Origin of the sequence: Rickettsia endosymbiont of Ixodes pacificus (assembly GCF_000965155.1) — a bacterium.
GTDB classification, from domain to species: Bacteria; Pseudomonadota; Alphaproteobacteria; order Rickettsiales; family Rickettsiaceae; genus Rickettsia; species Rickettsia tamurae.
Genome location: NZ_LAOP01000001.1, coordinates 576,028 through 633,698, shown reverse-complemented (window position 1 = coordinate 633,698; position 57,671 = coordinate 576,028). Strand labels below are relative to the sequence as shown.

Below are 57,671 nucleotides of genomic sequence, written 5' to 3'. Positions count from 1 at the left end.
AAAATGCTAAAATTATATGTAAATAACCTTAAGAGACAAAAAATTAAACTTGCTATGCACTTACTTACAAATACAGAAGACCTAAACCACGATGACCACCATACCCCACACGGTTGGAGGCGGTGGCTTTTTTCTACTAATCACAAAGATATCGGCATTATGTATATCATATTTGCCGTTTTTGCCGGAATTGTCGGCGGTTTGTTCTCACTGCTTTTTAGGTTAGAGCTTGCAATGCCCGGCGGCACTTTCTTAAATCATGATTTCCAGCTATATAACGTGCTTATCACGGCACATGCGGTTATTATGGTATTCTTTATGATTATGCCGGCTTTGTTCGGTGGCTTTGGTAACTATTTTGTACCTCTGTTAATAGGAGCTCCCGATATGGCATTTCCACGCCTTAACAATATCAGTTTTTGGCTACTAGTTCCTGCTTTCATCCTGCTTATGGGTTCGGCATTTGTTGACGACGGTCCCGGAACGGGCTGGACGTTCTACCCTCCTTTAAGTAATTTGAGCGGTCACCCGGGAGCAGCAGTCGATATGGCTATTTTCAGTTTACATTTAACCGGTCTATCGTCAATCCTCGGATCAATTAATTTAATTGTTACTATCTTTAATATGAGAGCTCCAGGGATGGGGCTTTTCAAAATGCCGTTATTCGTTTGGTCTATATTAGTAACTGCATTTTTAATAATTCTAGCTATGCCGGTACTTGGCGGAGCTATCACTATGCTACTTACCGATCGTAACTTTGGGACTAATTTCTTTAAACCGGACGGCGGCGGTGATCCTGTATTATTTCAGCATTTATTTTGGTTTTTCGGTCATCCTGAAGTATATATCGTAATACTTCCGGGCTTTGGTATAGTAAGTCAGGTCATTTCAACTTTTTCACGCAAACCTATATTTGGCTATCAAGGTATGGTCGGAGCTATGGTAATAATCGGTTTCGTCGGATTTATTGTATGGGCTCACCATATGTTTACTGTTGGGCTTTCTTATAATGCACTTATATATTTCACTGCCGGAACAATGATTATAGCAGTTCCGACGGGTATTAAAATATTTAGCTGGATAGCAACTATGTGGGGTGGCTCAATTACCTTCCCAACTCCTATGCTGTTCTCTATAGGGTTTATTATATTATTCACGATCGGCGGCGTAACCGGCATAATCCTATCAAATTCGGCACTTGATAGAGTTCTGCACGATACATATTATGTTGTTGCACATTTCCATTATACAATGTCGCTCGGTGCTTTATTTACAGCATTTGCAGGCTTTTATTATTGGTTCGGCAAAATATCCGGTAAACAATACCCGGAAATTTTAGGCAAAATCCATTTTTGGATTACCTTTATAGGCGTTAATTTAACTTTTTTCCCGCAGCATTTCTTAGGTCTTGCGGGCATGCCAAGAAGAATACCAGACTACCCTGATGCTTTCGCCGGCTGGAATATGGTTTCGTCGATAGGAGCAGGTATCTCTATGTTTGCTGCTCTTTATTTTGTATTTATCGTTTTCTATACTTTAAAGTACGGCAAAAATTGTCCAAACAATCCTTGGGGAGAAGGAGCAGACACATTAGAGTGGACACTTACCTCACAACCGCCGTTCCATACTTTTGAAACACCACCACATATTGAGGGGTAATAGTGGCTTTGCTACGTGGATGCCAAGTCGTCATTGCGAGGAGTTGCGTTAGCAACGACGCGGCAATCTCATAAGATAATATAAAAAACTCCTAAGATTGCCACGCCAGCATAAATGCTGGCTCGCAATGACGGGACCTTTATGAACTGTCCGGTACTATGAGGAATGACATAGCTGAAAGAAAAATAGTAAAACGATAATAAAATGCATAAAAAACCGATAATAGGTGTTACACCTGATTTAGCTCAAAATTGTGAAAAATATACTTACGCTGCTTTTCCATGGTACGCCTTGCGAAGAAACTATACCGATGCGATTATTGCAGCCGGTGGTGTACCGCTATTATTACCTTATCAAAGTAATACAATAAATCAGCTTATGGAACTTGTTGACGGTGTTGTAATTCCAGGCGGTGATGAGGATATACATCCTAAATTTTATGAGCCGGAATACGCCGAAGATGTAGTAGTTTCCAATGAAGAACGTGATAATTTTGAGATATTAGTTTTAAAGAAAGCATTAGAGAAAGATATTCCGGTTTTAGGAATATGCCGAGGTATGCAGCTATTAAACGTTATTTTTAAGGGTACGCTTATTAAACATATTCCTGATTATATTGAAACTGTAATTAATCATACACAACCTTCGCCTAAAAACATAGTTTCGCATGCAATTAATATAGAAGCAAATACTAAACTTGTTAAAATGACTAATAATCAGCTACAAACTATGGTTAATTCGATTCATCACCAGGCTGTTAAACAACTTGGTAACGATCTTATCGTATCTGCAAAAGCAGAAGACGGTATAATTGAAGCCATTGAATCAACGAAACATAAATTTGTTATCGGCGTTCAATGGCATCCTGAATATCTTAACGATAATGGAGTAGATTTAGAATTATTTAAAGAACTCGTAAAAGCTAGTACAGTATAACCGCCTAGCTTTTTACTTTAACTAAAACTCCATTCTATACCTATCTCGCCTAAAACTTTTTCAGCCTTATCAATATCAGACTTAAGAGTCTGATAGTTGTTATCATATTCTTCAAATACAGAGGCAATAGGAGAAATATTTAAAAAGTCTTTTACCTCCTTACATAATAAAGTAATATTTTTAACATTTTCTACCTCAGAACTATGTAAACTTTCTTTCATTTTATCTGTTAATAGAGGTAATTTATCTACTAAATTTTGTTTGTCTAATGTTATATCTAAATCTGCTATTTCTAAACTTTTTAAATATTTCTGCCCATCTAAAATAACATTCAAACAAACTCCCACTGTCGATTTAGCTTTTATATAATGATTATTTAAAATATCTTTTATTTTAGAAAGCTTTACTTCATCATTTGCAGTTTTTAATAATACTAAATTCGGTACTAGAGCATCTTGGTTATTTTTATAATACGCAATAGAATTTTCAAATATTTCTTGATCTAATTCATTATATTCAGGAACTTGAAATGTACTTGAAGCAGTAAAGAATTTCAAATTATTCTCTAGTAACTTCTTATCATTTTTATTAATTTCTTCTTCTTTTTTATTATCAATGGACCTTAAAAACACATTTTTAGGTAATATATTTTCAAGATTTGGATTTAATAATTTTTCAATTTCATTAGTTAATAGATCTACATTATCTTCGAAATTTTTTCCCCAATCTAAAAACTTAGATACTAATTTATCCTCAAATTTAATTATTTCCCTTATTTTATCACTAAAAGTATCTAATATTTTCTTAAAATTTTCATAAGTTTTACATTCTTCTACTAAGTATTTTTTTAAATTATTGTAAATATCATAATTGCTATTATTAAAACTAATAACCTTTAATAAAGTTTCTGCTTCTGAGTCTTTAGATATTTCAAGCTTTTCATTATTTGCTACTAAAAAGCAAAATCTTTTACAGTTACTATATCTTCATCTTTATAACTTAATAATTCCGATGGGTTATGTGCCAAAATAGATAATATCTTACTACTTTTAATAATTTGTAATATTTTTTCTTTAGTAGATTCTAACATTGCAACACCGTGAGACACAGGTGGAGTAGAACTTATGTCCTTTAAGGATATTAAAGAATTAATAAAAGACTTGTACTTATATAAACTAATTCCACTAACTATATATAATAATTCAGTAATTGGTGCATATACTTCCTCATTTAAAATAGTAATATGAGAATCATTAGGTAGCAAATATAAATCGTTATTAAAAATTTTAGCTACTAAACCTTTAATTTTACCTTTAGATAGCTTAGATAAGATTTCTTTATTTAAAACTAAATGTTGACCTTTTTCTCTCTTGTCCCTAATATATATGTTATATTAGACATATTACATACTCCTTAATTTAGATTAATAATTTTTGTATAGAATAGTTAATAAAAATTAATAATCAAGAATTATGATTTTTAACAATATTTGTTTCATTTTACAAATGTGTTATACTAAGCATAAAACAAATATTTATGGCTTATTTAGAGATATTTGCTCAGTACATCATTGATAAATTAGGGAAAGGTACAGAAGTTCAAATAATATTGCCTAATAATTTCTCATGCCTAGAATTAAAGAAGATTTTAACCGATAAATATAAAATTAAATTACCTATCATTATTCCTTTTAATTCTCTTATTTCAAAAAAAACCGATTCGGATTATGTATCTAAAATAGAAGAACTTCTTATTATATCAAAAATAATTACAGAATATAAAGACTTACCATTTAATAAAAATGAATCGTTAAAAGCTGCAGAAATTCTAAGAAAATTGTTTAATGACCTTATAATAAATAATATCGATATAAAATTAATTGAAGTCTATAACAATTCTAACTATTGGCAAAAGATTTATAAATTTCTAGAATATTGCTTTTTAAGATGGCAAGAAGAAATATCGTTTACTCAAAAACAAACTAAAGCAGTTTATAAATTAAAGCTATTACAAGAAGAAATAATAAGGATAAAGAATAGGAATAAGCAAATAATACTCGCCGGAATATTCAAGCCTAATGTTTTTTTAAAAAGATTTGAAGAAGAATTAAAGGATTACATAATTTACTATAACCCCGCCTCCAAGCAGATTAGCAATGGTATATCTTATTTAGAACCCGCAAATATTTATGAAGAAGCTAAACAAATAGCTTATATATGTAGCCGTAATAAAGATAAACGGATTGCAATCATTACAAATAATAATAAGCTTAAGAGAGTATATTGTAATTTTTTAGATAAATATGAAGATCTACTAGGTAATGACTTAAGGCTTACTAATATCAGCGAATTACTAACTTCCATTATTAAAATATTATGTAATAATTTTGATTTAAAACTTCTATTTTTATTACTTAAAAATCCTTTAATTAATTGTCCTATAGGACAGCTAAATTCACAAAGCTTCAGACAGGATGAATTTAAGAGTAAGTCTGCACAGCGTACAATACGTGAGCACAGACTTAACTCAAAAAATTCGCCTGTATCAAGCTTTGTGAATGACGCTGTGCAAAAGTTAGAGTTAATGCTCTCTAATAAAAACCGTTTTATATCCTCGCCGAAATATTTATTGCAATTACAATTTGATAACGAGGATACAAAGGAGTATTGCCGTAACTTAATAGATATTTTATTTACCGATAACCCGCATAATATACCAGATATTCTAATAGCGGCTAAAGGAATAGCTGAAAAACTTTTACCTACTATTTGGGAGGGAGAAGGAGGAGTAGAACTACTTGAATTTTTAACAAATTTAACCGCATATCTCTCTACGTCATTCCCGCAAAAGCGGGAATCCGGTAAATATATAAATTTAACGGATAAAAAGGATTTTCCTAAAATTTTCTCTTTTCTACTTTCTAATATCAAATATTACAAAAATACCGACTCTGCTAGTATAATTATCGGTTCACCGGAAGATTTAGCATTATGCGGATTCGACTTAATTATATTACCGCATTTTAATAATGAAAACTGGACACCTACTGCTAAAGCTCACCCATGGCTTAGCAAAAAAGCCTTGCAGATACTAAATATAGATTACAATGAAATCGCCCCTACTCTATATTCAGATTACTTCAATTTATTTCTACAAAATAAACAAATAGTTATACTGAATGCTAAAAAATATGATGGGAAGTTGTTAGTGCCGAGTAATTTATTTTTGAAGCTGCAACTTAAACATGTCATACCGTGGATTGACCACAGTATCCATACGATTAATAGAAGTAACAATATTTTTCTGGATCCCGCGATCAAGTCGCGGGATGACAAAGTAGCAAGCAGCACCTTTTTTCCAGCCGTCTTATCAGTAACCGACATAGAAACATTAATAAGAAACCCATACGGTTTTTATGCTAAGAAAATTCTTGGACTACGTAAAAAAGATAATATATGGGAAGAGCCTAAAATATCGGATTTCGGTAATTTTATTCATAAAGTTTTAGAGGAATATTCTAAAAATCACGACAAACAATATATTAATTTAAATTTGCTTGATAAACAAAATGCTTTAATAAATATCGGTAATCATATTTTATATAGCACTATTTTACCAAACTACACAAAAAAAACTTGGCAAATAAAACTCACGGCTTTCAGTAAAGCTTTTATTTTATTTGATATAGAACGCCGAAAAAACTGCAAAGAAATCTATTTTGAAACTAAAGGGGAATTACAGCTAAATATTGCAGGTCAAGATATAAAAATAATCGGTATAGCTGACCGAATTGAAATAAGTAAATCAAATAATATAACTATACTGGATTATAAAACCGGTACTATCCCAACTAGAAAAGAAATAGAACTAGGACTCTCTCCACAACTTATTATAGAAAGTTTAATGTTACTAGAAAACGGATTTTATACAGCTAGATTCAGAAAGCTTGATACAAGCGAATTTTCTGACATTCGCCTTTGCTCACGTACTTTTGTACGCTCCGCAGGCTCAGTCGTCAATTCATCTTGTCTAAAGCTTTCTGAATCTAGCTGTATAAATAAAGAAATCACTATTGCTTATGTAAAAATAACCAGTACCGAACCTTATGTGCAAACAACGGAAATAGCTTTAAGCATCGAGACTTTAAATAGACATAAAGCAGGATTAGTAAAATTACTTGAACATTATATTACAAATAAGTTCTTTTCTTATGATTTGAATTTATCAAAGTATAATGATTATTTGCATTTGATGAGGTAGAGTTAACTGTAAAAATCGTCATTGCGAGGAAATTGCATAGCAATTGACGAAGCAATCTCAGGAGTTTGTTATTATTTCATGAGATTGCCACGCAGCCTACGGCTGCTCGCAATGACGAGGTGGTATCCATGCAATAAACCTAGTCAAGCCACGTGATAGCATAACGTTTATAGCCCCATCACTAACTTAAATCCTTTATTTTTAATAATCTTACTATTCGTATTATAAATAATCGGATCGTTAATTTTTTCATGACCGAATCTATTTGTTTTAAATACCGGTACATCTAAACTATCTGCAAAATTACGAAGCACTAACATTGTGCTTTCAGAATTTTTATCAAATGAACCAAATATTATGGCCTTAACATCCTCAAATAACCCTGCTTGCTTTAAGTGTAAAAGCTCACGATCTAATCTAAAAGCAACTATATTCACATCTTCTAAAAAAAGAATTTTGCCTTTAGTTCTTATCTGCCAATTTGTACCGATACTAGTCTGCACCATAGTTAAGTTACCGCCTGTTAGTTTGCCGTTAACAAGATCACTTGATTTTGCTATATCGTTAAGAGGCACTAAATTATCTATAGTAACCTGCTTTACTTTACCTTTTAATATTTCAGCAAGCTTGGTAAAATTACCTTGATCTTTTTCCAGCTTTAAGAGATCGGCTATATTACTGCCGTGAATAGTTTTCCAGCCCCATTCTTGTGATAGAAAAAGATGTAAAGCCGTTACATCGCTATACCCTATAAAGAATTTCTCTTTATTTGGTTTTGGTAGCTTTAGTAAATCGGGAATTATCCTAGCAGAGCCGTAACCGCCTCGTAAACTCCATACTACATTATCAGACTTATCAAATAATGCATCCCGCAGGCAATTAAACCTTACTTCATCGCTACTTGCAAGAAAGGATAACTTACCTTTAGCAAAACACTTAGAAGGAATTTGTAAATTTAGTCCATTAATATTTTTTAAATCCGACAAGGTTTTATTATCCGCTCCTGTTGCCGGAGCGACAACAGTAATAGAGATATTTTTTAGACTATGACCAGCAGAAAAAGCTGATATTGAAAAGAATAATATTATTAGTAAAGATATATTTTTAAGAATCATGGAATTATATATTCAGTGTTATACCGTGGTCAAGCCATGGGGTGACACAGTGGATTTTATCGATCCACACAACAATGGCTACTCGCAATGACGACTTGATATCCACGCAGGCAATGCCTTACGAGAATGACATAAGAAACGAGAACAACATTAAAAAACTAGTCTAAATAAGAAGCGCCGCCAGTAAGTTCTACTTCTTTAGCTTTTATTTCTTCAATATTAAGGTCGCTAATTCTACAAACCAACTTAATAAGGTTGGTGCATTACTAAAAGAATTAATTACCTTAACAGTACTTGACTTATCGACACGACCTTCCTGTATATTATTATATACAAGCTGTAATGCTATTTCTTTTTGTAATAGTGTTCACTAGTATTAGGTTCAACTCTTTTTAAAGCCATATTCACAAACTCTTTATCAGATAGGTCTTTTAGGCCCAATACTAAAGATCGTGCTGGGAGCGGCAAAGTTGGAGAAAGTACCGAGTTAAGAAATAACTTTCATAGTTAGAATAATTGTGCTATAAAATCTTCCAGATTTTTTGCAGTTTTGGTTAATAATGTACCGAGACTGGGGATTATGGGAACTTTTTATGAAACGATTAAATTCAAAATTTACAGACTCACAACACAAATTAATTTCTTCCACCCAAAAGAAATTTCGTTTGTATTATGCAATAATGCTAAAATATTATGAATCTCATCATAGGTTCTTTGATGGTTTGCCAAAAATATCAGGTTCATTATTAACTAATATTGCTATTAAGTTGGATTTAGATACAACAAGCATTACGATTCCTTCAGCTAGAGCAATTAGAAATTATAAAATTAAAATCCTACAATATTTTAATATTACTCCTGTTAAAAAAACTAACAAGACTGATAGGATTAATTTGCAGCTACATTTAAAAAATGTAATAAGTTGTGAAGGAATATTTGAATATGAGGTGCTACAGGAATATGCTCAGGATTTCATAGTTGAGCATAATATTTCTTGTAAAACTCTACACGGGCTGTTGAAAAAATCAACAAGGTTGCAAATACTTTAATATTTTTTTATCTTTAATAGCAGTAGATAAAAAAACCAAAAAATAATTTTAAGTATCCGTTTAAAATTTTGTACTATCGCAATCATCAGTATTTGAATCTGTGTTTTCTGTACACTTCTAAATTTTGCTCCTCGTAAACCATGATTCTCCTTAGCTTCACCAAATAGACCTTCTATTTTCCACTTTCTCTCAATTAGTTTTTTCTTAAAATCAATTCTATTCTGTCTGACCTTTACCTCATCTATTTCATCCTGATAAGGATTACGATAAATAAATCGTCCTCTATTACTATAATTATCAGAAATACAACCTGATTTTAGAGAGCAATTTTTACAATGCCCTCCTGTAATACGATAACGTTTTATTTGTTTTTTATCTAATTTATCATACGGATAAAGATAATGTCCCTGTGGACACTTATATCTATCCTGTTCTCTATCATATTGAAATTCCCCCCTACTTATTTTTCCTTCACCAAGATTATCTACATGTAAAGGTATATAAGTTGTAATTCCAAGTAATTTAAAATATCCATAGGTTGGACCTCTACCATAACCTTTGTCTGCTATCCATTCTTTTACTCTAAAAGAAAAATTATTTAATATATTCCAAACTCTACTTGGAAGTACAATACACTCATGTTGTGATCCTGTACTTACATAACAATCTATTATAATACGTGAATCTGAATCAATTGAGTAGTGGGTCTTATAACATAGCTTTTTATAACCATTAGTTCTTGATACAAGACTACAATCAGGATCTGTCCTACTGACATGAGTTTGATTAGATATTTTCCTTACTTTTTTCCCTTCTCGGAAATCATGATAACGACGTTCATATTTTTTTAATTCTCTCTTTTGTGAATCACCTTGATCTTTTCTTAATATTAGGCTATTCATAGAGGCATTAGATTCAACTAAAGAGGCATCTGAAATAATTGTTTCTCCTTTTATAATATCTAGTTCATACCATTGCTTAATCAAGCTTATAAATATTTCTTGAAATAGTTCTACCCCAAATCTATCTCTTATCCTACTTAATGATGAATGATCCGGTACTTTATCCTCTAAACTTAAACCACAAAACCACCTATATGCTATATTTAACTGAATTTCTTTACATAATCGTCTATTTGACTTTATACCATATAAGTAACTTATTATTTGCATCCTAAAAAATAATACAGGATCAATTGATGGACGTCCGTAATTAGCACAATAACGATTCTTAGTTATTTCATAGATAAAAGAAAACTCTAATTCTTTAGCTTCATGAATCCTCACTAATAAATGATCATTAGGTATCATGTGCCTTAAGCTAAGGCTATTACATCTCACACTTTGATCAAGCTTATAACCCTGCATCTTTACACCTTCATTTAAGCATAAAAATACAGCTTATTCCTTAGATTAACTCTTTTCTACTTCTTTTTATAACTTTTTCAACAGCCCGTACACTTGATCTGACAGGTAGAGATTGATTAAGCAGCAAAAGTGCTGTCAGATAAGTAAGAATTAATAGACTTATCTTGAGCAATTTTAATGCTATCCTTGAAAGTTTGCATAGGAGTTTTTCCATAACAGAACTTTCCAGAATGCGGTCTAGTATTGTTATATTTGTTTAAATATTGATCTAAGTCAATCTGTAAATCCTCTAATGAGCTATAAATCTTTTTACGGAAAGCTATATCATAAAATTCATCTTTTAAAGTTCTATGTAATCTTTCGCATATTCCATTAGTTTGAGGAGAACGTGCCTTAGTTTTAGTATGATCAATATTTTCTATAGCCAAATATAACTCAAAAGCATGATGTTCTACCTTACCACAATATTCCGTTCCTCTATCTGTAAGGATTCTCAGTAGTGGTACATCATGATTATTAAAGAAAGGTATTACCTTATCATTTAAAATATCAGCGGATGTTATTGCAGATTTATCAGTATAGAGTTTGCAAATAGCCACTCTAGAATAAGTGTCAATAAAGGTTTGTTGGTATATTCTACCTACTCCTTTCATATTACCGACATAATAGGTGTCTTGTGCACCAAGATAACCGGGATGCTGAGTATCAATTTCTCCATGAGCCTCTTTAATTTGTTTTGCTTTTTTTAAAGCAGATATCTGCTCTTCTGTCAGTAAGATACCGTCCTGTGCAGATTTAGCTTCTAAAGCTTTGAGTCGTTTCTTTAGAGTTTCAAGATCGTTGCGTAGCCAGATAGAACGTACACCACTGGATGACACTATAATACCTTGCTTTATTAGTGCTTGGCTCGCACGAAGCTGACCAAGAGCAGGATTCTCTATAGCAAGATTTATTACTGCTTGTTCTATATGTTCTGATACACGATTCTTTACTATAGGTTTCTTACGACTCATATCCACAAGAGCCGCTTCTCCGCCCATCTCATATAGTTCCTTGAAACGGTAAAAGCTATCTCTTGAATAGCCCATTACTTTACACGCAGTACTAACACTACCTAGTTGTTTTGCAAGTTCTAATAATCCTAATTTAGGTTTGATTATTTTTTGATCATAATTTGACATATTGTTCCTATTAATTGAGTTTTATATTTAGTTCGTGGATATGATAGATAACTCCTTAGTTATCTACATACCCACAAACTCGTCTAATTTCAATCTTAATATGTCAGATCAAATCTGAAGGTTTACATATTTCTTCTATTAGTCAATCTAGTATAAGCAGAATCGTAAAAAGCACTATATATCAATATGAAAAAGATTTATTTCAAAGTATAGTGGATGATTTGGATATTGAAACAAAAGCTTATTTAGATGAGCTTTTAATTATTACAGATGGTATGTCTAAGATGAATCATCTTGTGCGTTGGGTAAGGGGTACAACAATAGAAAGCATAAAATCAGAAACTGAAAAATTAAGATTTTTAAAGTTGTTAAAATATCCAGACATTGTAACAACTTTAACAACTAAACATTTAAAACGCTATTATAGAAATATTGTTAATAAATATCCGAGTACCATAAAAGAGATGCCAGATGCTAGCAAATATGCTCAACTGACTATTTTCTGTTTCATGAGAAAAACTGATATTAATGATTCTCTTGTGGAAATTCTTCTCGATACAACTCAGAAAATTTTTATTTCTGGAGAAAACAAATCTAAAGCTAAGTTTGCTAAGTTAAAAGAAATTAGGAAAAATTATGATAACAGACGAGTATTAAAGATTTTAGTAGATACCATCTTAGATAATGAAGAGGATTTGATTAATAAAGCTATATATCCCAAACTTTCAAAGAAACAATTATTAGACGTTCAGCAACAATTATCAACAAAGAAGTTAGCTAATAAGTTTAGTGATTTATTATATTACAATACTAGGGAATCTTTTGCTCGTTATTATAGGAAAATTATTGTTCCAATAATAGAAGTCCTAGAATTTGATTCTGCGAGTAGTAGCAAGATTACAAATGTTATTAATTTAATTAAGGATAACATAGATAATAATAAGCGATATTATTATAGCACTCAAATAATGGATATAGAGCAAACGGTACAAAAATCACATAGGGATAAGATATTTGATAAAAATAATAGAATTAAAAAAATAGATTTAGAGTTATGTGTATTAAATAAGTTAAGAAATAAACTAAGGAGTAAAGAGATTTGGATAAAGGGTGGCTATAAGTATCGTAACCCAGAAGAGGATTTACCTAAGGATTTTGATCAAAATAAAGAAAAGTATTTTAATATTCTGAAACAACCACAAGATGCCGATACTTTTATTAAAATACTAAAAGAAGAATTGAAAAGATCATTATCCAAATTAAATAGTACTATTCCACAAAATCAATTTGTACATATTCTCAAAAAGCCAAAAGGGCATATAAGAGTTGCTAAAATAAAAGAGCAAGATCCTCCAAAACAATTAGAATTAATAAAAGAAGAAGTTTTTAAGCGTTGGCCTTCAACTAGTTTACTTGATGTTTTAAAAGAAGTAGATTTGTTCGTTAATTTTACAGATAATTTTGTTGCAAGTGGTCCTAAAACAGTATTAGATAAAGAAACTATTCGTAAGAGACTACTTTTAGCTATCTTAGGATATGGTACAAATACCGGTCTTAAAAGTATGAGTAATGGAGAGATTAGTTACCAAGATTTACAATATATAAAGCTTAGATATTTTGATCCAGAAAATTTACAAGCAGCTATTCGTAAAATAGTGAATAGTTTACTAAAGATTCGATTTACATCTCTATGGGGCGACAATACAACATCTGTTGCTTCAGATTCAAAACATTTTAAAGCCTCTGACCAGAATTTGATGAGTAGTTGGCATCCTCGTTACCATAGTAAAGGAGTAATGATTTACTGGCATGTTGATACTGCATCTGTATGTATTTATTCTCAAATGAAAAGCTGTTATTCTTCAGAAGTAGCTTCAATGTTAAAAGGTATATTAAAGCATGCAACAAATGCAAATATAGACAAGAATTATGTAGACACACATGGTGCAAGTGAAATAGGCTTTGCATTTTCTTACCTATTTTCCTTTGCTTTAATGCCAAGATTCAAAAATATTCATAAACAAAGGTTGTATTATACTGATAAAGAGGATCAAAAAGATTTAAATCAGATAGAGGACATATTGATACGTCCTATTGACTGGGAGCTAATCAAAAGACATTATAATTATATTATACAGCGTGCTGTCTCATTGAAATTAGGGATAGCTAATACAGAATGCTTACTCAGAAAATTTACCAAGAGCAATGTACAACATGAAGCATACCAAGCTATTAGGGAGTTAGGAAGAGCGGTAAAAACTATTTTTCTATGTAATTATTTTAATTCTCTAGAACTAAGACAAGAAATACATAGTGCCTTAAATGTTGTAGAACGTTGGAATGGTGTTAATGACTTTATATTTTATGGGAAGACAGGAGTATTCCGTAGTAACAACCCACTAGAGCTAAAATTATCAACTTTATGTTTGCATTTATTACAGCTATCAATGGTCTACATCAATACTTTAATGTTACAACAGATATTAGTTGAATCATCTTGGGTGGAAAGGATGAGTAATGAAGACAAAAGAGCGATTTCTCCGCTAATTAGTGAACATATTAATCCATATGGAAGTTTTAGTTTAGATCTAAATAAGCGCTTAGCAATTAATATTGATCAGACTCTTTTTACACAAGAGGCAGCATCAATATGAATAAAAGAACCTCACCAAGAAAAAAAGCTCTACAATTAGCTAAATACCTAAGATCTGAGTCACCGGATTATGGTTACTTACGTACTGTATTTATGTATTTAAGGCAAGAATTAGAAGTGGCTGTTACTGTCCAACCTAAAAAATTACCCTATGTTCCAACTGAAGACGAAATACAGAAGTATTATGATGTAATATGGAAAAGTAAAAATATACAAGACATTATAATTATCAAAGTATTAATATATACAGGTATAAGAGTAAGTGAGCTGGTAAGGCTAAAAAAGCCTGATGTTGACTTGAATGGATGTCAAATTAGAATCATTGCTGGAAAAGGAAAAAAAGACAGAATAGTACCGTTTCCAAAAAGTTTTCGGGAAACATTGGCAATGTATATCACTAGCACCGCAGAGCATAAGACTTCTTACCTATTTGAGTCAAGTTGGAAGAAACCATATTCTGATAGAGGAATTAGAAGGATATTAGAAAAATATAGTAATTTGACAGGTATGCAACAAAACATTTCTCCACACAAATTACGTCATTTTTTATTTACTTGGCTTAAAAAAAGAGGAATAGACGATGCCCTTATTCAACCATACTCTGGTCATGAAACCCGCAAGTCTCTAGAGATTTATTCAAAATTATCGTTATCGGAAGCTCAAAAAATATATGAAGAAAATATAAAAAATTTTCCTGTTTAAACTCCTCAACTTTTCCGCCCCTTGCACGATCTTTAGTATTGGGCCTTTTAGAATAGCCTTAACTTCAATTTCAGTACCATTATTAAGCTTTACTTTTTCTCCAAGTTTATTCGCCGAAGCCTCTGATATTTCATCATCTTCAGATTCATCAGTTGAATTTTCGCTTATTCTAAGGTTTTCTATTTTAGTCCATAGCTGCTCAACTGAATCACAACCACTATCAGCTAGATATTTGTTACTTTCCTCTCTAGGTGGTAAAAAAGTATTATCAATAAATTCTTTAACTATCCACTTATTGTTAAATTTGTTATAAGCAGCTTTTATGAATAGTTCTAAATTATTAGAACCTAACTCTAAGAATTTTTGCTTAAGTTCTAGAGGGATATGACTTTTTGTATCTAACCATATTTGCATTCCTGATAATATTTCTGATACTACCTTATTAGTGTCTTGCGTCGGTACAGTAATATTATGCTTCTTAATATTAACATCAAGTGCATTTTTAGTACTAGCATCCAAGTTAGATACTAAGTTTTCTACTGGGCTGGGTTACTTTTAGCTTCTTTTAAAGTTCTTACTATTTTCTTAAATATTTGTACTATTTCTGAATGACTCCCGTAGTGCTTGTCATCCAATCCCATTTAAAATATTCAAACCCGCCGGTAGCATGATTTGGAACTTCAACATGTGCAGATTTATGGTCATATCTAATGCCGATTACATCAAGATCTTTTTTATATTTCTTTATTTGAGTATCGATATCATTACGCTGTTTCTTAAAGTGTTGCTCTAATTTTTTCATAATCTCCTCCTTAATTCATATTTTTAATTAGTGTCCATATCATACTTATTACTATATAGCTAGACCATAGTAAATAGGTACATACTATGCTAATATATATGTTATAAATGATAATAAATAAATTATGGCAAGCAGTTACAGTTACGATTTAAGAATGAAACTATTCAAAGCTCTAGATGATGGGCTCTCAATTGTTAAAGCATGTAAAATATTCAATATAGGTCGTAACACTATATATAGATGGAAAACTCTTAAATGGGAAACAGGAGATATAAAAGCAAAACCTTATGGTCCAGCAAAGGGTTATAATGCAAAAATAAATCTCAAAGAATTTGAAGAATTAATTATCAATAATCATGATAAAACAGCTAAAGAATTAAGTATTATACTAGGTAATAGATTACAAAGAACTAGAATAAATTACTATAGAAAACTACTAGGGTACACTTATAAAAAAAAGTCATCTTCATCCCAGAAGGGATATTGGTTTAAGGAATGAATTTATAGAAAAGATACAGCAAATTTCTAAAGAAACTCTAGTATTCATTGATGAGTCAGGAATAGAAGATAATGCTTGTAGAGAATATGGATGGAGTATAAAAGGTACTAGATGTTATGGAAACAAAGTGTATCAACATAAATCCAGGATCAGTATGATAGCGGGGCTTCGTAATAATCAAATTATAGCGCCAGTAATATTTGAAGGAAATTGTAATAAAGAAATATTTACAACCTATGTAGAGACTATATTAACTAAAGAATTACATCCTGGACAAACAGTAATTATGGATAATATCAACTTCCATAAGAATAATATAATAAGAGAATTAATCGAGTCGGTTGGGTGCAGAATTTTATTCTTACCTACATATAGCCCAGACTTAAATCCTATAGAACATTATTGGTTTAAGATTAAGAACGAAATAAGAAAAGTTACGGGGCAATTCAAAGATATCAGTATGGCTGTAGAACACGTACTAAAGTTTATTTAACTGTACCTATTTACTATGGTCTAGCTATATGTCAAAATAAAACACTAATAGAAATTAACTTTTTGCTATATCACAAGCATGTAAATCACGCTTAAAGTACAAGCTACTATTCTTATTTAAGATTACCCGATAAATCTGAACATTTTCAAGTACTCTTTGAACGTAATCTCTTGTTTCTCGATAAGGTATAAGTTCTATCCAATCAATAACTTTTCTTGTATCTTTTATATCCCTTGGATCACCAAACCTATCTATCCATTTTACTACATTATGACTTCCGGCATTGTAAGAAGCAATGGATAGAATATAAGAACCTTTATGATCATCTAATAATTTTTTGAAATGATGCGAACCAAGTTTAATATTATATACCGGATTTCTAGTTAAGTCTGCTACATTACATTTAACATTTATAGATCTTGCGGTATCACAAGCAGTAACTTTAATAAGTTGCATGAGACCCATAGCATTTGCATAACTTACTGCTTTATGATCAAAAACCGATTCTTGTCTAATTATTCCATAAGTTAAATGAGGTGGGATAGGCAAACCTGCTAGATTATAAGGCGTTGGAAAAGCACAATCCGGAATAAAAGCATTATTTTGGGCGGCAATTTTTGCTACCTCAACCATATGATTAGTATTATTATTTGCTTTAATAATATTCGCAATTATTTGAATTTCTGCAGGATTTTTAGTGTTTTTAATCACTGCTTTGGAATATATCATGGCTAAGTAGTTTTTATTATATTTAACCAATAACCTTATTGCTTTAATAATCTCTTTATTTTCTATAGTTTTCCTTTCTTCAGAAGTTATTACGGGAATAGGAGGTAAAACTAACTTTGTCCTATTTAATTCAATATTTGCTACCTGCCCATAAAAGGTAAAAGAATATTTGGCTGCCTGCTCGTAAAATTTTCTAGCCGTTTGCTTATCGCCTTTTGCTTCATAAGTACGACCGAGCCAATAAAATCCACGTGCCAAACTAATCGGAGTCTTAACAACTTTAATAAATTTATTAAAATGCACTAATGCTTGATCAGGCTTTTTTAAAAAACTTAAAGAAAGCCAGCCCGCAAGCCACTCCTGCTCCCTTATAGTTTCAGGACAAGTAGCAAAAGGAAGCGTTGCCATTCTATAGCTATTAGCAAAATCTTTGTAATCGATGAATTCACGAGCATAATAGGATTGAATACGACACCATTTAGCAAAATGTTTACGGTTATTTTTAGCTTTCTTAAACAAAGTAATAACTTCCTTTGTCGGCTTTTGTGTTTTTTTAGAATCTAAATAACGATATAATAAACCGGAAGTATAGTATTTTTCAGGAACGCTTCTAAAAAGCTTTTCGGCATTCGGTGATTTACCTATAATAGCAATTTGTGCTTTAAAAGAATTACGATAGCCTTGATCTACATATTTTAACGATTGCTCAGCAGACCTAATATCATTTTTCCATAAATGCTCTTCTATTCGCTCTAAATGATCATTTGCAGTTAAATATTTATGCCACTTATTGTAATATGCATTTTCTTCTTCAGGAGTGAAATTGGCATATACCCAAGCTTCCTTAATAATAGGTAGTAATATTTTCTGATCTTTGATTAAACTACTTGCAGCAATTGCATAAAATTTATAACCTTTGCCGGTAAGAGGCGGATGTTTATTAAACCAATCAAAAATTATTTTTTTATTCGTACTATTACTTAGATACTCTTCCGCTCTTTCTTCAAGCAGCTTATTTTGAGGCCAATCCGGATTATTGCGTAAAAACCTTATTACCTGCTCAAAACTATTATCTGAATATTTATTATCTAAATATTTCTGAGAAAGTACAATTTTTGTTAAAACTTTACTATTTACTTCTAGAGCTAAATCTTCAGCTTGTGACCAATTTTTTTGATCGATATAGGTAAAAACTTGCTTAACATTATCTACAGGATCAGAATTAGCATTTACTTTTAAAGCTAATAACAGAAATATAGCAATTAATAATTTTATTTTCATAAGTTTTATGATTTGTTGCAGTTGTCATCCCGTGGTCAAACCACGGGATGACAACTGTCAAACACCCGTAGAACCAAAGCCGCCGCTACCACGCATTGTTTCCTCAAGCGTGCTACTTTCTTCCCATAATATACGTTCGTACTTTGCGATTATCATTTGAGCAATTCGCATGCCTTTTTCTATAATGAAATCTTCTTTACCGAGATTAATAAGAATGACCTTTATTTCACCTCGATAATCTGCATCAATAGTACCGGGTGAATTAGCAACCGTAATACCGTATTTAACGGCAAGACCCGAACGAGGTCTTATCTGTGCTTCAAACGAATCCGGTAGTGCTATAGCGATACCTGTTGGAATTAACTGTATTTCGCCTGCTTTTATTGTTATAGGTTGCTCGTTTGCGGCTATTAAATCCATCCCCGCACTATGCTCTGTAGCATATTCCGGCAAACTGTCGGAAAAATTTTCTAGTTTTTTAATTTTAACTTGTGTTATTGTCATATTATTTCATATCAAATTTATCGTTAATAATTTTATTTTCAACTGCATCAATTAAAGAATTAGCAAAATTATCTGCCAATATTTTACTTGACATACCGAGTTTCTTTTTAAGCCAAGGCTGCTTAGCACACAGATATTGAAACTTTATGTTATCGCCGAATTTTTCTTTCATTACGCTATACATATCACCTATGCCGTCAATTAAACCGTAATCAAGAGCCGTTTGTCCTGCCCAAAATTCACCGTTAAATAAAATCTCGTCTTGCTGTGTTAACTTCCCTACCCTTCTTGTTTTTACATATTCTACAAAATGCTCGTAAACCTGCTTTTGCAAATCTTTAATAATTTTAAGGTCATCTTTATTAATAGGTTTAAACGGATCCAAAATTGCTTTATTCTTTCCTTCCGTATAAACTCTTCTCTCTATTCCAAGTTTATTAATCGCTTCATGAAAACCGAATCCGCTTGACACTACTCCGATACTACCTATAACTGAGCTATAAGAAGCATATATCCGGTCTCCACTGCAAGCAAGCCAATATCCGCCTGAAGCCGCCATATCTTCAATAAAACTATAAATTTTTATTTTATTTTCTTTAGCAAGGTCACGAATACGTTTCGCAATAAGTTCAGATTGTACCGGAGATCCGCCGGGAGAATTAATAATTAAACATAACGCTTTTAATTTCTTTATTTTAAAAGCCTTTTCTATTAGTTCATTTAATGATTCTAACGTAAGTCCCGATTGCATAGTACTTACTTTACCGATAACGCCGCTAAGGCGTAAAACGGCAATCACCTCTTTAGAATCACCAAAAACCGAAGCAACTAATTGATCTAATTTACTTATCTGCCGTTTGGTTATTATCTGATCAAATTCTGCATTCGCCATAGTTGATTTATTCACTTCATTCATTAATTTTACTCAGTTTTAATTTGTGCTGTACTTTCCTTAATTATATCCTTTTTTATCGGCGGCAAAGGCTTAGCCGGTTTATTCAGAGATTGCTCGTTATAACTATTTTTAGGTTCAGAATAATTTCCGGGAATGGCAGATAAAATAGTATCTCTAACTTTTTCGTCATACCAATTTGTATTGCCGACAAAGCTAGTTACTATTTTGCCGTTTGGGTCTATTAATATACTAGTCGGTAAACTAACAACCCCTAAAGCTTTAAATAATTCATTTCTATAATCATGATAAATCGGCAAATATCTTATTTGATAGCTTTTAAAATATTCTTTAACAACTTTTATGTCTTGATAATCTTCTGAAATCGGAATTACTGAAAAAGGTAATTTCCTAAAATCTTTTTGCAACATATCAAGGTCAGGCATTTCTTTGACACAAGGAGCACTCCAAGTAGCCCAAAACACTAACAATATAGTCTTTCCTTCAAACTGATCAAGAGAATATTGATTTTTTTCTTCATCAAAAAAAATTATATTATCAGGAACGCTTGAACCTCTTAAAAATCCTAATTTATCCTGATGCTTAGCATAAATTTTAGGAATAAAGATTGTTATAGATAATAAAAATACTATAATATATATAAGATATTTATTATAATTTCTTAAGGTCATATAATAATTTATAGTAATGAAGACATTTTATTTATTCGTATTAGCACTTACATTATGTAGTTGTGGTATAAAAAAGCCTTTAGAAGCACCGCAGAAAGAGGCAAAACGTCATTGCGAACAGTCGTAGACTGCGTGGCAATCTCGTCAAATATCCTGAGATTGCTTAGTCAAATTACTTCGTAATTTTCCTCGCAATGACGTACTGTATCAATACCTCTTAAGCGTCGTACCTTGCAAAACTAAGTCAAAACAATAAGACGGCATATTTTCCTGCGGTTCGATTAATATCGGATTTACTTCACCGCATTCATTATCACACATATTTTTATCAGATAAATCTAAGCGTGTTTCGAGAGTCGTAAGGCTAGGATGCTCTATTCTTATATTTGCACTTCTTAAATAACGAGAAGATTTATAAGGTAACATACTAATGAAGTAATATTCTCCTTTATTATTAGTAGTAGCAATACCGGAACCGGTAAAGCTTGAATCGCTTTTACTTGTAAATCTTCTTTTATCAACTCTAGTTTTTAAAGGTTCGTAAGGATATTTACCTCCGCTTCCTGCTTGCCATAAATAAACTTTAGCATCTGCAACCGGCACACAATTTTGATCCAATATTTTTCCTTTAATTAATATCCTTTCACCGTAAAATTTTGATAATCTTCCTGTTTTACGTAATAAATTATTAGTAGTCTCAAAAACTTTCGGTTCATAATCATTAAATATATTTCTAGTAATTTTACAACGATTAAGCTTATTAGGGTAAGTTTTAGAAGCAGCAAATATGTTTAATGTCCATAAACATAAAAAACAAAATATAAATTTTTTCACTTTTCACCACTATATTTATAAAATTCTGCATCTAAATTTAAATCAATTATTTTTATTAATCAAATTATTTTTATTCTCATTTGATTATTAAGTAATTGATTGTTATAGTAAACTTTGTTGTACTAAAACATATACTCCTGATAAATGACAGAGTAGATAGACGAAGTTTAATTTGGGAAAGAGTAAGGAGTATATAAGTCAAGGAGAGGAACGTAGATAAACTACGTGAGCACCGCAGACTTAGTATCAAATTAAACGAGTATATATGCAAAAATTTTTATCTTTAATAATTGTAATTCTAATACTTTACAATATAGTAAAGTTAAAAATATCTCCCGACAACAATAATCCTACAACTGTAGAGCAAACGGCTTCAAATAATTCATCTACCGATGAAAACCAAACTAGTATAAATAATGAACCCCCTATTTCATTAAACGGTAATTTATTTGAACGTACGGTTTCAAAAATAGTAATAAATGCTCTTAAAACCGAAGAAGGGAAAGCATTCTTTGAAAATATTTTACAACCGTTAAATGGACCTATCAATCCTAATGATTACACTATTGAAGTACGTAAGGATTTAGTAAAAACACTGTTCAAAATTAATACGCTCGGTAGCGGTAATATCGGTCCCGCTTCTTGCGGACATGTAGTTACCGTATCTTATCAAATATCAGATATGAACAATACTTTAATATCTGAAGATACTAAGACTTTTACTTTAGGCTCTGCTCCTATAATGCTTGGCTTAGATAATGTAATAATCGGTATGATGGTAGGAGAAGCACGAGAAGCTATTATTCCGGCAAAATACGCCGTTAATAATAGTAATAATATTATCTTCGATGATGCTTATAATTATAAAGTTAATGTAATTTTAAAATCCATATTACCGCAAAATTTTGTTAAAAATAATGAAGTGAAAATTTATGATGATGAGATAGCTTATCGTGTTCCTTTATTATGTGGTGAAAAAGTAAGCTTTAATGCTAAAATTACTCGATTATCAAACGGTAAAATATTATATGATTCTAAAGAAAAAGGACAACGAATAGATATGAAAATCGGCGATATTACATATCCTTTAATTTTTTCTTATGCCTTACAAGGTAAAGTAACGGTTGGAACACGCAGTGTTATTGCTGAAGGCAAAACATTTAAAGCCTTAGGTTCTAATATAAATAAAATTATTTCTCATGAATCATTACCGATAAATGAATATCTTTTACTTGAAATTAACGATTTTAAATAAATATGAAACAAAATAAAATATCGGATATTAGCCCTATTTTGAAACTCGCTTATAGAGAGGAATTTAAAGGAAACACGGAACGCAGCACCGCAGCGTACAAAGAAGTACGTGAGGATGCGAGTACCGGATTGACGCATAAATTACCTCTAGAAGTAGAGTTTCAAAATAGGGCTAATAAAAAACAAAAAAATTATATTTTATTATCTATCCTTGTCATAATGATAATAATTGTATATCTTATAGCATTAATAAAAATTGCAGGATAAATTTTGTAATTATTAAAAATTTAAAACTCAAATTAAACGAGTATATAAGAATCTTACTTTAAACTTTAATTAAGCTAGGAGTTTAGTATGGAAATTATTAAAAAAACCAAAAATATTATTATAATAGTAGGTTTAATATTTCTAGCAACAATCATTTATATCTCTACAAATAAGAGTCCCGATAATAAAACAAATGATAATATATTAGAAGTAAAGATAGCTATAAAAGATCATAAATTTGTTCCGAATATAGTTGAAGTACCAAAATCTACTAAGATAAGGTTAATTGTTCATAATGAAGATGATACGGTAGAAGAATTTGAAAGTCATGATTTACATCGTGAAAAAATAGTTATGCCAAATGAGTCAATAAATATTATACTTGCACCTCTCAAGTCCGGAAAATATGAATTTTTTGGAGATTTTCATCAAGATACGGCTCAGGGTTTTATAATTGTTAATGATTAGATAAAAATATGTTTAAAATTGCTTTAGTAATGTTTCGTGAATGTTTAGAAATATCTTTATTACTTGGTGTAATACTCGCCGTAACAAAACAAATAGAAAAATCTCGTCTTTATATTATTGCCGGAGTAATGCTTGGAGTAGTATTTGCTTCAATTTTTGCATTTTTTACACGTAAATTATCTTTATCTTTTGGCGGAATAGGCGACGAGTTATTCAATTCCGGAATTATGATACTAATAACAATTCTGATTAGCTGGACAATAATATGGATGCAAGGTTACGGTATAAAAGTAAAGCAACATATAAACGACTTATCGGTAAAAATTCATGAAGGTAATGCCAGTTATTTCATGTTGGTTTTTTTAGTTGCCACTACCATATTACGAGAAGGTGCAGAAATTATTATTTTAGTATATAGCATATCTTCAGTTGAAACAATACCAAGCAGTATTTACTTGCAAGGAGTGATAATAGGTGCTACAAGTGGCTTCTTACTTGGTTTAGTAATATATTTCGGTTTAATTAAGATTGCTAATCAAAAATATATTTTTAAAATCTCTACCGTATTATTAATGCTAATAGCAGGCGGATTTGCAGCAAGTGCTGCAGGTATTTTAACCTCTTCCGGTCTAGTTATGTTTTTATCCGATCAACTTTGGGATAGTTCATGGTTAGTAGCAGATAGAAGTATGATAGGTAAAATCTTACATATTGTTACCGGTTATATTGCAAGACCTAACGGGCTACAAGTACTTGCCTATTTTACTATTATATTACTGATAAATATTTTCATACAAATAAAATTAAGATATTCAAAAAATACCTTAATATCAGTACAAAAAATGAATCAAATTAATTTTATCAAAAAGAACAATTAAATTAAATATGTTAAAACTTTTATCAGAAATTGGTCCGGTAATAGCATTTTTTGCGGGCTTTTTTTATGGAGGCGGTATACAAAACGCTACTCTTTATATGCTTATTACCTCTGTTATTTGTATTACCCTTTGTTATATTATAGATAAGAAAGTATCCAAGCTTTCTATTATTTCTACGGCTGTTTTATTAGTTTCGGGAAGCATTACTTTAATTAGCGGCGATTCAATGTATATAAAAATCAAACCTACTATATTATATGTTATTTTTGGAATAATATTTCTCATGAGCGGTATAAGAAAAAATCCCTTTATCAAATATGCTTTAGAGAGTATAGTACGTCTTAAAGAAGAAAGCTGGATAACTTTAAGCTATAGAACAGCGACTTTTTTCTTTTTTATGGCCGTAGTTAATGAAATAGTTTGGCGTAATTTCTCAGATGAAACATGGGTAAAATTCAAAGTATTCGGCGTAATACCTATTACTTTTGTTTTTATTTTACTGCAATTACCTCTTTTATTAAAGAATAAATTACCGGATAGTAAAATATGATATATAATACCTTACCATTTTTACTCTATGTCATCCCCTTATAGTACCGGGCCTTATTGCATGGATCGAAAAACCTACTCGATGTCATTCCCGCGTGGCATTGTTGCGTGGATCTAAAAACGCGTTCGGTGTCATACCGTGGCTTTTGGACCACAGTATCCAGAAAAACAATTTAAAATACTAAAATTTTAGTATTTTAAGCTGGATCCTGCGATCAAGTCGCGGGATGACAGAAAAACTGATCCACGCAACAGTGCCACGCGGGAATGACATCGAGTAGGTTTTTCGATCCATGCAACAAGGCCCGGTACTATAGGGGATGACATAAACAAACAGTTAATTCTTGAACAAATACAATCTTTTTAAAAATCGTAGGGTACTATTGTTATGATATTACGAGTTCTAATTTTTATAGCTCTTTCTTTTAGTCTATCTGCTTGTTTACCTGCCATTTTTACCGCAGCAACCACTACCGTCATTGTTGCTTCAAAAGATCAACCAATGTCTGAAACATTAAATGATTCAAGGACTTCTGCCGGTATTAAAGCTGATTTAGTAAAAAATAATTTTAGAGATTTAGGTACTAAAATAAAGGTCGAAGTATCACAAGGAAGAGTATTATTAACAGGAAATATTCAAAAAGAATCTGATGCGTTAAAAGCCGTAGAAATTGCTTGGAATCAAAAAGGCGTAAAAGAAGTTATTAATGAGTTAAAAGTAAATAAAAACAGTAATCATTTTGACTTAGCCCAATATACTAAAGATAGTATGATAACCATGCAAATTAAAGCTAAAAACTTAGTCAGAAAAGACATTAAATTTGCTAATTATACTATTCTAACTATAGATAATATTGTTTATTTATTTGGAGTTGCAAGATCAGAAGAAGAACTAGAAAAGCTTGCTTCTATTGCATCAAAAATAAAAGGTGTTGAAAAAGTTGTGTGTTACGCTAAAATAATGAATAACTTTAACACAAATAATGATAATAGTGAAGAATCATAAATTCAAATTAGACCTCTTGCAGAACGAAGCTAATAAAGAGGAATTTGAAGGAAACACGGAACGCAGCACCGCAGCGTACACTTTAGTACGTGAGGAGGCTTTGTTACGTAGACCAGTAAAATCGACTGTGTCATCCCGTGGTCAAGCCACGGGATGACAGAGGTGAAATTGATCCACGCAACAATGCCACGTGAGGATACCGGATTGACGTACAAATTACCTTTAAGAGCAAGTTATGCAAGGGGTCTAATACTTTTGTTAATTTTTTGTTTTGGTCTAAGCGGTTGTAATACCTCAAAAAGATTACCTTATTCCCGTAAATATTCATACAAAGAATTATCAAAAGATGATCCTCATAATCTAACTTATAAAGGACATTATAAAGTTGGAAAAAATTATAAAATAAAAGGAAAGACTTACAAACCTCACAACCCTAAATCTTTTACCGAAACAGGTTATGCCTCATGGTACGGTGGACGTAAAGACGGTTTTCATGGTAAAAAAACAGCTAACGGTGATAGATTTAATAGAAATTTATTAACTGCCGCACATAAAACTCTCCCGCTTCCTTGCTTAGTTAAAGTTACCAACAAAGCCAATAATAAATCAGTAATTTTAATGGTTAATGATAGAGGTCCTTTTAAGAAAAATCGTATAATAGATGTTTCTCAAAAGGCGGCTGAAATTTTAGCATTTAAAAATCAAGGTATAACTAAAGTAAAAATAGAATATTTACCTAATGAAACTGAGAAATTTCTAAAAAATATTAATCTAAAAAAACCACAAAGTAAAACTTTAGCTAAAAAATCTTCATCTACTAAAGTTACAAAAAACAATAAATGTAGCGTTAATTGTCATATAAAACTTGTAAATCTGAAATATAAGCTAGCCGTAAATCCTTAAAAGATGAGTGAATATTAAATCGTCATTGCGAGTAGTCGTAGGCGTTGTTGCATGGCTCGGAAAGCACGTTTGGTGTCATACCGTGGCTTGTCCACGGTATCCAGTAAAACAAATAAAAATACTATTTTAACTAGACCCCGTGGACAAGCCACGGTATGACAAACGTTTTTTGATCCATGCAACAATACCCGCTCGCAGACGATGCATATCAACTACGTATATTCTTTTTCTTTATTATTTTTGATTTAGCTTTTGTAGTAGATTTATTATTAGAGGCAAGCTTAATTGAAGGTTTAGGGACTATAGGCTTAATATTAAAATGCTGATCTAGTAGCCCCATCATTTTTTGATCACGAGATGCGGCACTTTTGCCTCCTGTAACAACGGCAATCAATGATTTGCCGTTCCTAGAAGCGGTAGTTACTAAATTATAACCTGCCGGTGTATGAAAACCTGTTTTCATGCCTTCTGCACCTTGATAATTTTTAGTAACTCTATTATGTCCGTTTACTATGTTTCCACGAAATACAAAACTGGTTTTAGCAAATAACGGATAATATTTTGGATAATCTCTTTTCAGGGCCATAGCAAGTTTAGCCATATCTCTTGCGGTAGTTTGCTGCAATGGGTCATGCCAACCTGAAGCATTTTTAAAATAGGTATTCTTCATACCGAGCTGTTTAGCTTTAACATTCATTAAATGAGCAAAAGCTTTCTCTGAACCTTTCATATTCTCAGCAACCGTTACAGCAGCATCATTAGCGGATTTTATAATTAACCCATTAATTGCCTCTCGAACGGTTATAGTTTCCCCTGCTTTTAAACCCAACTTACAAGGCGGCATTTTTGAAGCTTTTGCTGATACAAGTAATTTTTTATCTAAAGGCAATTTACCGGCTTCAATTGATTCAAACATTAAGTATAGAGTCATTAGCTTAGTTAAAGAAGCGGGATAAATCCGAATTTGTGAATTATGGGCCTGCAACACTTTACCGCTTTTTGCATCAATTACTAAACTAGTTTGAACAGGAGGTTTAGGTGTATTTTTTACAGCTTTCTTCGCTTCGCTTATGGGAGCAAAGAAAAATGTTGAAATAAAAATATAAGGTAATAAAAATTTACTAAACATTTTAAATAAATAAAATATTATTCAAATTAAATCAAGTAAAATACTGTGTCATCCCGCGACTTGATCGCGGGATCCAGTTAAAAATACTAATAATTAGTATTTTTAGTTATATTTCTAGATACCGTGGTCAAGCCACGGTATGACAGCTTACTTTTTTGCCTAATACAACAAATATTACTACACATTAACCCTTTTATTAAGATACATTAATATAAATAAAGCAGGCAAGGCTAAAATTATAGTAAAGATGAAAAAACCGTCCCAGCCCATCATATTTACGAGTTTTCCGGCATAAATAGTGACAGTATTGTTACATAAACTACTAGCACTACTAAGTAAAGCATATTGTGTTGCCGAATATTTTTTATTACATAAATTACCTATATATCCGACTAAAGCAGTAGCCCCCATAGCAGCAGCAAAATTCTCTATAGTAATAGCAATTAATAAAGCTTCAAAAGAAGGAGGTTGGTGATTAAGCCAAATAAATGCAAAATGCGTTAAGCTTTGGGCAATACCGGTATAAAATCAAACCTTTAAAATTTCCCACTCTATACATTACAATACCACCGGCAAAACCACCGACTAAGGTTGCAATCAATCCATAAAGTTTAGCGATTATTGCTATTTCGCCTTTTGTATAACCAAGTTCTATATAAAAAGGTGAGGCAACCGCTTCCAAGCATAGCATCGCCTAATTTAAGAAATATTACCGCAAGTAAAATAGTTACGGCAAATTCTCTTTTGAAAAAATCCTTGAAAGGATTAATTACTGTAGAAATCCATGAAGTAATATTAATTTTTTCTCTTACTAATTCTTTTTCGTTTACGGTTATTATAAATATCGTTGCAACGGCAAATATTATAGCTATAACAAAGAAAGTTAGTTGCCAATTATTTCCGGTTATTTCTGCAAGATATAAAGCACCTGCCCCTGTAATAAGCATACCGATTCGATAACCGAATACGGCAGTTGCACTAGCTATGCTTTGTGTTTCCTGATCAAACTTATCTATACGCAACGCATCAACGGCAATATCGAACGTGCTAGATAAAAAGCCTAATAATATAGTCAAAAAATATAAAGAAGTTAAAGAAACTTCAGGATTTTCCTTGCTCATAGCAATTAGTACTAAAGCCATTAAAGAGCTACATAATATAAGCCAGCTTTTTCGATGTCCCCACCTACTTAAAAAAGGTATTTTAAAATTATCGACTAACGGTGACCAAAATACTTTTAACGAATATGATAACCTTGCAACCGCAAAAGTAGTAATAACAGCGATATCTATTCCAGATTCTTTTAACCATACCGAAAGAGTAGAAAAAATTATAACCAGCGGCATACCGCTAATTATTCCTAAAATAAATATTTCAAATAATCGATAGTCTTTAAAAATCTTGGTAATGAGCATTGTGGTATTCCTTGTGTTGATGTCATTCCTGCGTAGGCGGGAAAGCGTTGTTGCGTGGATCGAAAAACGCATTCGGTGTCATACCGTGGCTTGACCACGGTATCCAGTCTTTATTTTTATTTTTTACTGGATCCCGCGATCAAGTCGCGGGATGACAGTGAGTGCCTCAATAATAATTAAGAAATATGAGCTATTTACTTTATAAATCAACCATTTTCTCTTAACTCCTTATACAATCTATAATACTCATCCTTATTCTTAAGTAATTGTGTGTGAGTACCCTGCTCACAAATCTCACCGTTTTTCATGACAATAATGTTATCAAGGTCGGTAATACTGCTTAAACGATGCGTAATAATTAAAGTGGTTTTTCCTTGGCGTAATTTCTTTAAAAATTCTAGAATTTTCTGTTCGGAAGCTTGGTCTAAGCTGCTTGTTGCTTCATCCCAAATTAAAATAGGTGCGTCTTTTAAGAAAGCCCTAGCAATAGATAAACGTTGACGCTGACCGCCTGAAAGAGTCGTCCCCTGCACTCCTATCTGCGTGTCGTAACCATTCGGCAGATGCATAATAAACTCATGAGCATCTGCATATTTCGCTGCTCTAATTATTTCTTCTCTTGTAGCGTTTTCCTGACCGTATGCTATATTTTCTGCAACGCTTGTATCAAATAAATGAGTATCTTGAGTAATTAAGGAAATCTGACCTCTAAGTGAAGTAAGCTTAATATCTTTAATATCATGATTATTAATTAAAATTCTTCCTTCATTTGGATCATAAAAACGCACTAATAAATTACTAAGCGACGTCTTACCGCTACCTGAACGCCCGACAAACGCAATCATTTTATGAGGCTCTAGCTTTAAATCTATATATTTTATAGCTATTTTACTCTCAAAACTTAAAGCCAGTTTTTCAAAAGTAATTTGTGGATTATATAAATCTACTTCTTTAGCATCTTTATGATCTTTAATAAGAGGTTCGGTATCCAAAATACTAAATACCCTCTTAGCTGCTGCTATTCCTTCTTGCAAATTAATATTTAACGATACCAAACTTTTAAACGGTCTATAAGCTGCAGCAAAGGCAGCTAAAAAAGCAAATAATGCACCGGGTGTTGTTTTACCCTCAAGGACTAAATTACCTCCGTACCATACCATCCCTCCGACTGCAAGACCGCTTAAACCCTCCATAATCGGTGAAACCACCGCATCTAGCTTAGATGTTTTTTTGTAGAACTCTAAAATATTATTAATAATCAACGATGCTCTATTACTTTCTATTTTTTCGCTTACAAAAGATTTAATAATCTTAATTGACTGAAATGTTTCATCAAGCCTAGAAGTATAATGCCCAAGCTCCTCTTGTGATTGTGAAAATATTTTTCTTATCTTTCTGCCCATCCTTTGCACCGGATAAACGGCCAAAGGGAAAACAAGAAAAACTACGCAAGATAATAGCGGTTCTAAATGAAACATCGTTATTATTAAACATGTTACAGTTAGAAAATGTTTAGCACATCCGACAAGTAAATTAGAAACAGCCCCACGCATCAAAGAAATATCATTAGTAAGACGAGATATTAAACGTCCTGAAGATTGGTTTTGAATAAAAGAAATATCGGTAAATAACAAATGCTCATACATTTTTATCTGTAAATCGTTTAGTACCCTCTGCCCAACAAATTTTATTAGGTAATTCTGATAGTACTCTGAAATTCCTTTTATGAAAAAAGTAGCAATCAGCACTATAGGCATTATTATAAGCATTTTCTTATCATGTGTTAAAAAAATCTTATCAATAATAGGTCTAACCGCATGTACAATCACTGCCGTACAAAGTGCTGCAATAACCATACAAAATATCGAAAAATATATTTTATTTGCGTAAGGTTTAACATGATCTTTTATCAGCCTCCTTATAACATCTGCGGCTGTATAATCATGATTCAAATTATTATTCATTCTCATTAAAAATATTAAATTGATGATGTGATTGATTCGGTATCGGCATTTTCAAATGCTCAAAAGCGGCAATCGTGATTACCCTACCTCTAGGAGTTCTTTGTAGTAAACCTATCTGTATAAGATAAGGCTCTATGGTTTCTTCAAGTGCGTCACGCTGTTCAGATAAGGCAGCGGCGATCGTTTCAATTCCGACAGGACCGCCGTTATAATTATCCGCTATGAATTTCAAATAACGATAATCATTGCTATCAAGTCCTATGCGATCAACTTCCAAACGATTTAACCCAAAATCAGAGATTTCTTTATCTACTCTTGATTTACCGTCAACTGCCGCAAAATCTCTTATACGACGAAGCAATCTTAATGCAATTCTTGGCGTTCCTCTACTTCTCTTAGCTATTTCTTCAGAACCCGAATCGGTCAAATCAATATCAAGTAGTTTACTTGCTCTATTTAAAACTTTCTTAAGCTCCTCGGTATTATAAAAATTTAGCCGCATAGGAATACCGAACCTATCACGCAAAGGATTACTAAGCAGCCCAAGGCGTGTGGTAGCCCCGATTAAGGTAAATTTCGGCAAGGTTATTTTCACTGACCTTGCGGCAGGTCCTTCACCGATAATTATATCAAGCTCAAAATCTTCCATAGCAGAATATAAAACCTCTTCAACCGCAGTATTTAAACGGTGGATTTCATCAATAAATAATACGTCGTTCTTTTCAAGATTAGTGAGAATAGCAGCAAGATCAGCCGCCTTAAGTATAGCAGGACCGGAAGTAGATTTGAAATTACCACCGATTTCATTAGAGATAATCTTAGCAAGCGTAGTCTTACCAAGACCGGGCGGACCGTAAAATAAAGTATGATCAAGATGTTCATTTCGAGATTTTGCAGCTTTAATAAATACCGAAAGATTTTCTTTAATCTGCTGTTGACCGACAAATTCTTGCAAATATGACGGTCTTATCGGCAATTCTTGATCATTTTCACTTTTTTCGGGTGATAATATATTAGTCATTAATTTAAATCGAATATAATGACTAATAATAGCGGAAAAATAGTTTTATGCTATAAATTATTTTAGACTTTTATATTAGCCCTCTTCACAGAAACTAGTTACCCTTCTCCAAGTTTATCTACGGTTTCAAAAAATTTTTCTGTATCAGTAACTCCTAAGTTTTTTAATTCTTCTTTAAGATAATTTTTATTTAATCCTTTATATACCTTTAAATAATGACCAAATATCTCATTTGATAATATCATATTAGGATTTTCATAATAATTTTTTAAAACTTCTGCTACATCTTTTAGAGTAAGATTATTTTCATCAGTTATTTCTGTAATTTGTGCATCTAATGCTTGTCTATCTTGAGATTTCATTCCTATCTTATAACCAAAATATTAATCCAATTAAGCTTTTATTCTCTTTTATAGCATCCGATTAGTATTTTTAACAAATGAGGATAAGGCAGGAACATTAACATTATCAAAAAATATCCCACTTATATCTAAATCGCTTATTTTTGTAGAACTATGAATAAAATTAATCCAAAACATTTAGGTTCTAATTTTGATGACTTTCTTGATAAAATTGGAATATTAGAAGAAGTTACGGCAATAGCTCATAAACGTATTCTTGCACAACAAATAAAGCAAATTATGGAACAAAAGCATATAACAAAATCAGAAATGGCGAAAAAAATGGAAACTAGTAGATCAGCTGTAGATAGACTCTTAAACCCTAATAATCCTAATGTCACCCTTGATACCTTAGACCGTGCTGCTATAGCTCTAGGAATGAAATTAAATATTTCCTTAAACTAATTTCAATCGATATTTCTAAAAATTAGCATTTCGATTTTTTAGGGCTGTTTTGATTAACTGATCAATAGAGATTTCGGGATTTTGGGTAACGATACTTTGAACGGCGTTTTGAGCTTCAAATCTAGAAAAGCCTAGATTTACTAGAGCTTTTATTACTTCATTGCTTGCGACGAGTGTAATATTCTTAATATTTAAGCTATCTTTAATAATAGTTGAGCCGCTTGATATTTTCGCTACTTTACCTTTCAGCTCTAACACTATACGCTCAGCAAGTTTAGCTCCCACTCCGGATATTGCTTTAAATATATTTTTATCTTCATTATTTATAGCAATTTGAATATCCGAAGGTGTAAGGCTTGATAAGATAGATAAAGCCATTCTTGTACCGATACCGTTTACTGATTGCAGCAAATTAAAAAAACTCTTCTCTTCTAGAGTCAGAAAACCGTAAAGATGAATATGTTCCTCTCTAACATGGGTTTCTATAAATAGTTTATAAAACTCCCCTTCAGCAAGTTTACCTAAAGTTTTACCCGAAGCATAAACAAGATACCCTACCCCGTTTACGTCAATTATAACATAATCATCGCCTTGGGAATCAACTTTACCGCTTAATTTACCAATCATATATTTACTTTTTCTTTTTACTATATATTAAAATTAGTGTCGGTAAAGCGGTAATAATTGCTGCTAAGATGTAATGAATAACAAGCGGTCTATCCATCATATGACACTGCCCATCATTAGGAATAGTTTGAGCCAAAACCATATAAGCAACTATTATCATCACTACTATATATAGACCGGTAAAAAACAAATATTTTATAAAATTTTTCATGTTAATCCTTTTTTTGTCATCCCGTGGCTTGACCACGGGGTGACAATGACACGTTGTAACCGTATAACAACTACACAAACTTGTAATAAGTCTGATTCTTATCACCTTTGCTTATTAAAAATTTATGCTCTAAACCATATAACAAATCTCTACTAGCCGTTGCCGTAGAAATATTTTTATGTACATTAATATAATCTTTTCTAGAAAACCATTTATCTATTAAATTAACCTTAGCAAATTCCATTCTAGATAAAGGCGTATTTGCCTCATATGTAATATTATTACTATATAATCTTAATGCTGCAACTATTTTATCAAACATAAACTCGATAAATAACGTCGATTCACCAAGCTTATCACACCTGCGTAAAACACTATAATACTCACTTTGATTATTCCTTATCAAACTTTCAACGGAAATATATTCAAAAACTTTATTAGTTTGCATTAGTAATAATTGTTGCCATAACCTACCGATTCCCGTCTGAAAAAGGATGGATAAATTCAAACTCCTAATGAAATATACAAGCCTTAATTATTCCGGAAACATTCTTATCTTGTGTTATAAACTCAAATAAATCCTGCATTAATAAAGATACACGGCTTGCCGGAGGTGCATAATCTCCGTGTCTTTAAATATAGCGGCATTACCTTTACGCCACTTTCCATTATCTTCTACTAATCCTTGCATTAATATCTCATGTGCTTTTAATAATGATTCAAACGAAAAAGGATCAAACATGGTTAAATCATTATATAATTTTATAGCATTATTTACTTCTAAAATATCTTTTTCAGGTGCAAGTACACGCTTGCCGTTTATTATATCGGTTATCTGCTCTACACTTAAACTATTTCCTTCAATTGCTAAAGAAGAATGGATGGTTTTAATTTGATTATTTTTTCTAAGTTTTATAGGTTGAGAGTAAAGCTTGCTACCGGCTAAAATACCAAGCTCATAAGAAATATCTTGTGATAACTCCAAGATTTTATTAGTTATTTGAAAAGGCGGTTTACTATTCATTATATGATACTATCATTGTCTACGAAGAAATTTTTTCTATATCATTCCCATAGGGTATTAGCCTTGTTGCATGACTCCAAAATCGTCATTGCGAGCAGCCGTAGGCTGCGTCGTGGCAATCTCATGAAATAATAACAAACTCTCCTGAAATTGCTTCGTCAATTGCTATGCAATTTCCTCACAATGACGTATATCTCTTTATTTTACAATACACTCATTAGACTACCTATCTCAATATCTTCTATCACCCCACTTTTACGGTTTTTCAGCTCAACAATATTATCTGCTGCTTTTTTAGGACCGATTATAATTTGATAAGGTGAACCGATAAGATCGTGCGTAGCGAATTTACTGCCGGCACGTGCTTCGGTATCGTCATATAGTACTTCTATGTTTTGAGCAGATAGCTCTTTATAAGCTTTTGCCGCAAGCTCTACACATTTACTATCATGAATATTTAAATTAATTAGAGAAACTTTAAAAGGAGCAACGCTAGAAGGCCATATGATACCTTTCTCATCGCAATTTGCTTCTATGATAGCTGCAACTAACCTTGAAATGCCTATGCCGTAAGAACTCATTTCTACAGGAGTTAGTTTACCATGCTCGTCATTAATTAGAGCATTCATATTAACCGAATATTTTGAGCCGATATAAAAAATATGCCCCACTTCTATCCCTTTACTGCTAGTTATTTCTTGTTCAGATATAGGTAATTTATTTACGTCATGCTTTTCTTCAGCTGCCGCATACCAACTTTTAATTTCCTGTACATCGATATCAGGATTATCTTTTAATGTCTTAAATCTTTTATCGTAATAAATAGTACTTTCACCGGTTTCGGCGATTATATGAAACTCATGGCTTAAATTGCCGCCAATTGGACCGTTATCAGCAATAACAGGAATAGCAAACACGCCTAAATCCCGAAAAGTATTAATATAAGCCTGATACATTTGATTATAGGTCTTAACGGCATTTTCTTCATTTATATCAAAAGAATAAGCATCTTTCATAAGAAACTCCCGACCTCTCATAACGCCAAAACGGGGTCTAATCTCATCACGAAATTTCCATTGGATATGATAAAGATTTTTCGGCAAATCCTTATATGACTTAATATTATGACGAAAAATATCCGTAATCATATCTTCGTTAGTCGGACCGAATAGTAAAGTATTATCGTGGCGATCTTGAAATTTCAGCATTTCTTTACCGTAATTATCAAAACGTCCCGATTCCATCCATAAATGTGCCGGTTGAATGCAAGGCATTAGAACTTCCAAAGCTCCTGCTTTATTCATATTTAAGCGTACTATATTCTCGATATTCTTCAATAGTTTTAAGCCGAGCGGAAGCCATGTATAAATCCCTGCCGCTTGCTGCCTAATCATTCCGCTTCTAAGCATTAATTTATGCGAAGTTACCTGAGCTTCACTTGGCTCTTCTTTTAAAACAGGTAAAAAATATTTTGATAATAACATAGAATTTTTTTAGTTTAATATATTTTTCCGTCATTGCGAGGAAAAATTGAAAATTTTGACGAAGCAATCTCGTGCCAAAGTCCTGAGATTGCCACGCTCCTTTCAGTCGCTCGCAATGACGACCCGACTATCCAATCCATACAACGCCAGCAGGATGACAACAAAAACAATATTTTACCTTTTCGAGGTAAGGTTTAAAAACTCATGGCGATATTTCTGCTGCTCCGCAAATATACCTGTACAATGCATAGTGTTCATTACACTGTTATCTTGCATCACTCCGCGCATCGACATACAACTATGCAAGGCAGAAATCTTAACGGCAACGCCAAGCGGCTTTAAATTCTCCTGTACGCTTTCTGCTATTTGTACCGTCATTTTTTCTTGAATTTGTAGCCTTCTAGCAAAAATATTTACTATTCGTGCTAGCTTACTTATACCAATAATACAATTATCAGGAATATAAGCTATATATACCGTACCATTAAAAGGTAACATATGATGTTCACAAAAAGAGGTAAATTTTATGCCTTCCAGCGAGATAAAGTCCTGAAAATTACAAGTATCGTAAAATTTGGTACTTAATATTTCAGCTATATCTTTTTCATAACCGGAAAATATCTCTTCATAGCTATTAATTACTCTCTCGGGAGTTTTAAGTAACCCTTCTCTATTAGGATCTTCACCAATGAATTTTAATAATGTTCTTACTGCTTCTTTAGCTTCTTCTCTAGTTGGTTTACTCATAGTTTTATACTTTTAAAAACATTACTTTAACACAAATATATACAAACATCAAGCCACCTACTATAGCAATAAGCCCTCCTCCGCCCATCATTCCCATTAATAGCTTAGCTGACATCGGCATTACGCTATTTGAGTCTTTCCGCATAACACCGTAACCACCGGCGAGTGCTAGTCCCAGTATGTGCAGAATCTGCCCGAATGTTAGGAGGTAGATTACAATGTCATCCCGCGGCTTGACCACGGGATCCAGCTTTTCTTTGTTTTTTTTTGGATCCCGTGGTCAAGCCGCGGGATGACATTGTTATTTTTAGACACTATAATACCCAAATAACTATACCCCATACAAGCAATGCTAATCCCTACTATAGACCCGTGATAATGAGCAGGGATTACTACATTTATACCTGAGATATTCATTGCTATAAGTCCGCCAAGTAGGAATAAAGTAATGGAGCAGAGTAAGATGGTTTTGATGATAGAATATGTCATGCCTGCGTAAGCAGGAATCCATTCTTTTTTTTCTGGATTCCCGCCTTCGCGGGAATGACATAATGGACGGGGATGACATAAAAATACCAACTCAAACCCCATACCGACCAAACATAAAACAGGAGCAAGACCGCCTAGATATTTCATATGATTTGTATAGAATTCTTTGAAGGCTCCATCGATAATGTCATAAGACGCATGACCGAATATAGCAATAATGCCGAAAATAAAATTTAAATAAAGTAAGAAAAGATAGAATTTTTGAAATTTCAATTCTCTAGCTATTAACTCTCTAAATAAACTAACCCAAATAAATATTAATATTTGAGTATATATAAATTGTAGTAAATGACCTCCGCTCCAAAAAAGTAATTCATAATAAAATTCTATCTCGATAGGAATAATTTGGATAATGTTTTGCAAACCATTATAAGACCATCCAAAACAAACAAAGCTTAAAATAAACATTATAATAGTCGATAATACGGTAAAATTAACTAGACTATTTAAGTTCATCCAATCGAAGAAATATAAAATATTTATAGCATATAATAGTAGCGTAACGCCAAATAAGCTTAACCCCAAAATAAATACGATATTTTCAAGCATCGGTATATAATTATTCATCACCGGATTATGCCCTGCTATTGGGGAGATGGCTATAAGTATCGTGCTTAGGAAAGCAAGTTTGCACAGTATGTCATTCCCGCGAAAGCGGGAATCCAGAAAAAATATACTGGATCCCCGCTTTCGCGGGAATGACATAGACCAAACACTAGCCGTAACGGACAACAACCAAACTAATACCGATAAATTAACATGAATAATTAAAGCAGATTTGAAAATATGAGGATTTGGAAAAAAGCTTGATAATTGCGGGATACGTAATACCACCAAAATAATTGAATATAAACCTGCAAACCCCAAGGATAAAATACCAAGCTTAAGCCAAGAGATAGTTAAGCTATTATTTTGTGATTGATTGGTAGAATTCATAACTACAGGTAAATATTAAATATAATCTACAAATAGCTCACGGTATTTAAATAAGCAATATTTTTTTATTTGCTTTAGAAGTTAACATACGATATTAATAAGTCAATCAAGAGTTAATAGTTAGACATGACTAACAACCCACGCATCGGTATAGGCGCTATAGTTTTTAATAGCAAAATGAGATTTTACTAGGCAAGCGTATTGGTTCTCACGGTGAATCTAGTTATGCTCCTGCCGGTGGACATTTAGAATTTGGAGAAACAAATCTAATCATTGAAAACCCACAATTTATAGCGGTGACTAACAATTTTTTTGAAAAAGAGCAAAAGCATTATGTCTCGATTTTTCTTAAAGCTCATTGTTTAAATGAACATGAATTACAAAATCTTGAACCTGACAAGGTAGAAAGTTGGCAGTGGTTTGCTCTTGATAACTTAACTGATAATCTTTTTCTACCTCTAAAAAGACTAATTGAGAAAAAATGTTATTTATATAAAGAAATTATTGATTAACCCAATTTATCTAATTTATCTAATTTTAAATATCCGGATGCGTATTTGTGTAAAACACTAGAAATAAGAGTTTGATAAGGCATCCCCTCCTGTGCTGCAATTCTTTTTATATGATTTAAATCGTATAACGGCAATCTAATATTAATTCTTTCCGATTTTTTAAAAAAATTAGCTGCTGCGATTTTAGCTATATTTTTTTGGTTCTCTAGTTCTTTTCCAGGTAACTCTAAAAGTTCACCTTTTTCAAAATAATCTAATATTTCTTGTTCTTCTTCAGTCAATTTGTATTTTTTCACAATCTAAACCTTAGTTTGACAATATAATCCTAACTTAGCAATATTAATAAATGATCACCTTATTTAAATTATGATAATACAGATTTTGTTGTTGCGGTGGATTTAGTGGTGGGTTTGAGAAGACTTGAACTTCCGACCTCACGCTTATCAGGCGTGTGCTCTAACCAGCTGAGCTACAAACCCACAATATAGAGATGTGGTGAGCTCGCCGGGATTCGAACCCGGGACCCTTTGATTAAAAGTCAAATGCTCTACCGACTGAGCTACGAGCTCTTAAATATATTTATGCTTTTTCTGTGTGTCATCCCGTGGTCAAGCCACGGGATGACATCTAAGTATAAAATATATTCAAAAATTATGTTTTACTTTATCGCCAAAAAAGGCTAATTTGTCAACAATTATTTTTTAATTTAAATATAGGCAGTTTATGCAGCATCAGGACGTGGCTATAATTATCCCCTCAAGGCTAAGTTCAACTAGGCTTAAACAAAAACCTTTACAGCTTATCGGCTCTATAACTTTAATCGAGCGGGTATTCAAACAAGTAAATCAGGCTAACCTTGAGCATATATACGTTGCAACCGATTCGGAAGAGATAGCAAAAATTATTAAAAAAGTCGGAGGGAAAGTAATATTTACCGATAGCAATATCCCTACCGGCACTGATCGTACTTATGAAGCTTTTAAATTAATTCCAAATAATCAAAATATTAATTACATAGTTAATGTACAGGGAGATATACCTTTCATTGAACCTAGCTCTATTTTGAAAATTATAGAATATTTAAAAAACAGCGAATACGATATTGTTACACCGGTAGTAAAAGTAGATAGGGAATCAGTGGAAGCTAGTAGTAATGTTACCGTAGCGGTTGACTCAGCGGGAAAAGCATTGTATTTTTCGCGTAGTCTTATTCCAAACGGTGCAGAAGAATTTTTATATCATGTAGGCATGTATGGTTTTCGCAAAAACGCTTTAGAAAAATTTGTATCTCTTAAGCCAACTTTTTTAGAAAAAACAGAACGTTTAGAACAATTACGTGTCCTTGAAAACGGTATGACTATAGGTACATGTTTAGTTGAGAATGTTCCTATTTCCGTAGATACGGAAGAAGACTTAAAAAAAACAGTAAAATTTTACGAAAATATTAGTAAACTAGGTTTATAATAAATAATGGTACGTTTCATTTTTGTTACCGGCGGCGTTGTTTCATCACTCGGTAAAGGTCTAACGGCAGCATCTCTTGCTATGCTATTACAAGCGAAAGGATTTAAAGTTTGCGTACGAAAACTAGACCCTTATCTTAACGTCGACCTTGGGACTATGAATCCTCACGAACACGGGGAAGTATATGTAACGGATGACGGAGCAGAAACCGATCTAGATCTTGGCCATTATGAACGTTTTACCGGAGTTTCCTCGTGCAAGTTTGATAGCATCACGACAGGAGCGATATACTCAAAATTACTTAAAGATGAACGTTTAGGAAATTACACCGGCGTTACCGTTCAAATCATCCCGCATGTTACGAATATAATAAAAGATTTTATACTTTCAAACACCAAGGGTTTTGATTTTATTATTTGTGAAATAGGCGGTACAGTCGATGATATTGAAGGTCTACCGTTTTTTGAAGCTATAAGGCAAATCGGTAACAAATTAAAAAGCGAAAATTGTTTATTTATTCATTTAACATTATTATCTTATGTTAAAACCGCCCGTGAATTAAAAACAAAGCCTACCCAACACTCAGTTAAAGAATTACGTGCTATAGGTATTTCACCTAATATACTAGTCTGTCGTGCAAAACGTAATATTTCAAAAAGCGAAATAGATAAAATAGCTTTATTTTGTAATATAGAATCTGAATATGTTATTCCGGCAATAGATCAAAAAAATATATATTTAGTACCGATTGCGTATCATAATTCAGGTCTTGACAATAAAGTATTAAAATTTTTTAATATTAATGTCGTGCCGTCCAAATTAGATAAATGGCATGATATAATTGGTAGGCTAAAAGATTCTAATTCAAAAGTAAGAAACGCTATAATAGCTAAAAAAGATGCTTATAAATCAGTAATCGAGGCACTTGATCATGCAGGTATTTATTACAAATACAAAATTGACTTAGTATGGATAAATGCTGAAAATCTAACTGAAGAGAATATTAATAAAAAATTATTAGATATAGACGGGATTTTAGTACCGGGCGGATTTGGAAAACGGGCAACTGAAGGAAAAATTATAGCAATAAAATATGCCCGTACTAATAACATACCTTTTTTTGGAATATGTTTCGGTATGCAACTTGCGACAATCGAAATAGCTCAGAATTTAATCGGTATTAAAGATGCAGTAACGGAAGAATTTAAAGTAGACGGTACAAAAATTATTGAGAAAATAAATAAAAACCGTGAAGACTCAAAAATAACAATTGAAAATGTAAAAAAGACTATGAGGCTTGGCTCTTATCCTTGTAGTTTGGTCGCAAGTACCATTGCAGCTAATGCTTATAAAAGCCTTGAAATAAATGAGAGACATCGTCATAGATATAAATTTAATAATGAATTTCAAAATATTTTTGAAAAAAACGGAGTAGTATTTAGCGGTTTTTCAAAAGATGAAGAGATTGTAGAAATAATTGAACTACCGGCACTTCGTTGGTTTGTAGGAGTACAATTTCATCCAGAATTTAAATCTAAACCTTTTGAAGCTTATCCTTTATTTATTGAATTTGTTAAGGCTGCAATTGAGTATAATAAATGTAATTAACAAAAATATATGAGACTATTTTAAAAAATCTTGATATAGTTTTTATTATAGTCTAGGTTGCATAAAAAATAATATAGCCGGACAGTTTTTGAAAAGCGTTTGATGTCATTCCCGCTTTCGCGGGAATGACATATAAAGCTCTAAGCCTTGCAAAAACATAACATTTTTAAAAACTATTCGGTACTAAAAAAATAAGCTCATAGTAAACCAATGGATGCCGTGGATTCTAACTTCACAATTTGGAATAAAACCAGAAACAGTAAATTTAGGCATATAGTATGGCCGATTAGATCGTATGAATTAACTAAATTCATCCCGATGGCTTTACTAATGTTTTTTATTCTACTTAATCAAAACTTAGTTCGTAGTATTAAAGATAGTTTTGTTGTTACCTTAATTAGCTCGGAAGTATTGAGTTTTATCAAACTTTGGGGCGAAATGCCGATGGGAATTTTATTTGTTATCCTTTATTCTAAACTCTGTAATATTATGACAACAGAGCAGGTTTTTAGGATAATTACCGGTACTTTTTTATTTTTCTTCGCAATTTTTGGTTTTATTTTATTTCCGTACAGAGAGTTTTTTCATCCCGATCCCGAATTAGTTAAACATTATATAACCCTTCTTCCCCATTTAAAGTGGTTTTTAATAATCTGGGGACAATGGAGCTTGGTATTGTTTTATATTATGGGCGAATTATGGCCGGTTATAGTTTTTACTCTTTTATATTGGCAGCTTGCGAATAAAATTACTAAAGTCGAAGAAGCACCGAGATTTTACTCATTTTTTACTTTATTTGGACAAACTAATTTACTCATCTCAGGAACCGTAATTATTTATTTTGCTAAGAGCGAGCATTTCTTATTACCTTTATTTTCTCATCTAAACGATACAAATGAAATCCTTTTAAAGTCTTTTATTACGGTTATTTTAATATCCGGATTAATTTGTCTAGCTCTTCATAAATTTATTGATAAATCAGTCGTAGAAGCTGACAAAAATATTAAATTTAAAAATCAAAGAACGGATATATTAAAATTAAGCTTGGTCGAAAGTGCAAAAGTAATATTGACTTCTAGATATCTCGGTTTTATTTGTCTTCTTGTAATGTCTTATTCTATGAGTATTAGCCTAATAGAAGGATTATGGATGTCAAAAGTAAAACAACTCTATCCTGCTACAAAGGATTTTATATCCTATCACGGTGAAGTGTTTTTTTGGACGGGAGTACTCACGTTAGTTAGTGCGTTTTTAGGAAGTAGTTTAATTAGAATATGCGGCTGGTTTTGGGGAGCTATTATAACACCGATTATGATGTTTGGAGCAGGTGTTATGTTCTTTTCATTCACGGTTTTTGAAAATCATCTAGGAAATATCGTAAATACTCTCGGCTATAGTTCGCCGCTTGTCGTTATAGTTTTTATCGGCGGACTTTGGCATATACTTTCCAAATCCGTAAAATATTCACTTTTTGATGCTACTAAAGAAATGGTATATATTCCGCTCGATAGTGAAATGAAGACCAAAGGTAAAGCTGCCGTTGATGTTATGGGTACTAAAATCGGTAAATCAATAGGTGCTATTATTCAATTCATATCCTTTAGTATTTTCCCGAACGCCGTACATAACGACATAGCCGGCTTATTGATGTTTAGCTTTGTAATCGTATGTCTATTATGGCTATATGGCGTGAAAGTTTTATCAAAATATTATAATAAGATGATACAACGTTGATAAGGGTATCCATTCCTGCGAAGGCTTGCTTGCGTTGATACCTAATCGTCATGAGCTACGCAGCCGTAGGCTGCGTGACAATCCAGTAAAAAATAAAAAGATGCTAAAGATTAGCATTTTTAAACTGGATTGCTTCGTCAAAATTTTCAATTTTTCCTCGCAATGACGGGAAAACCAATCCACGCAGGAATGACATCAAACCATACAACAAGGCCGGCTTGACCACTAGTGACAATCGTGAAATCGATCCACGTAATAGTTGATCAAACTAATGTATTTTGAGCATCCTCTCCTATTAATCCTTGATCAAGCAAATCAAAAGCCTCATCCAAGCACTTATATACTGCATTTTCTTGAGCTACTTCCGAATAATCTTCGATTAACCCTAGATTTTGACAAGTAATAACAAGTTTAGCTTTTAAACCATCACTCTCTTGATTTTCAATATAATCTAATATTATTTTTGAAACAGCTTGGCTGCTATCCTTTGCTTTTTCATATTTATTTTTTAAGCTCTGTAATCTGTCAACATATACTCTTAACGTCTCTACTTCTTTACTTTGATGTATTAAACCCTTTGTTTTTTCAATTCGTTTTATTAACCGCTCTGCCTCTTCATGCGGTTCTTTACATTGTCTTACTAAATTTGCTTTTGTAAAATTAGTATTAGCATTATTATGCATTAATAGTGAAAGAATAATTTTGTTTTCTACTGAGTTACGACCACAGTAATGTAATACTTCACCCATCTGTTTATAGTCATTCACCGTAGCACCATATTCAAGTAACATTTTGGCTTTTTTAAAATTACCTGTAACCTCTAAAGCTGTTTTATCATTCTCATCTCGTATATTAGGATCAATACCTTTTTGAAGTAACTTTTTAAGATCTGCTAAGTCAGTTATATAATGTAGGGTACTTTTGTTTTCTGGGCTATCTACCGCATCAAAGCTTACATCTTTACTGTTCTTGCTATTAAGACTATTGTTAATACTAACGCATAAATCGTGAAACACATCTGGAACGGTTTTACATTCTTTTGTATTACTCCCCTTTCCCACACAAGATTTAATAATATTTATCAACTTAGAAATTTTAGGCATAGTTATTTTATTAAAATTCCATGTTTCATGGTATTTTCAACTCGGCATTATATTAATCTATTTTAATCAAAGTCAATGTGAATGGTTAATTCATAAAAATTAACCAATTAACAATATAATTTAAAAATTCTTTTTTCTTGAATGTATTTGTAATATAGTAATAGGCATATTTAATATTTGTAGAGGGAGTAATGAAAAAAAATCCAAAAATCTCATTAATAGGTAGCGGTAACATAGGTGGTACGCTTGCTCACTTAATTAGCCTTAGAGAACTCGGCGATATCGTGTTATTTGATGTGGCTGAAGGAGTACCGCAAGGAAAAGCATTGGATCTCATGCAAGCCGGTACAATAGCCGAGTCTGATATCAAAATAAAAGGCACAAACGACTATAAAGATATTGAAGGATCTGATACCATAATTATTACTGCCGGTTTACCAAGAAAACCAGGGATGAGTAGAGACGATTTAATTAGCATTAACACCGGTATTATGAAAACGGTTGCAGAGAATGTTAAAAAATACGCTCCTGATGCCTTTGTAATAGTAATTACCAATCCACTTGATGTTATGGTATATGTCATGCTTAAAGAAAGCAGGCTACCTCATAATAAAGTAATAGGTATGGCAGGCATACTTGACTCATCAAGATTTAATCTTTTTCTTGCTGAAGAATTTAAAGTATCGGTTAGCAATGTTAATAGCACGGTTCTCGGCGGTCATGGTGATGCAATGGTACCTCTTGCAAGATATTCTACAATATCAGGCGTACCGATACCTGACTTGATAAAAATGGGCTTATCAAGTAATGAGCGTATTGAAAAAATAATTGATCGTACTAAAAACGGCGGCGGTGAGATTGTTGCATTACTTAAAACAGGTTCTGCTTATTATGCTCCCGCAGCCTCAGCAATAGAAATGCTTGAAGCATATTTAAAAGATAAACGTCAAATTCTAACTTGTACCTCTTATTTACAAGGTGAGTACGGCGTACATGATTTATATGTCGGAGTACCTATTATTATCGGTAAAGAAGGTGTTCTAAAAGTAATAGAACTACAGTTAACTACAGAGGAAAAAGCACTATTTGATAAATCAGTCGAGGGAGTTAAAAAACTCATTGAGACGATAAAATAAATGATAAAATTATATTATTGAAGCACAAATGCAACAATATTTAAAATATTGAATTAATACTAATTATTTAGTGTTGTTAATTTAACATAAATGGTATTACATTTTGGTTTATTTTTATTAATAGAGGGAAATTATGAAACATAAGAATGAATTAGACCGGCTAATAAGAAATCTTTATTTAATAAAAAATACTATATTTAAATAATATTTTAGAAACAGATAAACTAGCTATAACACGTACAACTAATTTTATAGAAGCTCTAATAAATAAAATAGACCCTAGAAAACCGGGATCGTATGTTTCTCAGCAACAAACTAACTTTAAAGTAGCAAATGATAAAAATATACAGGGTGCTAGTAAAGAAATTTATCTAAAAAACCTACCTATTAGTATTGGTAAAGTTGAAGGCTTTAAGGAAGACAGAAAAGGTAGAAAAGCAAAGGCTCAACTTGATGTCCTAATATCCCCTTCAGATTTTTCAGAATTATTAAGACTAAGTAATTCATTACCAGTCACTAATGAGCAAGGACTAGAAATAAAGGACAATATTAATCTATTGCAATTGATGGAAGAAGTTGTTCAGAAAGTAGGGAAAAGAGCTTAAATATACAACAAGATAAAAAAGTACTTGCCTCACAAGAAAATGAACAAGCTATAACACACGGTCAACAAAAAGTAGAACTTAGCCTTAAAGAAGAGATAATAAAGTTAAGGGAAGCAGTTCAAGAAACAATCAAAAATCCAACTAATAATGAAGAATTTAATAAGACATCAAAAGAAATTTTAGATTTGATTAATAATATCAACTCTCATCAACCATCTAGATTACAGGCAGCTAGAAATAAAATCCTGAGTAGTGGAGGAAGCCCTAATACTAAAAATACAAAAATAGAGGAATTTTTTCTTGAACAACATGAATGGGATAAATTTCAAGAATTAAGAGAAAGATTACAAAAAATAAAAGAGCCTAGAGAAAAATTAGATGAAATGAAAAATTTTTATGATGTGATTAATTCATTAGATAAAAATATCATTCTAGGAGTAATGCAAGAGAAACAAAAAGTGCAACAAGCTTCCAATCAAAAAGCACAAGAGATTATAAGAAGTAAATTTTTATACCTTGATAATGCCGGGAATTTTTCAGATGGTTTACAAAATTTATTTGAGAAGTTAAAAAATAAAGAAAAGACAGAGGAAAAAGAACTTATAGAAGCTTCTAAAAATATACTCAGCAAAAGTATATCAGTAAATAAAAATTACTTTCGTAATACTAATAATTCAAGCGAATTAGATTTACAATATAAGATGTTGTTAATAGATCATGCAGATAATATCTCACAAAATATAAAGGAGGCTCTAGTCTTATATGCCGGAAGTAATAACAATAACAAGATTGATATATTATCTGAAGAATTAGCAAATAAATTTAAAAATATATCAAATTTAAATACAGCAAAAGATAAGTTAACGGCGACAAAAGAACTACAAAAATCTATCCAACAAAAAGAAGTAAACAATGAAAGACTTACTCAAGAAGAAATAAGATAATATTTATAAGACACTAGGTATATTTGAAGAAATTAAGGAATATGAAAAGAGCGAAAATTCACGTGATCCTCGCTTGTTAAATAAAAATTACTATAAGCTAACTGATCCGCGTCAGGAGCATAGAAGCGATAATATCGCTTTAGAGTGGGATGACACCGGAATGCTGCCTCCTTCCCAAAATAGTGCCGTTTTAGATAAATTAAAAGAAGCAGTAGATGATTATATATCTGAGCTACAAAATAAAAAGCTATCTAAAGACACATCCCCAAAACACGTTAATATCGACAATGTATTACCTAAAATACGTAACTTGTTTAATGATGAATTAGCTAAAGATACGCCTCCAAAGCAGGTTGAGACAATAACTCATCTAATGCAGGAAGCAATACCGACTCCTCCTGCTCTTTCCTGGAATACTCATCCTATATTCGGTGATACAATAAAGTTCTTAAAGAGATTTAAAGAAGAGATCGATAAATTTCCACAAGATTATACTAAAGCCTCTACCATACCTCTATATTTAAGTAATGTTAATAGAAATTTAGGAAGAAGTGAATTTTTAGCAAGTATGGTATCGACTTCCCAAAAAGATGAGAGAATTAACAATATATTAGATAAGCTTCAAAAAATTTCTACTAATTGTAGTAAGATAAGTAATAGTGATGATAAGTTTAATAAAGAGATTAAAGAATCTTTTGTAGAAATTAATACCATATTAAAAAATATAATAGAATAAAGGACCTGAAATAGAATATTTAAATTCCAATATAGAAAAAGTTCAAAAGAATTTATCTAGTTTAGAATCTTTTACTTATGAATTATCTAAAAATACATCTCCGAAACATACCAAGCAATCAACCCAAGAGCAACCTAAAATATCTACAGGAGCAGTTACCGGTATAAAAGATAGAATAGCAAAATTTGAAGCAGACTCTGACAGCAAAATCAAAAAATACTGGACAGAAGAAAAGAAACAGACTGTAGAAAAACAACATGAAAATACTCAATCTGACTATAAACCCCTAAGAAAAATTTTGAATTTGAAAATCGAGGTAAAGAAATTAAAGAGAATAGCACCAAAAATTTAATAAACAAATTTGAAAAAGGCTTTGATAGTAAAATAACAAGATACTGGACATCACCTGAGGAATGGGATAAATGGGAGGAAGAAAAACAGAAAGGTACAGGGAAAGAGAATAAACTAATAAGACCTCGTACAAAATTTGCAATAGAACATTCTAAACATACTCAATCTAAAGAGCCTATATATCATCCAACTCCTAAAAAATTGAATATTAACGAAATAACTCACGATTTAAAGCTAAAAGGCAATACAAAAAGCTTAAAAGACAAATTTGAAAACTTAGCAAAAGAAGCGAAGCAAATTGGGACACAAGCACAGCAAAGCTCCAAATCTTCAAGTAGTCCTAGCATAAAACCTACAGGTCGCAGTAAAGACGGAAGAAATATCTAAGGCAATTGATGTTATTTCTATGTATATTTTAAGTTGTTTTTTGGATCCCGTGGTCAAGCCACGGGATGACAACGAGTGCGTTTTCCGATCCACACAACAAGCCTTTTTACGAGGATGACATCCTACGTAAAACCAACACTGTACTCATTAATATTATAAGCAAAAATATGAAAAAGTTTAAAGTTAGAGATAGTGACTTAAAATTTTGCCACAACAACATACTAAAGAAAGGAGTAGTTGAGGATAGAATAATACCTCCAAAAGAATGTGATAGACTATAAAGCCTCATTTTAACATTAGTCTTAAATAAGGATTGAACAATAATTTGTAGCGGTACTGCATAAAATGCTGCAAGCCCTATTAATATAACGGGACAGAGAATATTAAATATTTGTTTGTATAACATTATTTGCATTCCTAAAGCAACAATAATGCTGGCAAATAAAGCCCATGCAATCTGTCTTAAAGGGTTTATTTTATCGGCAAGCAGCCCTGCAAAAACGGCTGATATTCCATAGGTAGTAGTAAGAGCTATATTCATAAATCTTATTTCAGGATGATTTATAAAAGCTATTTTTGTTAAAAAAACTCCTAAGAAAATTACTAAAAAGTGGTATACTCCTCCAATAGCACCGTTTACTAATAATGCTATTATAAAGGATAGTTTATTATCTTTTATAATTTGCCGAGCGTCATTTAGAAAGCTTAATACAAGCGAATTTTGCGGCATTCGTCTGTGTTCACGTACTTTTGTACGCTCCGCAGACTCTTCCTTAAATTCATCTTGTCTAAACCTTTCTAAATTTAGCTCTATAGTACTTTTATAATATAAAAATTCGCTACTTTCTTTAAAAAAATTTCTCATCAAAATAGCAAATAAACCAAATATTGCACCGATAAAGAAATTAAAACGCCATAAATATTGGATATCGGAATTACTAGCGTAATAATAAGCTATAGCCGCAAATAATGCTCCTATTTGGCTACAACATGAAACTATTCCTATATTTAAATTTTTCCGATTATTTCCTGTTTTTTCAGCTACATAAACCTTTATTCCGTCAACTTCCCCGGCAAGGCTTGCTAAAAAAACCATTCGACATAATGTTAGTATTACCGTAGCAAAAATACCTATTATCTCAAAGGAAGGAGTAATAGCAATTAATCCGGTAGAAATGCTACTCATGAACATTGATATCTTGATAGATTTAGTACGCCCGTATTTATCTCCGATAAATCCAAAAATTAAAGACCCTAAAGGTCGCACTATAACGGCTGCACTAAGAATGGCAAAAAAACCGAGTAGTTGTTTATCCTGCTCTATATTAGGTAAGAAATTTTGTGCAATAATACTAGCCGATAAACCGAATAGAGCATAATCATAATAACGGATAATCGTTGTAAAAAATGCAACTAAAAAAGCTGAATTAGACATATAATATTTTCTTTTGGTGACAACTATGATACCAACTATTTAGGCTGTCTGAAAGAAAATTAATTTAATCTATTTTTACTCTTTTTGTCTGCAAATTATAAGATTTTTTTGAAATATGAATAACTATTCCAACAAAAATCTTATTAATTTTCGCTAAAAAATAAAATTAAAGAATTTCAAGCATTAGTAAAATCTAGAAATAAATATAACATATCATTAGTTGACTCTTTAATTGAATCAAGAAGAAAGGAATTTAATAATGAATATTGCCTAAACATGGTTGCTTTGTAGGACATCTTAACCATTCTTAAGTTATTCTTGTAAAGGTGCTGTTGCGTGGATTAATTCCACTCCTGTCACCCCGTGACTTGACCACGGTATGACACCGAACTTATTTTTCGATTCATGCAGCAAGTTATATTCCTCTTCCTGTAGGTTCTATTTTCTTTCTTTGTACCGCTATAGCTTTTGCTAGTTCTTCTTTATGATTATCTCCTCCTTGAGGCATTTGTTTACCAATATCCTTTGCCTCTTTTTTTATAGTCTTTGGAATTGATATAGGTGGTGACGGAGGCGATGGGGGGATAGGAATACTGCTTCCAGGCATTGGAGGCGGCATCGGTATAGTACCGCTAGGCATAGTTGTAGTATTTTTTGAAGATTGATTAACTGTAAAACTCTACACGGGCTGTTGAAAAAGTTATAAAAAGAAGTAGAAAAGAGTTAATCTAAGGAATAAGCTGTATTTTTATGCTTAAATGAAGGTGTAAAGATGCAGGGTTATAAGCTTGATCAAAGTGTGAGATGTAATAGCCTTAGCTTAAGGCACATGATACCTAATGATCATTTATTAGTGAGGATTCATGAAGCTAAAGAATTAGAGTTTTCTTTTATCTATGAAATAACTAAGAATCGTTATTGTGCTAATTACGGACGTCCATCAATTGATCCTGTATTATTTTTTAGGATGCAAATAATAAGTTACTTATATGGTATAAAGTCAAATAGACGATTATGTAAAGAAATTCAGTTAAATATAGCATATAGGTGGTTTTGTGGTTTAAGTTTAGAGGATAAAGTACCGGATCATTCATCATTAAGTAGGATAAGAGATAGATTTGGGGTAGAACTATTTCAAGAAATATTTATAAGCTTGATTAAGCAATGGTATGAACTAGATATTATAAAAGGAGAAACAATTATTTCAGATGCCTCTTTAGTTGAATCTAATGCCTCTATGAATAGCCTAATATTAAGAAAAGATCAAGGTGATTCACAAAAGAGAGAATTAAAAAAATATGAACGTCGTTATCATGATTTCCGAGAAGGGAAAAAAGTAAGGAAAATATCTAATCAAACTCATGTCAGTAGGACAGATCCTGATTGTAGTCTTGTATCAAGAACTAATGGTTATAAAAAGCTATGTTATAAGACCCACTACTCAATTGATTCAGATTCACGTATTATAATAGATTGTTATGTAAGTACAGGATCACAACATGAGTGTATTGTACTTCCAAGTAGAGTTTGGAATATATTAAATAATTTTTCTTTTAGAGTAAAAGAATGGATAGCAGACAAAGGTTATGGTAGAGGTCCAACCTATGGATATTTTAAATTACTTGGAATTACAACTTATATACCTTTACATGTAGATAATCTTGGTGAAGGAAAAATAAGTAGGGGGGAATTTCAATATGATAGAGAACAGGATAGATATAAGTGTCCACAGGGACATTATCTTTATCCGTATGATAAATTAGATAAAAAACAAATAAAACGTTATCGTATTACAGGAGGGCATTGTAAAAATTGCTCTCTAAAATCAGGTTGTATTTCTGATAATTATAGTAATAGAGGACGATTTATTTATCGTAATCCTTATCAGGATGAAATAGATGAGGTAAAGGTCAGACAGAATAGAATTGATTTTAAGAAAAAACTAATTGAGAGAAAGTGGAAAATAGAAGGTCTATTTGGTGAAGCTAAGGAGAATCATGGTTTACGAGGAGCAAAATTTAGAAGTGTACAGAAAACACAGATTCAAATACTGATGATTGCGATAGTACAAAATTTTAAACGGATACTTAAAATTATTTTTTGGTTTTTTTATCTACTGCTATTAAAGATAAAAAAATATTAAAGTATTTGCAACCTTGTTGATTTTTTCAACAGCCCGTACACTTGATCTGACAGGTAGAGATTGATTAAGCAGCAAAAGTGCTGTCAGATAAGTAAGAATTAATAGACTTATCTTGAGCAATTTTAATGCTATCCTTGAAAGTTTGCATAGGAGTTTTTCCATAACAGAACTTTCCAGAATGCGGTCTAGTATTGTTATATTTGTTTAAATATTGATCTAAGTCAATCTGTAAATCCTCTAATGAGCTATAAATCTTTTTACGGAAAGCTATATCATAAAATTCATCTTTTAAAGTTCTATGTAATCTTTCGCATATTCCATTAGTTTGAGGAGAACGTGCCTTAGTTTTAGTATGATCAATATTTTCTATAGCCAAATATAACTCAAAAGCATGATGTTCTACCTTACCACAATATTCCGTTCCTCTATCTGTAAGGATTCTCAGTAGTGGTACATCATGATTATTAAAGAAAGGTATTACCTTATCATTTAAAATATCAGCGGATGTTATTGCAGATTTATCAGTATAGAGTTTGCAAATAGCCACTCTAGAATAAGTGTCAATAAAGGTTTGTTGGTATATTCTACCTACTCCTTTCATATTACCGACATAATAGGTGTCTTGTGCACCAAGATAACCGGGATGCTGAGTATCAATTTCTCCATGAGCCTCTTTAATTTGTTTTGCTTTTTTTAAAGCAGATATCTGCTCTTCTGTCAGTAAGATACCGTCCTGTGCAGATTTAGCTTCTAAAGCTTTGAGTCGTTTCTTTAGAGTTTCAAGATCGTTGCGTAGCCAGATAGAACGTACACCACTGGATGACACTATAATACCTTGCTTTATTAGTGCTTGGCTCGCACGAAGCTGACCAAGAGCAGGATTCTCTATAGCAAGATTTATTACTGCTTGTTCTATATGTTCTGATACACGATTCTTTACTATAGGTTTCTTACGACTCATATCCACAAGAGCCGCTTCTCCGCCCATCTCATATAGTTCCTTGAAACGGTAAAAGCTATCTCTTGAATAGCCCATTACTTTACACGCAGTACTAACACTACCTAGTTGTTTTGCAAGTTCTAATAATCCTAATTTAGGTTTGATTATTTTTTGATCATAATTTGACATATTGTTCCTATTAATTGAGTTTTATATTTAGTTCGTGGATATGATAGATAACTCCTTAGTTATCTACATACCCACAAACTCGTCTAATTTCAATCTTAATATGTCAGATCAAATCTGAAGGTTTACAGGAGTAGATAAATTGTATATCATCTGATACCATTATATGGTATTTAAAACAGTCAAGTAATGATAGAATATATTAAACATAATGAAGGAACATTTACTTCATTAACAACAGAACAAAAAAAAGCTGTAGGATTATTATCAATTGGAACATTTTTAGAATATTTTGATCTGATGCTATATGTTCGTTCATATGACAGTTTTATTAAATGAATTATTTTTTCCTAAGGCAGACCCTCATACTCAAGCTATTTACTCTGCTTTTGCATTTTGTTCCACTTATGTGATGAGACCTGTTGGAGCCATAATTTTTGGCTTAGTTGGTGACATAATTGGTCGTAAAGCAACTGTAATTATTACTACATTCTTAATGTCGTCTTCATGTCTTGCAATGGCGCTTGTCCCAACTTATGCTGAGAAAGGACTCATTGCTACTGTGATAGTTATAACATGTCGTATTATTCAAGGTCTATCTTCTATGGGTGAAATAGTTGGAGCACAACTATACTTACTAGAAATAACAAAACCTCCTATACAATATCCTATTGTTTTAATGACATCAGTATTTGCTAATTTAGGAGGAATGATAGCCTTAGCTGTTGCATCTTTAGTCACCTCATTTGGATTTAATTGGCGTATATAGCGTTTTTGCTTGGAACTATAATAGCAATTGTTGGAGCAGTTGCTAGAACTGCTTTACGGGAAACTCCTGAATTTGCTGATGCAAAACGTCGTGTTAAGAAAAATATTACTTTAATACAAAAACTACAGATAATCCATTAAAAGATAATCTTATTTACAATGAAAGGGTCAATCTAAAAACAGTCTTCTTTTTATTATTAATATCATGTGGTTGGCCAATATGTTTTTATTTTACTTATATTTATTGTGGTGAAATTTTAAAAAATTCTTTTAATTTTACAGCAGAAGCAGTTATTCATCACAATTTTATTGTAGCAATAGTAAATTTTTGTGCTTATTTAATATTAACTTATTTAAGTTATATTATATACCCATTAAAAATTCTTAAGATTAAATTAGTAATATTTTTTATTTTTGCTCTCATTTGTCCTTATTTACTAAATAATATTACTACTTCTGTTCATTTGTTCTTAATTCAATCATTTGTAATGTTATTTTTTCTTAGTGCCAATCCAGCTATGCCAATTTTTCTAAAACATTTTCCAGTGTTTAAACGATTTAGAACAGCAAGTATAATTTTTGCTTTATCGACTGTTTCCATGAATATTATTATATCTTTTGGTCTTGTATATTTAACAAAATATTTTGGCCATTGGGGAATACAAATGATACTATTTCCAATAATAATAGGATTTACACTTGGATTAAATTATTTCAATAATTTAGAAAAAAATAAAACATCATGTTTATTTTAGAAACAAAAATAGAAGAATTTATTTTAAATAATTCATATCTAAAAGATGTTCATGCTGCGACCATATTTGCTTTTGATGATAAAAAATTAATAACATCATTTTTTGGTAAAACACGATCTGAATCAGGTAAGTCAGAAGAAAATAATAGCATTTGGATCAGTTTAGGATTTAAAAGTAATAATCATTATCAATGGACTACTCCAGAAAGAATCGTTTCACCGCAATATTTCCGTGATCATCATATCCCTCTAAAGCAAGATAATGGGATAATCAGTTGTGGAAATCCAGTAATTACTTTCTTGAATAATCAGTTACTCATTTTTAGTAAAATTGGACCTTATCCAAGAACATGGAGTGGAATATTATCTCGTTCTTATGATCAGGGATTAACATGGCAAAAACCAGAACTATTACATGGTATTCTAGGACCAGCACGTAATAAGCCACTAATTTATGAAAATAATATTTTATCTCCGTGTTCTCGAGAAAGTTGTATTGATGATTTTTCATATATAGAATATTCATCAGATTTACATACATGGAATTTAAGTAATCCTATATTACCATCCAACCCTCAAATTTTTCAAAAAGGTTACAGAGGTTTTATACAGCCAACTTTAGTTAGTAGTAATTTACCAAATAAAATCATAATGTTAGTAAGACCTAGAAAAACTGATTCCTTAATGTCTACTTACATACACAGATCAATATCCATAAATAATGGAATATATTGGAGTAATTTAGAACCAGTAAACTTATTAAACCCTGATAGTGCCATTGATGCCATTAATTTAGGTGATGATACATTACTACTTACATATAATCGAGTAATCAATCATAGCAAATCGCGAAATATATTAAGTGTAGCTACATCCTATGATGAGGGGTTAAATTGGCACCCTATCACTATTAGAAATTCTATCTATCCTGAAGGGGATATAGAATATAATAACATCCTGTCTGAAGAATATTCATATCCTGCTATTATTATGAGTCCTGATAACAATGAAATTCATGTAATATATACATTTAATAGAATTAACCTAAAGCATAAAGTATTTCAATTACTACCAAAATAATCTATTCTATAAATAATCAAGTAGTATGCTAAATTATATTTATAGCTTCAGTGTTGTGTTTAAAATAACTCCAAAAGTTATACTTAAGATTACTAGTTAATAATGTATTTTCTACTAATCTATTTTTATGTGTAATATTAAAACATAAGCGATAAAAGTGTTTTTCTAATGATGAAATTCCAAGGTAAGGCATCAAAACAATAAAACTTATTAAAGTTTCATTTATAATTTTTTTAGCTTTTTCAGGAGATTTAGCACCTATTGTCTGTATATTATGCAGTCTATCAAATAACTTTATCAGAAGTACATCATGTTTCTTCTCTTTGTATAACATCTCTATTACTTGATTGGCTATATTCTCTCCAAATTCTTGTAATATTTTCTCCTTGGTAAGTTCTGTATCCTCTATAGTATCATGCAATATACTAGTTACTAGTATATCTGTTCTAAATAAGTAATCTGATATCATATATGATACTTCTATCGGATGTGAATAAAATGGTTCTCCTGATTGACGCATCTGACTACCATGATATTTCTTAGCATAGTATATAGCTTTCTTTACCTCCAATACACCCACTGGTGGTACTTTTACTACACTATTTAAATATATTACTTTATCTAATAACTTCTTAGCATAAATACATATCTCAAAATTTGTTTGATAACCTTCTATCTTTTTCATTAATGCTTATTAATTATTTTCAATACTTTTTACCTAAATTTTCCAAATAATCCTATATCTTTTGATTATATATATACATATATATAAACAGCTGTGATTTCTCCACCAGCATATGATCCAACAAAAAAGCCAGTTTTTCATACCTACCACTATGCTCGTTCAGCAACATTGTTATCAATCTCTATTTTACCATTATCTAAAAACCTCATTACAG

At 31.8% G+C, this 57,671-nt stretch carries 49 protein-coding genes, 2 tRNA genes and 10 pseudogenes; 28 read left to right on the top strand and 33 right to left on the bottom strand.

Annotated features, from left to right (window positions below):
- Positions 1 to 54: 54 nt before the first annotated feature.
- A complete protein-coding gene (gene ctaD, locus REIP_RS03435) occupies positions 55 to 1,659 on the top strand; it encodes a cytochrome c oxidase subunit I (RefSeq protein ID WP_045804295.1) in 1,605 nt (534 codons plus the stop codon).
- A 204-nt stretch (positions 1,660 to 1,863) separates the two neighbouring features.
- A complete protein-coding gene (locus REIP_RS03430; RefSeq protein ID WP_045803836.1) occupies positions 1,864 to 2,595 on the top strand; it encodes a gamma-glutamyl-gamma-aminobutyrate hydrolase family protein in 732 nt (243 codons plus the stop codon).
- 17 nt (positions 2,596 to 2,612) lie between these two features.
- On the opposite strand, the gene REIP_RS08480 is transcribed toward REIP_RS03430, so the two are convergent.
- The gene (locus tag REIP_RS08480; RefSeq protein ID WP_052691089.1) at positions 2,613 to 3,227 is read right to left on the bottom strand and encodes a hypothetical protein; all 615 of its coding nucleotides are present in this window, start codon (positions 3,225 to 3,227) and stop codon (positions 2,613 to 2,615) included.
- A 320-nt stretch (positions 3,228 to 3,547) separates the two neighbouring features.
- Positions 3,548 to 3,859, bottom strand: coding sequence for a hypothetical protein (locus REIP_RS08475; protein WP_052691088.1), 312 nt, complete (start codon positions 3,857 to 3,859; stop codon positions 3,548 to 3,550).
- Positions 3,860 to 4,131: 272 nt separating this feature from the next.
- On the opposite strand from REIP_RS08475, the gene REIP_RS13625 reads away from it, so the two are divergent.
- Entirely contained in the window at positions 4,132 to 6,855 is a 2,724-nt protein-coding gene (locus REIP_RS13625; RefSeq protein ID WP_045803835.1) for a PD-(D/E)XK nuclease family protein, read from the top strand.
- Positions 6,856 to 7,022: 167 nt separating this feature from the next.
- Here REIP_RS13625 and REIP_RS03415 read toward each other — a convergent pair whose 3' ends face one another.
- Entirely contained in the window at positions 7,023 to 7,970 is a 948-nt protein-coding gene (locus REIP_RS03415; protein WP_045803834.1) for an LD-carboxypeptidase, read from the bottom strand.
- 593 nt (positions 7,971 to 8,563) lie between these two features.
- Between REIP_RS03415 and REIP_RS03410 the strand changes: the two genes are divergently transcribed.
- Positions 8,564 to 9,019 carry a DUF4158 domain-containing protein gene (locus REIP_RS03410; RefSeq protein WP_156147409.1) on the top strand — a complete coding sequence of 152 codons (456 nt, stop codon included), beginning with the start codon at positions 8,564 to 8,566 and terminating at the stop codon, positions 9,017 to 9,019.
- On the opposite strand, the gene REIP_RS03405 is transcribed toward REIP_RS03410, so the two are convergent.
- Positions 9,016 to 10,329: a transposase gene (locus REIP_RS03405; protein ID WP_172686766.1), complete on the bottom strand. Its 1,314-nt coding sequence runs from the start codon at positions 10,327 to 10,329 to the stop codon at positions 9,016 to 9,018. The genes REIP_RS03410 and REIP_RS03405 overlap by 4 nt on opposite strands.
- Positions 10,330 to 10,502: 173 nt before the next feature.
- Positions 10,503 to 11,567, bottom strand: coding sequence for an IS481 family transposase (locus REIP_RS03400; RefSeq protein WP_045803566.1), 1,065 nt, complete (start codon positions 11,565 to 11,567; stop codon positions 10,503 to 10,505).
- 86 nt (positions 11,568 to 11,653) lie between these two features.
- On the opposite strand from REIP_RS03400, the gene REIP_RS03395 reads away from it, so the two are divergent.
- Positions 11,654 to 14,221 carry a Tn3 family transposase gene (locus tag REIP_RS03395; RefSeq protein WP_156147408.1) on the top strand — a complete coding sequence of 856 codons (2,568 nt, stop codon included), beginning with the start codon at positions 11,654 to 11,656 and terminating at the stop codon, positions 14,219 to 14,221.
- The gene (locus REIP_RS03390; RefSeq protein ID WP_045803832.1) at positions 14,218 to 14,922 is read left to right on the top strand and encodes a tyrosine-type recombinase/integrase; all 705 of its coding nucleotides are present in this window, start codon (positions 14,218 to 14,220) and stop codon (positions 14,920 to 14,922) included. Before REIP_RS03395 ends, REIP_RS03390 begins: the two co-directional genes overlap by 4 nt.
- Before the next feature lie 87 nt (positions 14,923 to 15,009).
- On the opposite strand, the pseudogene REIP_RS03385 reads toward REIP_RS03390, so the two are convergent.
- A pseudogene (locus REIP_RS03385) lies at positions 15,010 to 15,724 on the bottom strand (hypothetical protein); the annotation flags it as partial.
- A gap of 124 nt (positions 15,725 to 15,848) precedes the next feature.
- Between REIP_RS03385 and REIP_RS09275 the strand changes: the two are divergent.
- Positions 15,849 to 16,716 (top strand): IS630 family transposase gene (locus tag REIP_RS09275; protein ID WP_156147374.1). Its coding sequence is split into 2 segments (ribosomal slippage): positions 15,849 to 16,175 and positions 16,177 to 16,716, totalling 867 coding nucleotides; the frame shifts between segments, so codons are not numbered across the junction.
- Positions 16,717 to 16,770: 54 nt separating this feature from the next.
- On the opposite strand, the gene REIP_RS03370 is transcribed toward REIP_RS09275, so the two are convergent.
- The 5 genes from REIP_RS03370 to REIP_RS03350 form a co-directional block, all read right to left on the bottom strand.
- Entirely contained in the window at positions 16,771 to 18,726 is a 1,956-nt protein-coding gene (locus REIP_RS03370; protein WP_045803831.1) for a lytic transglycosylase domain-containing protein, read from the bottom strand.
- A 57-nt stretch (positions 18,727 to 18,783) separates the two neighbouring features.
- On the bottom strand, positions 18,784 to 19,230 hold the full coding sequence (gene dut, locus REIP_RS03365; RefSeq protein ID WP_045803830.1) for a dUTP diphosphatase: 447 nt from the start codon (positions 19,228 to 19,230) through the stop codon (positions 18,784 to 18,786).
- Position 19,231: 1 nt separating this feature from the next.
- The gene (locus REIP_RS03360; RefSeq protein ID WP_008579778.1) at positions 19,232 to 20,146 is read right to left on the bottom strand and encodes a S49 family peptidase; all 915 of its coding nucleotides are present in this window, start codon (positions 20,144 to 20,146) and stop codon (positions 19,232 to 19,234) included.
- 5 nt (positions 20,147 to 20,151) lie between these two features.
- Positions 20,152 to 20,814 (bottom strand): TlpA disulfide reductase family protein, encoded by a 663-nt coding sequence (locus tag REIP_RS03355; RefSeq protein ID WP_045803829.1) that lies wholly within the window; start codon positions 20,812 to 20,814, stop codon positions 20,152 to 20,154.
- A 207-nt stretch (positions 20,815 to 21,021) separates the two neighbouring features.
- On the bottom strand, positions 21,022 to 21,648 hold the full coding sequence (locus REIP_RS03350) for a dioxygenase (protein ID WP_008579775.1): 627 nt from the start codon (positions 21,646 to 21,648) through the stop codon (positions 21,022 to 21,024).
- Between the two features lie 265 nt (positions 21,649 to 21,913).
- Here REIP_RS03350 and REIP_RS03345 point away from each other — a divergent pair, with 265 nt between their 5' ends.
- From REIP_RS03345 to REIP_RS03315, 8 genes and pseudogenes are all read left to right on the top strand, one after another.
- A complete protein-coding gene (locus REIP_RS03345; RefSeq protein WP_045803828.1) occupies positions 21,914 to 22,903 on the top strand; it encodes an FKBP-type peptidyl-prolyl cis-trans isomerase in 990 nt (329 codons plus the stop codon).
- A gap of 2 nt (positions 22,904 to 22,905) precedes the next feature.
- Positions 22,906 to 23,169, top strand: a complete 264-nt coding sequence (locus REIP_RS03340) for a palindromic element RPE1 domain-containing protein (RefSeq protein ID WP_045803827.1) — start codon at positions 22,906 to 22,908, stop codon at positions 23,167 to 23,169.
- An 87-nt stretch (positions 23,170 to 23,256) separates the two neighbouring features.
- Positions 23,257 to 23,637: a cupredoxin domain-containing protein gene (locus REIP_RS03335; RefSeq protein WP_023508247.1), complete on the top strand. Its 381-nt coding sequence runs from the start codon at positions 23,257 to 23,259 to the stop codon at positions 23,635 to 23,637.
- Between the two features lie 8 nt (positions 23,638 to 23,645).
- On the top strand, positions 23,646 to 24,515 hold the full coding sequence (locus tag REIP_RS03330; protein WP_008579771.1) for an FTR1 family protein: 870 nt from the start codon (positions 23,646 to 23,648) through the stop codon (positions 24,513 to 24,515).
- A 7-nt stretch (positions 24,516 to 24,522) separates the two neighbouring features.
- A complete protein-coding gene (locus REIP_RS03325; RefSeq protein ID WP_045803826.1) occupies positions 24,523 to 25,065 on the top strand; it encodes a septation protein A in 543 nt (180 codons plus the stop codon).
- Between the two features lie 387 nt (positions 25,066 to 25,452).
- A complete protein-coding gene (locus REIP_RS03320; protein ID WP_045803825.1) occupies positions 25,453 to 26,070 on the top strand; it encodes a BON domain-containing protein in 618 nt (205 codons plus the stop codon).
- Positions 26,048 to 26,170 (top strand): annotated as a pseudogene (locus tag REIP_RS13620) (palindromic element RPE1 domain-containing protein); the annotation flags it as partial. The gene REIP_RS03320 and the pseudogene REIP_RS13620, both read left to right, overlap by 23 nt.
- Before the next feature lie 53 nt (positions 26,171 to 26,223).
- Complete coding sequence (locus REIP_RS03315) at positions 26,224 to 26,973, top strand: septal ring lytic transglycosylase RlpA family protein (RefSeq protein ID WP_410525689.1); 750 nt, start codon at positions 26,224 to 26,226, stop codon at positions 26,971 to 26,973.
- Between the two features lie 208 nt (positions 26,974 to 27,181).
- Here the strand turns inward: REIP_RS03315 and REIP_RS03310 are convergent, their stop codons facing one another.
- From REIP_RS03310 to REIP_RS03290, 5 genes and pseudogenes are all read right to left on the bottom strand, one after another.
- On the bottom strand, positions 27,182 to 28,102 hold the full coding sequence (locus REIP_RS03310; protein WP_008579766.1) for a D-alanyl-D-alanine carboxypeptidase family protein: 921 nt from the start codon (positions 28,100 to 28,102) through the stop codon (positions 27,182 to 27,184).
- A 177-nt stretch (positions 28,103 to 28,279) separates the two neighbouring features.
- Positions 28,280 to 29,517: pseudogene (locus REIP_RS03305) on the bottom strand (AmpG family muropeptide MFS transporter).
- Between the two features lie 206 nt (positions 29,518 to 29,723).
- Positions 29,724 to 31,487 carry an ABC transporter ATP-binding protein gene (locus REIP_RS03300; protein WP_410525688.1) on the bottom strand — a complete coding sequence of 588 codons (1,764 nt, stop codon included), beginning with the start codon at positions 31,485 to 31,487 and terminating at the stop codon, positions 29,724 to 29,726.
- Positions 31,474 to 32,502: a Holliday junction branch migration DNA helicase RuvB gene (gene ruvB / locus REIP_RS03295; protein ID WP_008579764.1), complete on the bottom strand. Its 1,029-nt coding sequence runs from the start codon at positions 32,500 to 32,502 to the stop codon at positions 31,474 to 31,476. The genes REIP_RS03300 and ruvB overlap by 14 nt, the downstream gene beginning before the upstream one ends.
- A 75-nt stretch (positions 32,503 to 32,577) precedes the next feature.
- A pseudogene (locus REIP_RS03290) lies at positions 32,578 to 32,864 on the bottom strand (hypothetical protein).
- Between the two features lie 153 nt (positions 32,865 to 33,017).
- Between REIP_RS03290 and REIP_RS03285 the strand changes: the two are divergent.
- Complete coding sequence (locus REIP_RS03285) at positions 33,018 to 33,308, top strand: helix-turn-helix domain-containing protein (protein WP_045803823.1); 291 nt, start codon at positions 33,018 to 33,020, stop codon at positions 33,306 to 33,308.
- 15 nt (positions 33,309 to 33,323) lie between these two features.
- Here the strand turns inward: REIP_RS03285 and ruvA are convergent, their stop codons facing one another.
- From ruvA to REIP_RS12350, 7 genes and pseudogenes are all read right to left on the bottom strand, one after another.
- Entirely contained in the window at positions 33,324 to 33,935 is a 612-nt protein-coding gene (gene ruvA, locus REIP_RS03280; RefSeq protein WP_045803822.1) for a Holliday junction branch migration protein RuvA, read from the bottom strand.
- A 4-nt stretch (positions 33,936 to 33,939) separates the two neighbouring features.
- On the bottom strand, positions 33,940 to 34,146 hold the full coding sequence (locus REIP_RS03275; protein WP_023508262.1) for a hypothetical protein: 207 nt from the start codon (positions 34,144 to 34,146) through the stop codon (positions 33,940 to 33,942).
- A gap of 70 nt (positions 34,147 to 34,216) precedes the next feature.
- Positions 34,217 to 35,170: pseudogene (locus tag REIP_RS03270) on the bottom strand (Fic family protein).
- A 203-nt stretch (positions 35,171 to 35,373) separates the two neighbouring features.
- Positions 35,374 to 36,654: a proline--tRNA ligase gene (gene proS, locus REIP_RS03265; RefSeq protein ID WP_045803821.1), complete on the bottom strand. Its 1,281-nt coding sequence runs from the start codon at positions 36,652 to 36,654 to the stop codon at positions 35,374 to 35,376.
- Between the two features lie 174 nt (positions 36,655 to 36,828).
- Positions 36,829 to 37,401 carry a GTP cyclohydrolase I FolE gene (folE, locus tag REIP_RS03260; RefSeq protein WP_023508265.1) on the bottom strand — a complete coding sequence of 191 codons (573 nt, stop codon included), beginning with the start codon at positions 37,399 to 37,401 and terminating at the stop codon, positions 36,829 to 36,831.
- 4 nt (positions 37,402 to 37,405) lie between these two features.
- Positions 37,406 to 37,546, bottom strand: coding sequence for a hypothetical protein (locus REIP_RS13615; protein ID WP_156147407.1), 141 nt, complete (start codon positions 37,544 to 37,546; stop codon positions 37,406 to 37,408).
- Between the two features lie 173 nt (positions 37,547 to 37,719).
- Positions 37,720 to 38,886, bottom strand: a pseudogene (locus REIP_RS12350) (hypothetical protein); the annotation flags it as partial.
- A gap of 126 nt (positions 38,887 to 39,012) precedes the next feature.
- On the opposite strand from REIP_RS12350, the pseudogene REIP_RS08470 reads away from it, so the two are divergent.
- Positions 39,013 to 39,299, top strand: a pseudogene (locus tag REIP_RS08470) (nucleotide triphosphate diphosphatase NUDT15); the annotation flags it as partial.
- A 95-nt stretch (positions 39,300 to 39,394) separates the two neighbouring features.
- On the opposite strand, the gene REIP_RS03245 reads toward REIP_RS08470, so the two are convergent.
- The 3 genes from REIP_RS03245 to REIP_RS03235 all read right to left on the bottom strand — a co-directional run bounded on the left by REIP_RS03245 (position 39,395) and on the right by REIP_RS03235 (position 39,967).
- Positions 39,395 to 39,694: a CopG family antitoxin gene (locus REIP_RS03245; RefSeq protein ID WP_045803819.1), complete on the bottom strand. Its 300-nt coding sequence runs from the start codon at positions 39,692 to 39,694 to the stop codon at positions 39,395 to 39,397.
- A 106-nt stretch (positions 39,695 to 39,800) separates the two neighbouring features.
- Positions 39,801 to 39,877 (bottom strand) — tRNA-Ile (locus tag REIP_RS03240).
- A 14-nt stretch (positions 39,878 to 39,891) separates the two neighbouring features.
- Positions 39,892 to 39,967: transfer RNA gene (locus REIP_RS03235), tRNA-Lys, on the bottom strand.
- 154 nt (positions 39,968 to 40,121) lie between these two features.
- Here REIP_RS03235 and REIP_RS03230 point away from each other — a divergent pair.
- From REIP_RS03230 to tlc2, 3 genes are all read left to right on the top strand, one after another.
- Positions 40,122 to 40,862 carry a 3-deoxy-manno-octulosonate cytidylyltransferase gene (locus tag REIP_RS03230; RefSeq protein WP_045803818.1) on the top strand — a complete coding sequence of 247 codons (741 nt, stop codon included), beginning with the start codon at positions 40,122 to 40,124 and terminating at the stop codon, positions 40,860 to 40,862.
- Positions 40,863 to 40,868: 6 nt separating this feature from the next.
- The gene (locus REIP_RS03225; protein WP_045803817.1) at positions 40,869 to 42,470 is read left to right on the top strand and encodes a CTP synthase; all 1,602 of its coding nucleotides are present in this window, start codon (positions 40,869 to 40,871) and stop codon (positions 42,468 to 42,470) included.
- A 210-nt stretch (positions 42,471 to 42,680) separates the two neighbouring features.
- The gene (gene tlc2, locus REIP_RS03220; RefSeq protein WP_045803816.1) at positions 42,681 to 44,204 is read left to right on the top strand and encodes a nucleotide exchange transporter Tlc2; all 1,524 of its coding nucleotides are present in this window, start codon (positions 42,681 to 42,683) and stop codon (positions 44,202 to 44,204) included.
- Positions 44,205 to 44,467: 263 nt separating this feature from the next.
- Here tlc2 and REIP_RS12345 read toward each other — a convergent pair whose 3' ends face one another.
- The gene (locus REIP_RS12345) at positions 44,468 to 45,307 is read right to left on the bottom strand and encodes a hypothetical protein (RefSeq protein WP_231569203.1); all 840 of its coding nucleotides are present in this window, start codon (positions 45,305 to 45,307) and stop codon (positions 44,468 to 44,470) included.
- A 191-nt stretch (positions 45,308 to 45,498) separates the two neighbouring features.
- Here REIP_RS12345 and mdh point away from each other — a divergent pair, with 191 nt between their 5' ends.
- From mdh to REIP_RS03180, 5 genes and pseudogenes are all read left to right on the top strand, one after another.
- Positions 45,499 to 46,443, top strand: coding sequence for a malate dehydrogenase (gene mdh, locus REIP_RS03200; protein WP_045803815.1), 945 nt, complete (start codon positions 45,499 to 45,501; stop codon positions 46,441 to 46,443).
- A 790-nt stretch (positions 46,444 to 47,233) separates the two neighbouring features.
- Complete coding sequence (locus REIP_RS12340; RefSeq protein ID WP_231569202.1) at positions 47,234 to 47,992, top strand: hypothetical protein; 759 nt, start codon at positions 47,234 to 47,236, stop codon at positions 47,990 to 47,992.
- Between the two features lie 73 nt (positions 47,993 to 48,065).
- Positions 48,066 to 48,728 (top strand): hypothetical protein, encoded by a 663-nt coding sequence (locus REIP_RS12335; protein WP_231569201.1) that lies wholly within the window; start codon positions 48,066 to 48,068, stop codon positions 48,726 to 48,728.
- A 31-nt stretch (positions 48,729 to 48,759) separates the two neighbouring features.
- Positions 48,760 to 49,136, top strand: a pseudogene (locus REIP_RS13370) (hypothetical protein); the annotation flags it as partial.
- Between the two features lie 144 nt (positions 49,137 to 49,280).
- The gene (locus REIP_RS03180; RefSeq protein ID WP_008579429.1) at positions 49,281 to 49,466 is read left to right on the top strand and encodes a hypothetical protein; all 186 of its coding nucleotides are present in this window, start codon (positions 49,281 to 49,283) and stop codon (positions 49,464 to 49,466) included.
- Here REIP_RS03180 and REIP_RS12330 read toward each other — a convergent pair.
- From REIP_RS12330 to REIP_RS03170, 3 genes are all read right to left on the bottom strand, one after another.
- Positions 49,410 to 49,559 carry a hypothetical protein gene (locus REIP_RS12330; RefSeq protein ID WP_231569352.1) on the bottom strand — a complete coding sequence of 50 codons (150 nt, stop codon included), beginning with the start codon at positions 49,557 to 49,559 and terminating at the stop codon, positions 49,410 to 49,412. The genes REIP_RS03180 and REIP_RS12330 overlap by 57 nt on opposite strands.
- Positions 49,560 to 49,572: 13 nt before the next feature.
- Positions 49,573 to 50,901 carry an MFS transporter gene (locus tag REIP_RS03175; RefSeq protein WP_045803814.1) on the bottom strand — a complete coding sequence of 443 codons (1,329 nt, stop codon included), beginning with the start codon at positions 50,899 to 50,901 and terminating at the stop codon, positions 49,573 to 49,575.
- 415 nt (positions 50,902 to 51,316) lie between these two features.
- Positions 51,317 to 51,541 carry a hypothetical protein gene (locus REIP_RS03170; protein ID WP_045803813.1) on the bottom strand — a complete coding sequence of 75 codons (225 nt, stop codon included), beginning with the start codon at positions 51,539 to 51,541 and terminating at the stop codon, positions 51,317 to 51,319.
- 189 nt (positions 51,542 to 51,730) lie between these two features.
- Here REIP_RS03170 and REIP_RS03165 point away from each other — a divergent pair, with 189 nt between their 5' ends.
- Positions 51,731 to 53,044, top strand: a complete 1,314-nt coding sequence (locus tag REIP_RS03165) for a transposase (protein ID WP_172686766.1) — start codon at positions 51,731 to 51,733, stop codon at positions 53,042 to 53,044.
- A gap of 64 nt (positions 53,045 to 53,108) precedes the next feature.
- On the opposite strand, the gene REIP_RS03160 is transcribed toward REIP_RS03165, so the two are convergent.
- Positions 53,109 to 54,173 (bottom strand): IS481 family transposase, encoded by a 1,065-nt coding sequence (locus REIP_RS03160; RefSeq protein WP_045803566.1) that lies wholly within the window; start codon positions 54,171 to 54,173, stop codon positions 53,109 to 53,111.
- A 186-nt stretch (positions 54,174 to 54,359) separates the two neighbouring features.
- Here REIP_RS03160 and REIP_RS08465 point away from each other — a divergent pair.
- A pseudogene (locus REIP_RS08465) lies at positions 54,360 to 55,693 on the top strand (MFS transporter).
- A complete protein-coding gene (locus REIP_RS03145; protein WP_045803812.1) occupies positions 55,681 to 56,772 on the top strand; it encodes an exo-alpha-sialidase in 1,092 nt (363 codons plus the stop codon). Before REIP_RS08465 ends, REIP_RS03145 begins: the two are co-directional and overlap by 13 nt.
- Before the next feature lie 28 nt (positions 56,773 to 56,800).
- Here REIP_RS03145 and REIP_RS03140 read toward each other — a convergent pair whose 3' ends face one another.
- Together REIP_RS03140 and REIP_RS13610 are read right to left on the bottom strand one after the other, a co-directional pair.
- Positions 56,801 to 57,457, bottom strand: coding sequence for an HD domain-containing protein (locus REIP_RS03140; RefSeq protein WP_045803811.1), 657 nt, complete (start codon positions 57,455 to 57,457; stop codon positions 56,801 to 56,803).
- A 149-nt stretch (positions 57,458 to 57,606) separates the two neighbouring features.
- A pseudogene (locus tag REIP_RS13610) lies at positions 57,607 to 57,669 on the bottom strand (hypothetical protein); the annotation flags it as partial.
- Positions 57,670 to 57,671: the final 2 nt, after the last annotated feature.

What these genes read in the sequence shown, in the direction of transcription:
- REIP_RS03160 (WP_045803566.1), bottom strand. Translation starts at nt 54,173, where the DNA reads ATGTCAAATTATGATCAAAAAATAATCAAACCTAAATTAGGATTATTA.
- tlc2 (WP_045803816.1), top strand. Translation starts at nt 42,681, where the DNA reads ATGGATGCCGTGGATTCTAACTTCACAATTTGGAATAAAACCAGAAAC.
- REIP_RS03165 (WP_172686766.1), top strand. Translation starts at nt 51,731, where the DNA reads ATGATACCTAATGATCATTTATTAGTGAGGATTCATGAAGCTAAAGAA.
- REIP_RS03345 (WP_045803828.1), top strand. Translation starts at nt 21,914, where the DNA reads ATGCAAAAATTTTTATCTTTAATAATTGTAATTCTAATACTTTACAAT.
- REIP_RS03390 (WP_045803832.1), top strand. Translation starts at nt 14,218, where the DNA reads ATGAATAAAAGAACCTCACCAAGAAAAAAAGCTCTACAATTAGCTAAA.
- REIP_RS03400 (WP_045803566.1), bottom strand. Translation starts at nt 11,567, where the DNA reads ATGTCAAATTATGATCAAAAAATAATCAAACCTAAATTAGGATTATTA.
- REIP_RS03430 (WP_045803836.1), top strand. Translation starts at nt 1,864, where the DNA reads ATGCATAAAAAACCGATAATAGGTGTTACACCTGATTTAGCTCAAAAT.
- REIP_RS03405 (WP_172686766.1), bottom strand. Translation starts at nt 10,329, where the DNA reads ATGATACCTAATGATCATTTATTAGTGAGGATTCATGAAGCTAAAGAA.
- REIP_RS03145 (WP_045803812.1), top strand. Translation starts at nt 55,681, where the DNA reads ATGTTTATTTTAGAAACAAAAATAGAAGAATTTATTTTAAATAATTCA.
- dut (WP_045803830.1), bottom strand. Translation starts at nt 19,230, where the DNA reads ATGACAATAACACAAGTTAAAATTAAAAAACTAGAAAATTTTTCCGAC.
- REIP_RS03335 (WP_023508247.1), top strand. Translation starts at nt 23,257, where the DNA reads ATGGAAATTATTAAAAAAACCAAAAATATTATTATAATAGTAGGTTTA.
- mdh (WP_045803815.1), top strand. Translation starts at nt 45,499, where the DNA reads ATGAAAAAAAATCCAAAAATCTCATTAATAGGTAGCGGTAACATAGGT.
- REIP_RS03325 (WP_045803826.1), top strand. Translation starts at nt 24,523, where the DNA reads ATGTTAAAACTTTTATCAGAAATTGGTCCGGTAATAGCATTTTTTGCG.
- REIP_RS03340 (WP_045803827.1), top strand. Translation starts at nt 22,906, where the DNA reads ATGAAACAAAATAAAATATCGGATATTAGCCCTATTTTGAAACTCGCT.
- ctaD (WP_045804295.1), top strand. Translation starts at nt 55, where the DNA reads ATGCACTTACTTACAAATACAGAAGACCTAAACCACGATGACCACCAT.
- REIP_RS03140 (WP_045803811.1), bottom strand. Translation starts at nt 57,457, where the DNA reads ATGAAAAAGATAGAAGGTTATCAAACAAATTTTGAGATATGTATTTAT.
- REIP_RS13625 (WP_045803835.1), top strand. Translation starts at nt 4,132, where the DNA reads ATGGCTTATTTAGAGATATTTGCTCAGTACATCATTGATAAATTAGGG.
- REIP_RS03310 (WP_008579766.1), bottom strand. Translation starts at nt 28,102, where the DNA reads ATGTTTAGTAAATTTTTATTACCTTATATTTTTATTTCAACATTTTTC.
- REIP_RS03225 (WP_045803817.1), top strand. Translation starts at nt 40,869, where the DNA reads ATGGTACGTTTCATTTTTGTTACCGGCGGCGTTGTTTCATCACTCGGT.
- ruvA (WP_045803822.1), bottom strand. Translation starts at nt 33,935, where the DNA reads ATGATTGGTAAATTAAGCGGTAAAGTTGATTCCCAAGGCGATGATTAT.
- REIP_RS03360 (WP_008579778.1), bottom strand. Translation starts at nt 20,146, where the DNA reads ATGAATGAAGTGAATAAATCAACTATGGCGAATGCAGAATTTGATCAG.
- REIP_RS03275 (WP_023508262.1), bottom strand. Translation starts at nt 34,146, where the DNA reads ATGAAAAATTTTATAAAATATTTGTTTTTTACCGGTCTATATATAGTA.
- REIP_RS12345 (WP_231569203.1), bottom strand. Translation starts at nt 45,307, where the DNA reads ATGCCTAAAATTTCTAAGTTGATAAATATTATTAAATCTTGTGTGGGA.
- REIP_RS03170 (WP_045803813.1), bottom strand. Translation starts at nt 51,541, where the DNA reads ATGCCTAGCGGTACTATACCGATGCCGCCTCCAATGCCTGGAAGCAGT.
- REIP_RS03355 (WP_045803829.1), bottom strand. Translation starts at nt 20,814, where the DNA reads ATGACCTTAAGAAATTATAATAAATATCTTATATATATTATAGTATTT.
- REIP_RS03285 (WP_045803823.1), top strand. Translation starts at nt 33,018, where the DNA reads ATGAATAAAATTAATCCAAAACATTTAGGTTCTAATTTTGATGACTTT.
- REIP_RS03370 (WP_045803831.1), bottom strand. Translation starts at nt 18,726, where the DNA reads ATGAAAATAAAATTATTAATTGCTATATTTCTGTTATTAGCTTTAAAA.
- folE (WP_023508265.1), bottom strand. Translation starts at nt 37,401, where the DNA reads ATGAGTAAACCAACTAGAGAAGAAGCTAAAGAAGCAGTAAGAACATTA.
- REIP_RS03315 (WP_410525689.1), top strand. Translation starts at nt 26,224, where the DNA reads ATGACAGAGGTGAAATTGATCCACGCAACAATGCCACGTGAGGATACC.
- REIP_RS03230 (WP_045803818.1), top strand. Translation starts at nt 40,122, where the DNA reads ATGCAGCATCAGGACGTGGCTATAATTATCCCCTCAAGGCTAAGTTCA.
- REIP_RS03415 (WP_045803834.1), bottom strand. Translation starts at nt 7,970, where the DNA reads ATGATTCTTAAAAATATATCTTTACTAATAATATTATTCTTTTCAATA.
- proS (WP_045803821.1), bottom strand. Translation starts at nt 36,654, where the DNA reads ATGTTATTATCAAAATATTTTTTACCTGTTTTAAAAGAAGAGCCAAGT.
- REIP_RS03320 (WP_045803825.1), top strand. Translation starts at nt 25,453, where the DNA reads ATGATATTACGAGTTCTAATTTTTATAGCTCTTTCTTTTAGTCTATCT.
- REIP_RS03410 (WP_156147409.1), top strand. Translation starts at nt 8,564, where the DNA reads ATGAAACGATTAAATTCAAAATTTACAGACTCACAACACAAATTAATT.
- REIP_RS13615 (WP_156147407.1), bottom strand. Translation starts at nt 37,546, where the DNA reads ATGCGGAAAGACTCAAATAGCGTAATGCCGATGTCAGCTAAGCTATTA.
- REIP_RS03175 (WP_045803814.1), bottom strand. Translation starts at nt 50,901, where the DNA reads ATGTCTAATTCAGCTTTTTTAGTTGCATTTTTTACAACGATTATCCGT.
- ruvB (WP_008579764.1), bottom strand. Translation starts at nt 32,502, where the DNA reads ATGACTAATATATTATCACCCGAAAAAAGTGAAAATGATCAAGAATTG.
- REIP_RS03330 (WP_008579771.1), top strand. Translation starts at nt 23,646, where the DNA reads ATGTTTAAAATTGCTTTAGTAATGTTTCGTGAATGTTTAGAAATATCT.
- REIP_RS03300 (WP_410525688.1), bottom strand. Translation starts at nt 31,487, where the DNA reads ATGAGAATGAATAATAATTTGAATCATGATTATACAGCCGCAGATGTT.